The following is a 54,237-nucleotide window of genomic DNA, read 5'->3' on the forward strand; positions in this document are numbered from 1 at the left end:
CCAAACAGGAGGGCAACCCCAACGCGGAGAACTCCTGTCTCGGCGGCTGGAACCTCTTCATCAACGCTAACGCCGAGAACGCCGAGGCCGCACAGAAGTTCGCGAGCTTCATGGCCTCGAAGGAGGCTCAGGAGACGATGGCGCTCGAACACAGTCGGCTGCCGGTCCGCAAGGAACTGTACAGCGACGAGTACTACGAGCAGGCCCCGCAGTTGGAGACGTTCGCGACGATCGTCGATCAGACGAGCGCTCGGCCCGCGACGGCGAACTACTCGACGTTCTCCGAGATCGTCTACACGAACTGCAACGCGGCGCTCGTTCAGGAGAAGTCGCCTCAGCAGGCCCTCGACGACGCTCAACAGGAGATCGATAGCGAAGTCAACGACGCCTGAGTCAGACGCCGGCGGCCGCGACGATTTTCCGTCGGTTGCACCGCTCGTCCGTGCCGTTTTCTCTGCTCTCGATAGCTACAAGCGTGCGCTCTCGACCGGCGACCGCGACTCGGCTAGTGCGAAACCCGTCGGCGAAGCCGGTATTTCGACAGTCGTGTGAGAGAACCGCCGCCGGTGAAGCGTCGCTATCGAGAAGTCGCTATCGTCGCGTGAGCGCTACTGCTCGACGGTCTGCTCGTCGCGCTCTGCGACCCGTCGATAACTCGCCGAGAGCGACGCCCGCTCGTCGTCGGTCAGCTGCGGGAGCGGGGGAAGCGGTTCGCCGACGTCCAAACCGTCCAAATCGACGAGGTGTTTCAAGGCCGCGGCCGTCGGGAGGTCGCTGGTCGCGTTCACTATCGGCATGACGACCTCCCGCATGAGGCGGCGGGCGGTCGCGAGGTCGCCCCGTTCGTGAGCGTCGTAGAGCGCGACCACCGGCTCGGGGAAGACGTTCGCGGGACCGGCGATGAGACCGTCCGCACCCACGTCCAGCGAGGCCGTCGCCAGTTCCGTCGCGCCCTGAAAGACCGCGAAGTCGTCGGGCGTGGCCTCGATGGCCCGGTGGTGATACGTGAGGTTGCCGGAGGTGTCTTTCAGACCGACGATGGTCTCGTGGTCCGCGAGCGAGGCGACGAGGTCCACGCTCAGTTCGTTGCCGGTCAGCTGGGGGATGTTGTAGAGCAAGAGCGGAAGCGGGGAGTCGTCGGCGATGGAGCGAAAGAACCGCTCCAGTCCGGTCTGGGTCGTCCCGAGGTAGTACGGCGAGACGACGACGCCCGCGTCGGCACCGGCGGCCTCCGCGGCCTCGACGTTGTCCAGGATCTCGTCGACGCTCGTATCACAGCATCCCGCGAGGACCGTCGCGTCACCGTCGGCGGCTTCGACGACTGTCTCGACGATCCGCCGGTTCTGTGCCGTCGTGAAGCTGGGAAACTCGCCGATGGAACTGCCCGGAAAGAGCCCGTGCGCGCCGGCGTCGACCAACCTCCGCGTAAACTGGTCGAGAGCTTCGAAGTTCACTGCTCGCTGGTTCCCATGGGTAGGCGTAGCCATGGGAACGACTGTTCCCGAGAGGTGCATGGCTATGCGATGGGGGAGCACTCAGTTATAATTTGGGATGACTCCACACACCCGCAGTTCCGGGACTCGCCTCGAAACCGAGTGGCGGGGTCCCGCGTACGCGCGCACCTGCGTAACACTTATGACTCCGATAACCGAGAGTCACCCATATGAGTCAGCAAGCAGCGACACGACTCGACAAGCAGATGCTCATCGGCGGCGAGTGGGTCGACGCCGACGAGCGGACGGACATCGTTCACCCCTACGACGGCGAAGTAGTCGGTTCGATTCCCAAAGCCAGCGAACAGCAGGTCGTCGATGCCATCGACGCCGCCGACGAGGCGTTCGAGGCCTCCGACCTCTCGGCGTACCAGCGCTACGAACTCCTCTCGGAGGCGGCCCGCCAACTCGAAGACCGTGCAGACGAGGTCGCGCGTATCCTCACCAGCGAGCAGGGCAAACCGCTCTCGGAAGCTAAGGGCGAAGTCGACCGCGGGATTCAGACGCTGGACCTCTCCGCCGAGCAAGCAAAGCGGATGTTCGGCGAGTACGTCCCGATGGACGCCCAGAAGGGCTTCGCCAAGGACCACTGTTTCACGCAGCGCGAACCGCTCGGCGTCGTCGCGGCCATCACGCCGTTCAACTTCCCGCTGAACCTGATGGCACACAAGGTCGGACCCGCCATCGCCGCGGGCAACGCCGTCGTCGGCAAGCCGGCCTCGAACACGCCGCTCACGTCCATCGCGCTGTTCGAGTGCCTGGAGGCCGCCGCCGAGGAGATAGACGCCGACGTGCCCGACGGCCTGTTCAACGTCGTCACCGGAAGCGGCTCGACCGTCGGCGATACGATCCTCGGACACGACGCCGTCGAAGCGATCTCCTTTACCGGCTCGACCGGCGTCGGGAAGCACCTCGCGGACAACAGCGGCATGAAAGAGATGACCCTGGAACTGGGCGGGAACGACCCGACCATCGTCTGGGAGGACACGGACATCGAGCAGGCCGCAGAGCAGGTGGTCGGCGGCGCGTGTTCGAACGCCGGGCAGGTCTGTAACAGCGTCGAGCGCGTGCTGGTCCACGAGAACGTCGAGGACGAGTTAGTCGACGCGCTGGTCGACGCCGCCGAGGGCCTGACCGTGGGCGACCCCTTCGAGGACGACACGGACATGGCCTCGATGGTCGACGACGAGCAGTTCGAGACGGTCGTCGACATCTTCGAGGACACGGTCGACGCGGGCGCGACCGTCGAGAGCGGCGGGAACTACGGCGGCGAGTTGGGCGAGCGGGTCTTCGAACCCACGGTGCTCTCGGGCGTCACGCCGGAGATGCGCGCCGCGAGGGAAGAGACGTTCGGCCCCCTCGTCCCTGTCATCACCGTCTCGGACTTCGACGACGCCATCGAGGAGGCGAACAACACGGAGTACGGACTCGAAGCGGGGCTGTTCACGCAGGACATCGACCGGGCGAAGCGCGCGGCCGACGAGATAGAAGCGGGAGGCGTCAACATCAACACGGTCAGCGGCTTCCGGGCCGACCACATGCCCTACGGCGGGTTCAAGGACTCCGGCGTGGGCAAAGAGGGCATCAAGTACGCCGTCGAGCACTTCTCGAAGGCGAAACTCGTCGGCTTCCACGACGGCTTCACCGACGCCTGAGCGACAGGCTTATTTTCACAGTCTCGCAACGCCTCGGCTGAATGCCCCGCCCCGAACTCACCCGCCGCCGCGCCCTCCTGGCGACCGGAGCCCTCATCGCTGGCGGTCTTGGTGCCTCGCAGTACGCTCGCCGTGAGACGGTCCCGACAATTCACCTCCAAAACTTCCACGAAGAACCGAAGGACGTTGAGGTCCTCCTGTTGCGCGGCGACGAGGTCTCCCACTGGGAGGTCGTCTCCCTACCGGGGAACGAAGACGACGAGACGCCGCCGCCGACGCGTTTCCTAGACGACCTCCCCGAGGAGAGCGCGGCCTACACGCTGTACGCGTACGAGGAGGACCCGGATGACCGGCTCACTCATTCCCTCGACGGGGTCGAGTGTCTCGAAATCAGCGTCCTGTCTGGCGGCCCCCTCGACTTCTGGGCCAGGGAGCCCGAGCGGTGTCGCCGCGTCAGGGCGGCGACCGCGTCCAAGCGCTGAGCCGCTGCAATCCGCTCACGCCACGTCCACCCACCGGTCCGACTCGGCGGCTTCGTAGATCGCCTCCATCGCGTGCATGTCCACGAGGCCGTGGTCGCCGTCGGGGTAGAGAGGAGCGTCACTGCGCAGTCGGTCGGCGAAGTAGTCGAACTCCTCTAACATCTGGTCGACTTTCTCCAGTTCGACGGTGGCCCGGCCGTCGCCGCGGGAGACGCGGAGCTTTCGCGGCTCGTCCTGAAAGAAGGCCGGTTCCACGCGGACCTGTCCCTCGGTCCCGGTAACGGTGATACCGGAGGACTGGCGGGCGTTGTGGCTGGCGTAACACTGGGCGTACACCTCCTCGGGGAACTCGACGGAGAAGGCGACGGTCTCGTCCACGTCCTCGAAGGCGTCGTGCGTGCTGGAGACGTTTCCGGTGACGGCCACCGGGTCGGCGTCCAGCAGGAAGCGAGCGGTGTTCAAGGGGTAGAGGCCGATGTCGAACAGCGCGCCGCCGCCGGCGAGCCACTCGTCGAGCCGCCACTGGTCGGGGTCCGGGTCGATACGCTCCAGCAAGCGCTGGGACATGTCGCCGGTGACGGACATCGGCTCGCCGACGTAGCCCGACGCGACGAGGTCGCGGGCGCGCCGGACCGCGGGCTCGGTGTGCATCCGGTAGGCGACCATTAACTCGACGCCGCCCTCGGCGGCCGCGTCGCGGAGTTCGGCCGCGCGGTCGCTGTCCCGTTCCATCGGCTTCTCACAGAGGACGTCCTTCCCGAGTTCGGCGGCCGTCTCGACGTACTCCAGATGGAGGGCGTTCGGCGTGACGATATAGACGGCGTCGTAGGCGTCGCTTTCGGCCCCGTCGTGGAACTCCTCGTAAGTGATGCCGTGCTCTGCGCCCGCCGTCTCCGCGGCGAGGTCGTTCGCCTTCTCGCGGTCGCTGCTGACGAGCACGGACGGCGTACACCGCTCGCTCGCTTCGAGCGCCGGGAGGGCTCGCCCCTTCGTGAACCAGCCCAGTCCGACGACGGCGAAGCGCACCGGTTCGACAGAATCCGGTTCGACCGTCTCCCAATCGCGTGCGCAGCTCTCCTCGACGATCGCACTCAGGTCCATACGCGTGGTCACTGCCCCCGCCGACATAAATGGCACTCCTTACCGAAACTGCTATCCGGGAATCGGTGCTCGTGGCTAGTGTGTCAGAGGACGAGCCAGACGTGTGTCCGTATCCGGGACACGACAGCGTCCGCTGTCCCGAGTGTCGGACCGATATTCCCGGCGTCGTGCCGGCCGGAACGCCGGAAGACCCGGCGGCCCGCTGCCCGGCGTGTGAAGAACTCATATCGACGGTCATCGTCGGCGAGTGACCGGGTACGGAACGGCGCTCGCGGGCGGCCAGCCGCGGTTCTCGGTAGCCGTTCGCCGTTTCTATTCGCACGAAGGAATTTACCCCGATGTGGCTGGCTTACCGCGTCGGAGGCAATCTTTATTGCCTCTCCGAGTGCCAGTATTTCACACGGAGGAATTCAGTATGCCAGACACGTACGTCGCTTCGATCGATCAGGGAACGACAGGCACGCGGTTCATGGTGTTCGACCACAGCGGACAGGTCGTCGCCAACGCCTACGAGAAACACGAACAGATCTACCCGGAACCGGGCTGGGTCGAACACGACCCGATCGAGATCTGGGAGAACACGCAGGACGTCGTCCGACAGGGCCTCGAGGACGGCGGCATCGATGCGAGCCAACTCGAAGCGCTGGGCATCACGAACCAGCGCGAGACGACCGTCGTCTGGGATAAAGAGACCGGGAAACCCGTCCACAACGCCCTGGTCTGGCAGGACCGCCGGACCACCGACCGCGTCGAGGAGCTACAAGACGCCGATAAGGTCGAGTGGATCCGCGAGAAGACGGGGTTGGAGGCGGACGCGTACTTCTCGGCGACGAAGACCGAGTGGATCCTCGACAACGCCGAACCGCTGAAGATGCAGAGCGCTCGCGGCGAGAGCCTCCGCGACCGCGCCGAGGCCGGCGAACTGATGATGGGGACGATCGACGCCTGGCTCATCTACAACCTCACGGGCAACCACATCACCGACGTCACCAACGCCTCCCGGACGATGCTGTACGACATCCGGGAGATGGAGTGGGACGAGGAACTCCTCGAAGAGTTCGGCGTTGACGAGTCGATGCTGCCCGAGGTACGGCCCTCGTCGGACGAAGAGTACTACGGCCACACCGACCCCGACGGCTTCCTCGGCGAGGAGATCCCCGTCGCCGGCGCGCTCGGTGACCAGCAGGCCGCGCTGTTCGGCCAGACCTGCTTCGACGCGGGCGACGCCAAGAACACCTACGGCACCGGTTCCTTCTTCCTGATGAACACCGGTAACGAGGCCGTCGCGTCCGAACACGGACTGCTGACCACTATCGGCTTTCAGATGTCCGGCGAACCCGTGCAGTATGCCCTCGAAGGCTCCATCTTCATCACCGGTGCCGCTATCGAGTGGCTCGAAGACGTCGACCTGATCAACAACGCCGCGCAGACGGCGGAACTCGCTCGTTCGGTCGATTCTACTGACGGCGTCTACATGGTGCCCGCGTTCACGGGACTGGGCGCGCCCCACTGGGACGGGCGCGCACGCGGGACCATCGTCGGGATGACCCGCGGCACCCGTAAGGAACACATCGTCCGGGCGACGCTGGAATCGATCGCCTATCAGACCCGCGACGTCGCCGAAGCGATGCAGGCCGACTCCGGCGTCGAGATGGGCCAACTCCGCGTCGACGGTGGCGCGGTCAAGAACAACTTCCTCTGTCAGCTCCAATCGGACATCATCCAGACGGACATCGCCCGGCCGGAAGTCGACGAGACGACCGCGCTCGGGTCGGCCTACGCCGCCGGGTTAGCCGTCGGGTACTGGGAGACGGTCGACGGCCTCCGAGACAACTGGCAGATCGATCGCGAGTTCAGCCCGGAGATGGACGCCGAGAAGGCGGACAAGCTGTACAGTCGATGGGACGACGCCGTCGAGCGCTCGCTCGACTGGGCCACCGAATAAGGGATGAACCTCGAAGAGCGGATTCGTCGCCGCCAGCGCCGAGAGGACGGACCGGCACTCGTTCGGGAGTACGAGACGCTCTCGCCGGCAGCGCACGTCGAGAATCCCGTCGGTCGGGGACCGACGATAGAGCGCGTGCTGAACCACTTCGACCCGATCTTCGAGGGGCGAACGCCGTCGAACCTCTACCTTCACGGCCCGGCCGGATCGGGCAAATCGGCCGTCGTGACCGCTCTCTGGCGGAAAATCGACCAACTGCCGACGGAGACGCAACCGGTCGTCCACACGTCGACGCGCGTCCAGCGCCGGTCGTCGCCGACCTTCGTCTATCTCGACGGCCGGCGCATCGACAGCGAGTTCGCCTTCTATCACGCGCTCCTCACGGCCGTCGAATCGGACTCCGTTCCGTCCAGCGGCGTCCGGACGTCGACGCTCAGGGACCGCCTGCGGGACCGATGGCAGACCGCCGATTCCAGCGTCGTCGTCGCCGTCGATCATCTCGACGACGGGGACGGTCCCTCGACGGCCGTCCTCGACCACTTCGAGTCGCTTCCCGAATACGTCTGCTGGCTCGGTGTGGGTCGAGCGACGCCCGAAGCGACCGCCGTCGGCGACCGGGTCGGCGACGCGATTCGCCTCGACGCCTATCATCTCCAGCAGCTGGTGGACGTTCTGTCCGCGCGGGCGTCGGCCGCGATGTCCGAGCGGGCACTGGGTCATCAGCAAGCCCGGGCGATCGCCGAGTGGGCCGACGGCGACGCACACCACGCGCTCGCCGCGCTGTTCGTCGCCGCGGACCGCGCCGACAGTCGGGAGCGGACGCGGCTCACCGACGAAGACGTCCGCGTCGCCACCGAGCGGTTGTCGACGGACGCCGCCCCGCTCGCTCGGGTGCTCGAACTACCCGACAATCGGCAGGTCGTCCTCCGCGAACTCGTCGATGCGGACGCCACCGCTCGGTCGTCGGTCGCCGCGGCCGCCGAGGCCGCCGCCGCGTCGCTCCCGGGCTCGCTCTCTGAGCGCTCGATCGAACGGTTCATCTACGAGATGGCCGAAACCGGGGTCCTCGAACGCGCGGAGGCGGTAGCCGGGACCGGTCACGGCCGCCGGCCGAGCAGAGTCGAGGCCCGGTTCCACGTACCGGTCTTTCGGCGTCTGTACGATCTGCGCTGAACGGGGCGGTCGGTGTCGTTCTCCCGGTTCAGGTAGTGTTTTTCGGCTACGCTCACCAGCGCGTGCCACCCGATAGCAGAACTATGCACCCCGGCGACTCCATGTCGCTATAGTTGTTCACTATGTCGTATAGTGGGCCGGAATAGGGGGTCGATATAGCGAGAAAATATAGTTGGTTAGTGTAGCTATCTATAATAGCTGTATTACATGGCTCGGTAGTATGGCTGATACGTCCCGTTAGCCTCGTTTGGTAGCCGATTTCGGCCCCTCTACTGGGATCGTCCGCCCCGCTATTCCGATTAGCTGTCCGAATCGGCTATCCAAACCGTTCGGGGTAGCGACGAGGCTATCGATCGAGCAGCTCGTTCGACTGTATACTGCCGGGACTACTCCTTAGTATTCTACCCGATATAGCTATACGGAATATCTATCGGGAATAGCTCTATAGAGACTCTATTCGATAATCCGAACGTCCGGATAGCCGTTCTCCTGGCCTACTATCTCTCCCGCCGATAGTCCTCGCGACTCTCTCGGAAGACTATTCGCATGCGTTGGCCGCCCGCTCGGTACATCGCAAACTCACCTCGGGAACGCAACCGATTCGTGACGGAGGGCCGCTCCTTTCCCTACTGGCGCGGCGCTGAACACAGCACGATCAACTCGACGAACAGGTGGTGATTAGCTCGACGACGAAGTCGGTTTGAATATATCGTATAACGCTATATTATATCGCCTAGCCTCCGCGCTCCGAATCGGGAGAGGGACTTGAAATACGACAAGCCCCGCCAGAAGTTCGTCTTCGGCATCGGCTACGACGACGACGACATCGAGCACGCGAGGGGGTCATCCTCGACGAGGCCAACCGGAACCCCGTATTCTCGACGACCCCGGCACGTCCATCCGCGTCACCGAACTCGCCGACTCCTACGTCGGACTCCAGACGCGGTTCTGGATCGACGATCCGAAGCGCTCGGACTTCGTGAAGACCCGTTCTGACTTCGTCCAGTCCGTCAAGGAGCGCTGCGACGCCGAAGGGATCGACATGCCGTACCCGCACACGCAACTGCTCGGCGGCATCGAAGTCGAGGAGACGCACGCCGAGAACGGGACCGCGCCGGCCGACGACTGACCCGGCGAGACCCCTCTATCGAAGTGTTCGATCGCCGCGCCGTCACTCGACGTCCGGCGCTTCCTCGTCGGTGCGGCCCGGCAGCGCCAGTTCGATCTCGAGTTCGGGGTCGCCGACTCCCTCGAAGTCGAGTTCGAGTTCCACCGGTTCGCCGAAGGCGAAGGGCAGTTCCCACTCGTCGGTCGTAACGGTGAGCTCGTCCCCGTCGCGCAGCTGCTCGCCGAGGGCTATCAGGAACTCGCCCGCCTCGCTCGCGTCGAGCCGGTACTCCTGTTCGAACTCGCGTCCCGACCGGATGAGCGTGCGTTCGTTCGCTTCGTCGCTCGTGGAGTCTAATTCGGACATCGGAGATCCTCGCCGCTATTTAGGCAAACCTAAATATAAACGATGCGGTGTCGCTCGGCCGACGAGCGCTGGTATCGGTACCCCCTCAGAACTCGACGACGGGGATGCCGCTGGTCCCGAAGTCCGTCATGGCGGCCAGTTTCTCGGGAACCGCGTCGAGCGAGACGGTCTCGGAGACCACCGCGGCCGGGTCGAGCTTGCCGTGTGCTATCATCCGGAAGATCTCGTCGTAGCGGGGACGGGGCATCCCGAAGGAGCCGACGAACTGGAGTTCCTTGGCGACCATCGCGTCCGTGGGCAGCGAGATCTCGCCGCCGTCTTCGCTCGACGTCAGCCCGATCTGGAGGTGTTGGCCGCGCTTTCGCAGGCTCTCGACGGAGTTCCGGCACGTCTCGGAAATACCGAGGGCGTCCACCGAGACGTCGGCCCCGCCGTCGGTGACCGCTCTCACCGCCGCCGGCACGTCGTCCACCGCCTCGGCGTCGACTGTCTCGACGGCTCCCAACTCGCTCGCGGTGTCCAGTTTCTCCGCGAAGAGGTCGACGGCGACGACGTTCGCGCCGAGGGCGTCGGCGATGTGTACGGCCGACAGGCCGACGCCGCCGCAGCCGTGGACCGCGACCCGGTCGCCGCCGGTGAGGTCCGCTCGGTGGGCGAGCGCGTGAAACGAGGTCATGAACCGACAGCCCAGCCCGGCCATCTCGACGGGCGAGATCCCCGGCGGGAGGGGGACGACGTTGTAGTCGGCCCACGGGACGTGGAACCGCTCGGCGAACGCCCCGGGCGATTCGGGGGTCAGGCCGAACGGGATCCGCTCGTCACAGAGGTTCGAGTGACCGTCTCGGCAGGCCGGACACGTCCCGTCGCCGAGGTTGAACGGCACGGTGACGTGGTCGCCTTCCCGGACCTCCTCTACTTCGTCGCCGACCTCGACGACGACGCCGGCGGGCTCGTGGCCGAAGACGTGTCCGTCCTCGAATCCCCGCCCCTCCCACGCCGGGTCGCCCTGCCAGGCGTGCCAGTCGCTCCGGCAGATACCACACGCCTGCGTCTCGACCACGACGCCCGTCGGGGCCGCGGTCGGTTCGTCGACTTCGCGCATCTCCAGCGGGTCGCCGTGGCCGGTGAACACTGCTGCACGCATTAGCGTGATAACTGATGACGGCGACCATAATACTGTGGGGCCGGGCCCGTCCGACGAACGACGGCGACGGAGACGCCGGTCATGGAGGGGGGCGGTCACAGCGGTTTTCCGACTCCGGCGCTTGGAGGCGATATGCTCAAACGCGCAGTGTTCGTGTTCGCACGGGCCGCCTTCGGTGCGAAGTTCGCACGCGACGGCTACAACAACCTCTCGGACTTAGACGACATGGTCGCCTACGCAGACAGCGTCGGCGTGCCGTTCGCCGGCACGCTCGTCCCCGTCGCCAGTTCGCTGCTCTTCGTCGGCGGGACCATGCTCGCGCTCGGTCTCGCGCCGCTGCTGGGGGCCGTCGCCATCGCGGCGTTCATGCTCGGCGTGACGCCCGGGATGCACGACTTCTGGAACGAGTCCGGCGACGAGCGGGACGCCGAGCTCGACAACTTCCTCCGCAACGTCGCCTTCCTGGGCGGTGCCGTCGCGTTCTGGGCGTCCACCCGCGACAGCGCTCGATAACCCGGGTAAACCGACCGAAGTCGCGGCGACGAATCGCCGCTCGATCCGTTTCCGACGGCGAAACATGCTTTTTCGAATGCGTGGCCGTGAGCGCGGACGCCGCGCTCACTGCGACGCCGGGCGGACGCGCACGGTCGCGCTCTCGTCCCGGACCAGCGGGTCCGCGACGTCCGCGTGGAGGTACGCCGTCCCCTCGCGGACGCTCCCGTCGACGGCGACGGTCGTCTCGACCTCGGCGGCGTCGTTGCGGACGACGACGGTATCGCCGTCTTCGAGGTCGCGCGGCGCGGCGTCGTCCTCGGCGAGGTGGACCCGCTCGTCGGACGGTCCGGCCGCACTTACTCCGCCCGCGCGGCTACCGACGAGGAGCGTGAGTTCGTCGGCGGGCGCGTCGGCGGTGTCCACCTCCACGTCGGCGAAGGCGGCACGGCCGCTCTCCGTCTCGAACGCCTCCTCGTAGAGGACCGCGGTCCCGCGCGAGCCGTCGCCCGCGGTCGGCCACTGGACGCCGCCGTCGGCGACGGCGCTCCGCGTCATCCCCTCGTGGACCGGGCTGAGCCGCGTCCACTCGTCGAACGCCGCCGTCGAGTCCTCGTACTCGAAGGCGTCGCCGACGAGGCGGGTCCCGAGTTCGCGGAGAATCTCGAAGTCCGGGCGCGCGTCGCCCGGCGGTGCGACCGCCGGCGTGAGCGACTGGACGCGCCGGTCGAGATTCGTCACGGTGCCGGCCTTCTCGACGCCCGCGGCGGCGGGAAGCACCACGTCGGCGTGCTCGGTCGTCTCGCTCTCGAAGAGGTCGACGACCACGAGCGCCGAGAGGTCCGTCAATCGGTCTCGGAGCCACGATGCGTCGCGCTTCTCGACGGCCGGGTTCTCGCCGACGACCAGCGCCCCGTGGACGGAGTCGCCGAACCGTTCGACGGCCGCTCGCTCCGTGAGGCCGGGCGTCGCGGGCGGTTCCATACCCCACTCGGCCGCCACCCGCGCCCTGTCTTCGGGGGAGTCGACCGGCCGGTGTCCCGGCAATCGATCCGGCCGGCATCCCGCGTCGGTGGCTCCCTGTTCGTTGTTCAGCCCTCGGAGGACGTTCATCCCCGTCCCGGGCCGGCCGAAGCTCCCGGTCAGTAAGAGGAGGTCGACGAGCGCGTCGGCGGTGTCGCTCCCGCCCTCGATACCGGTCCCGGCGAGGACGGCGACGCGGTCAGCCGCTGCTATTCGATCCGCGACCGCTCGGAGCGTCTCGGGATCGATGTCCGCCGTCGCCGCCGCGCGGTCGGCGTCGAAGTCCGCGAGCGATTCGGCGTACGATCCGTAGCCGCTCGTCCGTTCGGCGACGAACGACTCGTCGACCCCGCCGCGCTCGGTCACGAGCGCACAGAGCGCCGTGAGAACGAGCGCGTCCGTTCCGGGCCGGGGAGCGAGGTGGACCGACGCCGCTCTCGTCGTCTGATTCTCCCGGGGGTCGACGTGGACGAGCGCCGTCCCGTCGTGGACGGCCGGGCGGACGTACGAGTCGAACGCGACCGGCTGCTGGCGCGCGGGGTTGGCTCCCACGACCAGTATCACGTCGGCGTCGGGCAGCCCGGCCAGCGAGTTCGTCATCGCCGGGCGGCCGAGGCGGGTTTCGAGCGCCGTCATCCCGGCGGCGTGACAGAGCCGCGCGCGGTTGTCGACGTTGTTCGTGCCCATCGAGCGGGCGAGTTTCTGCAGGAGGTAGTTCTCCTCGTTGGTGCAGTGGGGCGCACCGAAGAAGCAGAGCGCGTCGGCGTCGTGCTCGTCGGCGACGGTAGACAGCGCGTTCGCCGCCCGGTCCAGTGCCCCGGGCCACGAGGCCGCTCGCAGTTCGCCGTCGCGGCGGACGAGCGGGGTCGTCAGCCGCCCGTCGCTCCCGAGCGCGTCGAACGCGCCGATACCGCGCTGGCAGAGCCGGCCGTCGCGGTTCACTGGACCCGAGACGCCTCGCGCGCGGTCCCCGTCACCGTCGCTCGGTGCGAGCGTGCAGCCGACCGCACAGAGCGGACAGACCGTCGCGTCGTCGGCCGGTCGTTCGCCGTCGTTACCGCCCATCGTCGACCCTCCGTCGTCTCCGCGCTCGACGCCTCGCTCGGCGACGCCGATCCGGCTTCCCTCGAACGCGTCCGAACACGGTCACTCGCCTGTCGTATGCTCGCTACGGACCAAAGACTTTCGACGAGACGTCCGGCGCGACTGTCCGACGCTCGGCCACCAGCTATTTACGCAAAAATAATGAACGTTACGGTGCAGACGCTCCGTCTGCATCTCTGACCGTCGTTCCAGAGTGAAGGCTGGAGACGACCGTTCGCCGGGGCCGTACTGCCCCGGTGATTCTCGCGCCGGACGATTCAGAGATGCACGCCGGCGGTGACGGGTCGGCGGCGACCGGAGAACAACACCTTTGGCGCTGCACCCGACAATCACACGTAATGGGCGGCACGGGCGAGGACCGGGTGTACTACGTCATAAGCGACCTCCACATCGGCGGTGACGAGCAACTGGAGGAGATCGAGTTCCTCGACGAACTCCTCGAGTTCCTCGGCCGGTTGGCCGAGATCGACGAGAACGCCGAACTGGTGATCAACGGCGACGCCTTCGGTCTCTGGGAGTTCACGCGCGTCGAGGGGATGGCGAAGTTCGACGTCCTCGAATCGACGTATCCGCGGCTGTTCGAACAGTTGCGCGAGACCGGCGAGAACGTCGATATCACGCTCCTGCCGGGCAACCACGACCACGAACTCGCGGCCTACGACGAGTACGTCGAGCGCTTCGCCGAGTACAACGTCGACCTGTTGCAGTCCCAGTCGTTCACCCGACCGGTCGGCGACCGGGTGATCCACTTCGAACACGGCCACCAGCACGACCCGAACAACCGCATCGACGACTGGGGCGACCCCAACGTCGCGCCGCTCGGCTACTACTACAACACGCTCGTCACCAGTCGGGCGGGCCAGCTCTCCGACCGCGGCCGGTACAACTGGCTCAAGGACGTGCAGGCGGTCACGCCCACCGAACGAGTCCCGGTCTGGCTGCTCTCGAAGTACTTCTACCGGGAGATGAACCCGCTCCTGCGGTACGCGCTGCTACCGTTCCTGCTCCTGTTCAACGTGAGCGCCGTCCTCGCAGTGCTCGCGGGCCTCAACCTCCTCGGCGTCTGGTCGACGCCCGTCGAGTGGACCACCTCGTTCCTCGGGCAGTTCGGCACGGCCGGGACCGCCATCTGGTTCCTGCTCGCCGTCAACGTCACCGTGACCGGGCTGCTGTTGCTCGTGGGCGTCCCGCTGTACCTCCTCCGGCGGGACATCAACAAGACGATCGACCGGTTCGGCATCCTCGAGACCGGCCTGACCGTCGACGCGGAGACGTCTTACGACGCCGCCGCCCGCGAGGTCCTCGGTCGCCGCGAGGAGACGGCTATTTTCTGCTACGGCCACACCCACCGACCGCGGGTGCGGGCGCTCGACGGGGGGTTGATGGTCAACAGCGGCACGTGGCTCAAGCGTCTTCACCGCCGCGACGGCGTCATCGGCCTCCTCCCGCCGGTCTTCTACCCATCGTATCAGCTCTGTGCGGTCCGCATCGCCGCGGACGCCGACGAGGTGGCCGTCGAGTACGAGCCGATACAGAAGTCGAGCCCGAGCCCGGAGGAGCTCACGCTCACCGAGCGGTTCCTCACGCTGGGGCGGAAGCCGGACCCCGACCTGCCCGACCGGGCGACGGTCGAGGGCGAGAACGAGAAGGAAGCGACCGTTTCGACGCCCGAGATGAACGACTGAGGCGGCGAGCACGTTCTGAACGAATACCCCGTCTCGGTTAGAGGGGGACTCGTCAGAACTCTACGCGATTCTTCTGGCGTACGTGATTCACCGACCCGAACGTCGTCGACACGGTCGCTCCCGATGGGAAGACGTGGGTGAATACATTGTTGTACACTGTAAACGAGCGGCGACATTTCCGTTCCTGACAGCACCGGCGCGGGCGGTAACTCGGCGTAGACGGCGACCGGTCGCAGTTGTCGTCATGCTGTGCACACTCGGCGAGCGATATCGGAGAGGAAAACACGGCGAAGCGGTCGCTTAAGCGCTGCTTAAACGATCGGTAAACCGCGAAACCACTCGAATCTGGCCTTCTCGCTACTGATATCGCGCCGCTTCTCGAATCGACTCAGCGGCGACTCGAACTACCAGTTTTCGTCCCGCTTGCTTCTCCTCGCGCTGCGTGACTCGTCGGTAACGACTCAGCTGAACAGGCGCTTCAGTCGCGCGCCGAGGCTCTTCGAGCGGTCGCCGCCGCGGCGCTCTCGCTCCTCGCCGCTCCCGCCGTCGCCGGAGTCGTCGGCCGTCTCCGTCGTGTCGGCCGTCGTCTCGGCGTCGCCGTCGGCGGCCTCGATGGCCTGATTCAGCAGGCTCTCGACGTCGTTGACCGCGTCCTTGACGGTGCCCTTGACGAGGGGCATCCCCTCGAAGCGGTCCGTATCGACGGCGGTGTCGGCGGCGACGATGGCGGCGTCTGCGGCCTGGATGTCCTCGGCGGAGAGTTCGTTCTCCGCGCCCATCGCGCCCTGGACCTCGACGCTGATGTCGTGGCCCATCTCCGTAGCCGTCTGCTCCAGGTTCTCCGCGGCCATCTGGCTGTGTGCGATACCGGTCGGACAGGACGTGACTGCGACGAATTTCATTGTTGTGAGTTGGTGACTGCGCTGCGCGTTGCGGCGTTGCGAGCGTCTTCGGCGCGCTCGCTCGCGGTGCTGTACGTCGTCTCGCTGACGGCGGTCTTCACGTCGGGGACGGTGACGGCGCTCATGCTGAGTTCGTCCAACCCGAGGCCGACGAGGAGTTCCGTCAGGTCGGGATCGCCGGCCATCTCGCCGCACATCCCGACCCACGCGTCCCGCGAGTGGGCCGCTTCGACGGTTCGGTGGATGGCCCGCACCACGCCCGGATACGTCGGATCGTGGAGGTCGCCGACGCGCTCGTTCTCGCGGTCGGCGGCCATCACGTACTGCGTGAGGTCGTTGGTCCCGATGGAGAGGAAGTCCACGCGGGCGGCCAGTTCGTCGGCGACGAAGACGGCGCTGGGCGTCTCGACCATCACGCCGACTTCGGGTCGCTCGTACTCGACGCCGGCGTCGTCTAAGTCGGCCGCCGCGTCGTCCAGCGCGTCGAGCGCGCCCTCCATCTCCTCGATGGACGCGACGAGCGGGAACATGACCGCGAGGTCGCCCTCGCCGTCGGCCGCGGCGCGCAAGAGCGCGCGGAGTTGCGTGACGAACAGGTCCGAGTCCGGGCCGAGCGAGCGGCGGATACCGCGCTCGCCGAGGAACGGGTTCTCCTCCTCGGGTAGGTCGAGGTAGGGAATGCGCTTGTCACCGCCGATGTCGAGCGTGCGGACGACGACGCGCCCCTCGGGGAACGTATCGAGCGCCTCGCGCACGGCCTCGTACTGCTCGTCCTCCGACGGCGGTGCCTCCCGGTCGAGGAAGAGGAACTCGGTCCGATACAGGCCGATGCCGTCCGCGCCGCGGTCGGCGGCCGGCCCCAGCTCCGCCGGTCGCCCGACGTTCGCCGCGACCTCGACGTGACGGTTGTCCGTCGTCTCGACCTGTTCCTCGACGACTTCGACACCGGAATCGGTCGCAGCGGCCGACCGTTCGCTCTCGTCGGGGTCGACCAGCAGCGTCCCGGTGTCGCCGTCGACGACGACGTCGGTTCCCGCCTCGATAGCGTCGAGGCCCTCGCCGACGCCGACGACGGCCGGCAGCGCCAGCGACCGGGCGAAGATGGCCGCGTGGGACGTTCGGCCGCCGGTAGCGGTCGCGAACCCGGCGACGGTGTCGGGGTCTAACTGCGCCGTGTCGCTCGGCGTCAGTCGCTCCGCGAGGACGACGCTGCCCTCGGGCAGGTCCGCGAGGTCGACGCGGTCGCCGTCGGTCAGCAGGCGGAGCAGGCGGTCCCGGACGTCCCGGAGGTCGTCCGCTCGCTCGGCCATCCGGCCGTCCATCCCCTCGAACTGCTCGATGTGCGCGCCGAAGGCCGAATCGACGGCGTTCGGAGCCGGCGTCCCCGCCGCTATCTCCGTCTCGACGGCGTCCTCGATGGTGGGGTCCTCGAGGAACTGGATGTGGGCGTCGAAGACGGCGGCCTCCTCCTCGCCGACTCGCTCGGCGGTCGCTTCGCGCTCGGTCTCCAGTTCCGCGCGGGCCGTCGAAACGGCGTCGGCGAAGCGGTCTCGCTCGGCCGCCTCGTCGACGGTTACGTCGGCCGCGTCGGGGAGTTCGATCTCTTGTCCGTACCAGACGACCGAACCGACGCCGGAACGGGGCGTCGCGCCGGTCCCCTGCAGTTCGCGTTCCGCCATGGTCAGGTTGCCGCTTCCTCCTCGGGCGTGGTCAGTATCCGTTCGAGCTCGTCCAGCGCGGCCTCGGCGTCCTCGCCGTCGGCGACGAGATGGACCTCGTCACCGTGGTCGATGCCGAGGCTCGTGACGGCGATCATGCTGTTGGCCTGGACGGGGTCCTCGCCCGGGCGGCCGATCGATATCTCGGCTTCGTGGTCGTTGACGGCCTCGACGAACTTCGACGCGGGGCGGGCGTGCAGTCCCGCTTCCGGAACGAGCGTGACGGTGCGTTCGAGGCTCATGCGATGGCCTCCCGGAGCGTCTCCTGCACCGCTCGCTCGTCGTCGGCCTCGTGGAGCCGCTCGCGGACCTCGTCGTGCATCAGGGCGCGCGAGAGCGAACTGAGGATGTTCAGATGCTCCTCGCCGCCCGACTCGGGGACGAGGATCATGAAGATCAGCGTCGCGGGCTCGTCGTCCATCGACCCGAAGTCGATTCCCTCCTCGGAGCGGACGAACGCGAGCGACGGGCGCGAGACGGCGTCGGTCTTCGCGTGCGGGATGCCGATGCCCATGCCGACCCCGGTGGTCGTCTCCGCCTCGCGGGCCAACAGCGCGTCGAGGGCCTCCTGTCGGTCCTCGACGCGGCCGGCGTCCACCAGCAGGTCGAGCAGGTGTTCGATGCAGGCGTCCTTCTCTGCGGGCGGTTCGGACAGCGAGATGTGACTCGCCGGGATCAACTCGTCGATATCGGTCTGGCTGATTGCGTCTGACATTGGTGTGATGGTGTGGGTCGACAGCGGTTCAGTTGTTGGTCGGCTGCGTGCTCTGCGAGTTCGTCTCGGCGTTGATGCGCTCCTCGAAGTCGGGTTTGATGAGGGTGGCGACGGCCGCCGTGACCAGCGTCCCGACCAGCAGCGAGGCGAGGAACAGCAGCGGCTTGTTCGACAGCAGGACGACGAAGACGCCGCCGTGGGGCGCGGGCATCGTCACGCCCAGCGCCATCGCCATCGCTCCGGCGATAGCGCTTCCGGAGACGACCGAGGGGATGACGCGGAGCGGGTCGGCCGCGCCGTAGGGAATCGCGCCCTCGGTGATGAAGGCGAGTCCGAGCGGGATCCCGCTCTTGGCGTTCTCGTACATCTCGGCCTCGTACTTGTGCGGGGCGATGAAGTTCGAGAGGGCCATCCCGATGGGCGGAACCATCCCGCCGATCATGACGGCGGCCATCGGTGCGTAGATGCCCTCGGTGATGAGACCGGTCGCGAAGACGTAGGCGACCTTGTTGATGGGGCCGCCCATGTCCGCGGCCATCATCCCGCCGAGGACGAGGCCGACGACGACGGCCTGCCCGCCCTGCATGGTCTCGAGGAACGTCGTGAGGCTCTGGTTCGCGATGGCGACCGGGACGCCCAGCACGAACAGCAGGAGCGGCGCGGCGACGGCCATCGTCGCCACCGGGATGATGAGCACCGGCATCATCGGCTGGATGACGCCCGGCACGTCGCGGTTCTTGAACCAGCGGGCGACGTAGCCGGCCACGAGGCCGGCGACGATCGCGCCGAGGTAGCCGGCTCCCGAGCTCCCGCCCGAGAGGCCGACGACGAGGGCCGCCTGCTCGACGACGCTCCCCTGCTGGAGCAGGTACGCCAGCAGGAAGCCCGGTGCCAGTCCGGGGCGGTCGGCTATCGCGTAGGCGATGTAGCCCCCGAGGATGGGCACCATGATGGTCAGGCCGGCGACGCCTATCTGGGCTAGGAACCAGCCGGCGGAGCCGGTGTTTTCGAAGACGGTCTGCGTATCCCCCACCGCGTACGCGATGGCGAGGAAGATACCCCCGATGGTGACGAAGGGTATCATGAACGATACGCCGGTCATCAGATCCTCCTTGACGGAGGTCAGATACGCGCGGAGTGTGTCCGCGGTGTCGTTACTTGACATTGTGAGCGACGTCCGTGACTCGTCCATTGTCTTAGATAAAGGTACACGTTTATGAGTGGATGAGTTCGGAACTGCTCGAAACTCTGGGCAGAGGTGATTGTTTTCGACTGAGATGAGGAGTGGTCCCGAAAAGACAAACAGACATATGGCTGTTATTCTGTTCTTCTTAGAGCGACGAATTATCTCCCGGCCGGCCCGATGCGCGTCCCAGCACTTATGCGAGTCACCGACGGACGACCTGCTATGGATTCGGCCGCGGCCACCGACGACCGGGTCATCTTCGCCGTCGAGGACATCGGCGGCATCGACTCGACGACGGTCGAGCTAGCCCCGGGCGTGACGGTGCTCGCCGGTCGCAACGCGACCAACCGGACGTCGTTCCTGCAGGCTATCGTGGCCGCCCACGGAAGCGACTGGACGAGCGTGAAAGGCGACGCGGACCGCGGCCGCGTCGAACTCGAACTCGGCGGGGAGACGTACGCGCGGACGGTCTCCAGGACCGACGACGGTATCGTCGGGTCCGGGTCGGGACTCCTCGCCGACCCGACGCTGGCGAACCTGTTCGCGTTCCTGCTCGAAGACAACGAGGCCCGCCGCGCCGTCGTCCGCGGCGACGACCTCCGGGACGTCATCATGCGCCCGGTCGACGTGGCGACGCTCCGTCGGGAGATACGCGACGCCGAACAGCGCAAGGAGGCCATCGACGACGACCTCGACCGCATCGAGTCGCTCAAGCGAGAGCTACCGGAACTCGAAGGGCGACGAAGCGAACTGCAGACCGAGATCGAGGACGTCCGGAGCGACCTCCGGTCCGTCGAAGAGCGGATAGACGAGCGGGACTTAGACGTCGACGTCACGCGACAGAGCCGGGACGAACTCGAAGCGACGCTGGACGAGTTGCAGGCGACCCGGTCCGAACGCCGGCGCGTCCGGGAGGACGTCCAATCCGAACAGGAGAGCATCGCGGCGCTGCGCGAAGAGCGCGGGCGGCTCGCGGCCGAGCGCGCCGGGCTCACCGACGCCCCCGAAGAACGCCTCGACGACCTCGAATCGGAGATCAGGCGTCGTCGCGAACGCAAGCGCGAGCTCTCGCAGTACACGACGCGCCTGCAGAACGTCATCGGATTCAACGAGGAGCTGCTCGCGGGCGAACACACGCAGATCACCGACGCCATCGAGCGGAAACCCGAGAGCGTCGGCGACATCACCGACCAGCTGTACCAGGGGTCGAAGACGACCTGCTGGACCTGCGGGTCGCAGGTGAAACGCGAGCGCATCGAATCGACGCTCTCGAGCATGCGTGAACACCGACAGGAGACCCTCGCCGACGTGGACGCAATCGAGGACGAACTCGACGACCTGACCGACAGGCGCGACGACATCGAGGAGACGCTGGAACGGCGGCGGGAACTGGCCGCGACCATCGACGACGTGGACGAAGAGATCGAGCGCCGCCAGTCCGCGGTGGCGGACCTCCGCGAACGCCGCGACAACCTCTCCTCGCGCATCTCCGAGCTCGAAGAGGAGGTGGCCGAACTGCGCTCCGACGAGTTCGACGAGGTGCTCGAACTCCACAGCGAGGCGAACGAACTGGAGTTCGAACTCGACGCCCTCGAATCGGAGTACGACGACGTGAACGAGGAGATAGAGGAGATGGAGGCCGAGATCCGACGCGACGACGCGCTGCTCGCTCGGCGCGAGGACATCGTCGAGGAACTCATCGACCTGCGGACCCGCATCGACACGCTGGAGGCCGAGGCGACCGAGCAGTTCAACGAGCGGATGGCGGACCTCTTGGAACTGCTCGATTACGACAACGTCGAACGCATCTGGCTCGAACGGGTAGACGCGCCGAGTGGGACCGTCGAGACCGTCGAAGCCGACGACGTAATCGAGGGCTCGTCCTTCGAGTTACACGTCGTCCGAAGTTCGGAGGGCGGGACGGTGTACGAAGATACGGTCGCCCACCTCAGCGAGAGCGAGCGCGAGGTGACGGGGCTGGTGTTCGCGCTCGCCGGCTATCTCGTCCACGACGTCCACGAGACGGTTCCGTTCATGCTGCTGGACTCGCTCGAAGCCATCGACGCCGAACGCATCGCGTCGCTCGTGGAGTACTTCGCGGAGTACCCGACGTATCTCGTGGTCGCGCTGCTACCGGAGGACGCGCAGGCGCTCTCCGAGGAGTACCCTCGGGTCACGGATATCTGAGGCACCGTTCGCTACTCGCAGTCACAGCCGCCCTCGGCCAGCAGCTCGCCGATCCCGAACTGGCCGCCGCAGTCCCGACAGAGGACCTCGACGCCGACGAACACCCGATAGTCGCCGATCGAGAGCGTTCCCGCGTTTCGCAGGCGGTCGACGGTATCGCGGACGACGGTTTCGACCCGGGCCTGGAGCCGGTCGATGCTGTCGCGCTCGCGCTCGACCTGCTCGCCCTCGTTCGACTGTTCGTACGTCACGCCCCGGACTTCCGTGAGGTAGTGACGGACCGCCTGATACGTGACGAAGTCCTCCGCTAACCCGTCCACGTCGATACCGTTGCGTTCGAGTCGATTCCGCGCCTCGACTCGCTGTCCCGCGCTCACGTCGTCGTCGGTCAGCAACCGGTAGAAGTTCTCCGGCTCGCCGTCGATGACGCTCATCTCGCTGTCCCTGAGCGCGCCCATCAGGAGCGCCTGATTGAATCGGTCGGCCAACTCGCGGAGGCTCCGGCGCTCGCGGCCCTCGCCGAGCCACGCGGCTTCGAGGTCGGCTCCGACACTGTCGAGGTCGTAGGTCTCGACGAGCCGTTCGACTTTCGACCGTCTGCGTCCGTCGCCGCCCATTGTGCGCTCGTCGGTTCCGCGGAGTAAATCAGTTGTGCCGGCCGGCGGGTCACGATTCCATTCCATCGGCCGGCGCGACCGACCGGGGCCGTTCACGTCTCGCCGTCGATCCCGTGAGTCGGTCGTGGCCGCCTGGCGTCATCCAATCCGAGCGCGAATCGAACTGAAACCTCTCTCGACGGTTCTCCTCCGCAGGCGTTCGCGTTTATTTTCGATGATAATAGTCAAAAGCATTTTGTGCGTTTAAACAGCATACGTAGTCGCGGACGCCTTGATATCTCATGCGTGTCCGCCCATCGTTCCGGGGCAGCCCACCCCGATCGCGCCGGGGGTTCTTGCCCGGCGCGTTTCGCGGCCCGTGAGAGATCGGTAGCGCTCACTCTCGCCTGACGACGACGCGCTCGTCTCGGCAGTAGCGCCGGACTCGCTCCTCGAAGGTGCCGTCGCCCGGCCACTCGACGGGCGCGTCGAGCGGGGCGGGGTCTCCTAGATAGCACTCGACGGTGTCTCCCGCCTCGTCCGTCTCGTCCGTCTCGATCGGGAGCGTACAGCGGACGTACAGGTTCGAATCGACGCCCTCGTACCGGTCGAGCGCATCTCGATCGGAGGTACGTAGCAGTCGGCCGCTGGTCGACCCGCCCGGGGCGAGCGTCGGATACTGACCATCGACGCGGTGCAGTCCCGCGACCGTGGCCGGGCCGCGATACTCGAACTCGCCGAGTACCGCGGCGGCGGTCTCCGCCTGCACGAGCGTCCCGTAGACGAACACGTCCATGTCCTCACTATCGGGTGGAACTTTGAATACGCCGCGGTCCCGTCCCCGCGTCTGCGCTCCCCCGCTCGCCGCACTGCTCGCGGGCAGAAGCGTGTTACGACACCGCCTCCAACCGCTCGTATGGTCGACGCGACTGCCGCGGCGCTGGATCTCCTGCGCCTCTACGGCCCGCTGGCGCTGTGTCTGTTCACCTTCCTGGAGACGTCGATGCTCTTCCCGTTTCTCCCGAGCGAAGTCGTCGTCCCCGCGGCCGCCGCGTTGCTGGTGACCGGCCCGACGTCGCTGCTCGTCTTCGTGCTGGCGGCCACCGTCGGCGGTACGGTCGGCGCGTTCCTCCCGTTCTACGTCTGTTACAGCCCCAGAATCGGCGCGCGCGACTGGCTACGCGGGCCGATCAGCGTCTCGGACGAGCGGATCGCCCGGGGGAAGACGTGGTTCCGAAGGTGGGGGGAGTCGTCGGTGCTCTGGGGGCGGTTTCTCCCCGTCCTCCGGTCCGTCATCTCCATCCCGGCCGGGTTCGCCGAGATGAATCCGGTGCGCTTCGGTGTCTTCACCGCCATCGGCACGACCGGTTTCTACGCCGCCACGGGGGTGCTCGTCTACTACGGTCGTCGGGAATCGGTCTTCGAAGCGGCGTTCGCTGCGGCCGTCGACCGGCCGGGGCTGACGGCGCTCGTAGCGCTCGTGCTTCTCGGGTTCGTCGTCGCCTTCGGTCGACGCTCCGCGCGCTCGGGATAATATCTGCGCGGGCGAGACGGAATAATTCGCGCATCTGCCCACAAAAACCGCGGCTTGCGAGGCGAATACTTGGTGGGCGTTCGGGGATCGGGACTTCGGCCTCTCGAACGGGGATTCGGCACCGTCCCGTGGCTGTTCGCCTTTATTACGCCGGATTTGGGGTCGGTCAGACCGCGCATAGGCAGGCAGTAGCTCGATAGAACTATCGGTCGATTATCCGACGTGTTCAACGAAGCAATCTCCGGCTTGGTACGCCGTCGGGAGGGATATCGATGAGTGCCCACCCGAACGGCGGGCGGGTAGAGTCCCGTCCGAACGTGGTCGTGTTCGTCATGGACACGACGCGAGCGCTCGATACGGTCCCGGCGGACGCCGACGTGTCGCCGACCAGAGCGGCACTCGCCGACGAGGGGACCGAATACGGACAGGCGTTCTCCGCGGCGCCCTGGACGCTCCCGTCCCACGGGTCGCTGTTCACGGGGACCTATCCGTCGAAACACCGCGCGAACGGGGACCGGACGAGGCTCGACCGAGAACTGCCGACCGTCGCGGAACTGTTCGGCGACGCGGGCTACGAGACGGTCGGCGTCTCGAACAACGTCTGGATCACCGAGGAGTTCGGCTTCTCCCGGGGCTTCGAGACGTTCCACGCCCGCGGGGGGTCGTGGCAGGACCGCGAGACGCTCGGCGACCTGCTCCGAAACCCGTCCGGGTCCGACGGTCCCGGATTCTCCTTCGCGGAGGCGCTCTCGAACTGCCTCTCCAGCGAGTCGGAGTCGGAGCGCGACGAGGGCGCGGAGAAGTCGATCGAGTGGGTCCGAGAGTGGCTCCGGACGCGTAATCAGACTCGGCCGTTCTTCCTATTCGTCAACTGCATTGAACCGCACCTCGAGTACCGACCGCCGGAGGAGTACGCCGAGCGGTTCCTCCCCGAGGGCTGGTCCTACGAGGAGGCGATGGCGATCCCGCAGGGTCCGCGGGAGTACGACGTCGGCGAGTTCGATCTCTCGACCGAGGAACTGGCCGTCCTGCGGCGGCTGTACCGCGCGGAGATCGCCTACATGGACGACCAGCTCGGCGCGGTCGTCGACGCGCTCGAAGCGACGGGCGAGCGGGACGAGACGGTGCTGGCGGTCACGAGCGACCACGGCGAGAACATCGGGGAGCACGGGTTCCTCGGCCACCAGTACTCGCTGTACGACACGGTGCTTCACGTCCCGCTCGTCCTCAGCGGTGGCCGGTTCGACGACGGCGCCGTCACGGGCGAGCGGCTGGTACAGACGCTCGACCTCGCGCCGACGCTGCTGGACGCGGCCGGTATCGAGGCTCCGGACGCGCGCGAGGCGTTCCAGGGGCGGTCGTTCCATCCGTCGGCCGACACCGACCCGCGGTCGAAGGTGTTCGCCGAGTACGCCGCACCCCGACCACCGATAGAGAAACTCGAAGAGCGATTCGACGAGATCCCCGAGCGCATCTACGACCTCCAGCGGTCGATAAAGGCGGTCCGGACGGAGACCCACAAGTACGTCCGCTGCTCGGACGGCAACGAGGAACTCTACGACGTCGCCGCCGACCCCAGTGAGACGACCGATATCTCGGGCGAGGCGACCGAACGCGCGAGCGACCTCGAAGCGGCGCTGGACTCGTGGCTCGCGTCCTTCGAACAGACGGAGCGGACGGAGACGGAGGAGGTCTCCGTCGAGCAGTCGACCGAGCAGCGACTCGCCGACCTCGGATATCTGTAAGCCGTCTGCTCCGGTCGCGCGGAACGACGATTCTCCCCGTCGGGACACGTCACGCCGGTGACCTGTACGGGGAGTTCAACAAGCTTGATGAAGCGCCCAGCGGAGTTCGTCTATTCGAGCGATGCCACGACACCACACCCCGGACAACGTCCTCCTCCTCCTGACAGATCAGGAGCGGTACGACGTCACGGCGCCGACCGGTCCCCCGGTCGATACCGCGGCGCTCGACCGACTCTGTGCGGACGGCGTCCGCTTCACCCACGCGTATACGCCTATCAGCATCTGCAGCAGCGCGCGAGCGTCGCTGCTGACGGGGCGCTATCCGCACAACCACGGGCTGCTCAACAACGTCCACGAACGGGACGCCATCCAGACGGACCTCTCGACGTCGATCCCGACGTTCGGGACGTTGCTCCGGGAGGCGGGCTACAATAACTCCTACGTGGGAAAGTGGCACGTCGGGAGGGACGCCACGCCCGCGGACTTCGGCTTCGACTACCTGGGCGCGAGCGACGCCCACGACGAGCATCTGGAGGCGGGCCTGCGCTCTCACCGCGAGGAACGCGGCGTCGACCCGGACGACGTCGAACTCGAAGACGCCATCTACAACCGACACGGCGACGGCGAGGAGGCCCTCATCTCTGCCCGGACGCCGCTCCCGGTCGAGGCGACCCGGCCGTACTACATCGCCGAGCGAACCATCGACCGACTGGAAGGGGCCGCCGGGGAGGACGCCCCCTTCTTCCACCGGTCGGACTTCCTCGGGCCGCACCACCCCTACGTCGTCCCGGAGCCGTACGCTTCGAAGTACAACCCCGAGGACATCGAGCGCTGGCCGTCCTATCAGGAGACGTTCGCGGGCAAGCCGCAGGTACAGGAGAACTACCTCGAATACCGCGGCGTCGACCACCTGACGTGGGACGAGTGGGCCGAGGCCGTCTCCATGTACTTCGGATTCGTCGACCTCATCGACGACCAGATCGGCCGGATTCTCGACGCGGTCGAGGAGCACGGACTCCGCGACGACCTCCTCGTCGTCCACGCCTCCGACCACGGTGACTTCACCGGCAACCACCGGCAGTTCAACAAGGGACCGCTCATGTACGAGGACACGTATCGGATTCCGCTCATGATGCGCGGACCGGGCGTCGAAGCGGGCCGGGAGTGCGACGCCCTCGTCTCGCTGATGGACCTCATGCCGACGTTCCTGGACGCGGCCGACGTGGAAGAACCCGACGGCGTCGACGCCCGGAGTCTGTGGCCGCTTCTCGACGATTCCGCGAACGGCCGACGGGAAGCCATCTTCGCCGAGTACCACGGCGACGAGATGGGACTGTACTCCCAGCGGATGGTGCGGACCCAGCGCTACAAGTACGTGTTCAACGCCCCCGACGTCGACGAGCTGTACGACCTCGAACGGGACCCGCACGAACTGCAGAACCTCGTCGACCACCCCGAGTACGAGGCCGAACGCGACCGGTTGCGAGGGCTACTGGACGAGTGGATGACCGAGACCGACGATCCGATCCAGAAGTGGACGAGCCGCCATCTCGAGAGCGACGCGGCGGACCGGCCCCCGTAGCCCGCGCGGCTGTCCGACGCTCCGAGACTACTCGTCCCGAACGACGAACTCGGCTTCCGTATCCCGCAGATCGTCCGCGTCCAACTGCTGCCGCGACGGGCCGGCCCACCGGTCGCTCGTCCATCGCTCGTCGGCGTACTCGGCCAGCCAGTCGAGCAGCCGCGGCACCGCCGCCTGTTCGCGCAGCTTGAAGTCCGCCGCCGTCCCCGTCTCGTCGACGCTCCCGACCTTCGCGCCGACGCCGTCGGGTTGCACCGCCCGGAAGCCGTCCTCGTCGGTCGTGTCGTCGCCGATATACAGCGGCCGGTACCCGTCTGCCGCGGCCTCGGCCAGCAGCTCCATCGCCGCGCCCTTGTCCCACTCGACGGCCGGGCGCAGCTCTCGCACGCACTTTCCGGGGACGACTCGGACGTCGGTCTCGGTCTCCGCCACGAACGTCTCGGTCGCCGAAGCGACCCGCGCCGCGTGGTCGCTCCCCCTGACGTGGACGGTCGCGGTCAGGCTCTTGTTCTCGACCGTACACTCCGGAAAGTCGGTCAGACGCTCCCGGAACCGCTCGCTCAGGTGCCGGATCTGCGCTCGCTGGCGTGCCGCCGCCGGGTGGACGAACGTGGTATCGCCCGCCCGGATCTCCAGGCCGTGGTTGCCGGCGTAGACGAGCCCCTCGACGTCGACCCGGTCGACGAGGTCGGAGAGCTCGCGGCCGCTGACCGCGGCGACGGTCACGCGGGGATGCCTCGCCAGCTCGACGAGCGACTCGCGCGCGCTGTCTGTGATCGCCGCGTCGTCGGGGTCGGAGACGATCGGGGCGAGCGTGCCGTCGAAGTCCACGCCCAGCAGGAGGCCGTCGCTGCCATCCAGCGATCGAGCGAGCCGCTCTCGGTTCGAGAGCGCCGACGGCGGCGCGGTCATCTCGGGCACGGGAGCTACCGCCCGTGCCGCGACGCGTCGACGACGGCGATCTCGTCGAGCATCGTCTCGGTCCACGATTCGAGGTCGTTGCGCTGAATCTCGCGGCGCAGTGATGTCATCCGACGTTCTCGCTCCTTGTCCGACATCGCGAGCGCCTCGTGGATAGCGCTTGCGAACTCGTCGGTGTTCTGGGGCGTCACCGAGAGCACGTCGTCGCCGATCCGGTCGTGGATTCCGGCCTGCTCGCTCAGGACGAGCGCGCCCGGGTCCTCGGCCTGCGCGGCGACGTACTCCTGGGCGACGAGGTTCATCCCGTCGCGGATCGGGCTGACGAGCGCGGCGTCGGCCGCCCGGTAGAGCGCGTACAGCGTCTCGTTGGAGACGTAACCGGTCTCGTAGACCACCGGTCGCCAGTCGTCGGTCCCGAACCGGTCGTTGATGCGCGCGACCGCCTCGGCCACCTCCGTCTGCACCGCCTCGTAGGCGGGGATCTCCGAGCGGCTCTCCGAGCCGATCTGCACGTACGTGAACGACTCGCGTAGGTCCGGCTGCTCCTCGAAGAGCCGTTCGAGCGCCTGCAGGCGCTCGGGGATGCCTTTCGTGTAGTCCAGCCTGTCGACGCCGAGCGCCAGCGTCCCCTCGGTGTCTATACCGTGGTCGTCCGCGAACTCCCGGAAGCGGTCGTGTGACGCCGATCCGGCGGCCTGCTCCTGGATGCGGTCCGCTTCTACGCCGAGCGGGAACGACCGGACGGTGAGCCGCCCGTCCGGTTGGTGGACGACGCCGGCGTCTAAGTCCACCGTGGCCATCGGAATCAGCTCGTCCACGCAGCGCAGGAAGTTCTCGCAGTACCGGTCGACGTGGAAGCCCAGCAGGTCGTTGCCGAGCAGGCCGCGCAGTATCTCCTCGCCGTGGGGACACGCGCGGAAGGTGTCGGGACCGGGCCACGGGATGTGCCAGAAGTGGGCGATCGCCGGGTCGTGCTCCGTCTGTTCCCGAATCATGCTCGGGGCGAGTCCGAAGTGGTAGTCCTGCAACCAGACGACCGACTCCTCGTCCACCCGCTCGGCGACGGTGTCCGCGAAGCGCCGGTTCACCTCGCGGTAGGCCTCCCAGTGCCGGCGCTCGCTCTCCATCTTGGTCAGCGCCGCGTGACAGATCGGCCAGAGGACTTGGTTACTGAACCCGAGGTAGTAGTTCTCCTGCTCCTCCTCGGAGAGCCAGACGCGTTCGAGCGTGTACCGGTTCTCGTCGGCGTCCGGCGGGACCTGCACGCGGTTCTCGTCGTCGACGACCTCGCGGTCGGCGTCGCCGTCGCCCCAGGCGATCCACGTCCCGCCGAGGCGCCGCATCGCGCCGTCTAGCCCGCTCGTCAGACCGCCGTTCGGCCGGTCGACGGTGATGTCGTCTCCCTCCCAGTCGTGGCGGTAGGGCTCCCTGTTCGAGACGACGAGGTACTTGCTATCCGTCGATTCGGACAGCGCCGTCCCCCGTAACTGTCGGTCGGTAGTTCTCGAATTCACCAGTTGTAGGACCTCTCGTTCTCGTCTGTACACTCACCTCCCAACGAGTTACTCCCTCTCCTTGTACCTGCGAGGGATATTTATAGGACTTGAGAAGTCGAGCCGAAACCCGGACACAGTTCGGTGGTCGCAGCCAGCGGCAGCGTTCAGCGCGCCGCATTCGAATCGCCGGGATCGCGCGGTTTCACACGCAAGCACAGACTAGGTAGTTCCAGTTACGGAATCGGGAATCCCCGGCATGCCCTCGAAAAACAGCGACGAGAACGACAGGCCTCGGGATTCGACGGGTTCGTTCGAGAACCGCTATCCCGGCCTCGAACGCCTCTCCGCCGACCCCGACAACGCACAGACCGCGTCGCGCGCGCACCTCGAAGACTACCTGACGCCGCGCGAGCAACACTACATCAGGAACCACCACCGCACGCCCGACATCGACGAGAGCGAGTGGACCGTCTCGCTGACCGGCCTCGTCGAGTCGACCGCCGACCTCTCGATGGACGAGCTGAAGCACGACTACCCGACCGACTCCGTGATGCACATGATGGAGTGTTCGGGCAACGGTCGCGCGTACTTCTCGCCCGACGCGGCGGGCGACCAGTGGACGGTCGGTGCCGTCGGCAACGCCATCTGGACGGGGACGCCGCTCCGGGCGGTCCTGGAGGACCACGGAGCCGCCACCGACGACGGGCGCTGGCTCACCGCCGTCGGCGGCGAAGCCAAAGAGGACGAGGACGTGTTCGCGCGCTCGATCCCGATGGCGAAAGCCCTGGAGGACTGTCTGCTGGCCTACGAGATGAACGGAAAGCCGATGAGCGCCGAACACGGCTTCCCGGTTCGGTTGCTCGTCCCCGGGTGGTTCGGCAACAACAGCGTGAAGTGGGTCGAACAGCTGCACGTGATGGACGAGATGGTCAACGGCGAGGCGTGGGAGTCGAGAGACGGGCGGGACTACACGGAGTACCAGCAGTCCTCCTATCGCCTCCTCCCGGCGCAGGACGACGAACCGGAGCGTCACGCCGACGTCGAGACCTTCGACACGCAGGACCAGATGCGAGCCGAGGGGGAGGTTCGGAACGCCTACTTCTTCGACCAACTCGTCAAGTCACTGCTCACCTCGCCGGAGGACGGAGCGGAACTCGCTCCCGCGTCGGACGGCCGCGTCGAACTCACCGGCGTCGCGTGGTCCGGCGACGATCCGGTCGCGGGCGTCGAGGTCTCGACCGACGGCGGCGAGACGTGGGACGAGGCGTCCTTCGTCGGCCCGGAGCTCGGGCAGTACACCGTCCGGAAGTTCCGGTACGTCTGGGAGACCGAGGCGGGCGAACACACGCTCCTCTCCAGAGCGACCGACGAGCGAGGGCGGACGCAGCCGGCGACGGTCTCCGACCCGGACGAGGGCCGTCGCGGCATCGAAGACGACGAGTACCCCTGGAACCAGAAGGGGTACGGCAACAACGCCTACGAACCGCTGGGGATCACCGTCACTGTCCGCGACTAACTGTTTGTCACTTCGCCTCTCCGAGGCGGACGAGGAGTTTATCGCCGAGGACGACGCCGGCCGCGATGGCGGTCCAGAGGCCGAGGACGGCGGCGAACAGCACCAGCCAGCCGGGGACCGGTGTCGCTACTGACCCGCCGTGGAGCGGCGTGAGGGAGAGCAACGAGGTGGGGCTCGTCGCGGGAATCCACATCATATACGTCCCTCCGCGACTGCTCAGGCGGCCCCCCTCGAACTGCCGTCTCGATTTCTCGTCCCGGTCCTGTAGATGTAGTACCCGGCGGCGATGAAGAGGAGGCTGACCGCCGCCCAGTGAGGGTTGTATCGGCCGGCTTGCGAGAGCGGCTGGTGCAGGCCCAACAGCATGTGGTCGACGACCACGTCGAAGAGATCGAAGACGCCCAGTCCGACGACGGCCGCGCCCGCCACCGGTCGCAGCGCGAGCGGCTCCGCGGTCCGCCGCTCGGACTGCCAGAGCAACCCGCCGCCGACGCACATGATCGAGAGCATCGTCAGCGAGAAGAGCCCGTCGGCGAGGATGTTCGTCCGGAGCCCGGAGAGCGTGTCCTGCGGGTAGACGGCCGAGACGAGGTGATGCCACTGGAGGACGTGGTGTAACACCAGTACGTCTATCAATCCGCTGAAGCCGAATCCGAACACGCCCGCCGCGAGGAGCGCCCGCCGCGTTACCCCGTCACCCAGCGTCGAGGAACCGCCGGCGGACCCGGTCGTTTCGTCGCTCATTACCGGAGGAACGGCCGCCACGGATAAATCCGCTGGACCGGGAAATACAAGCGGGCCGCGGTCACCGACGCGACTCCGGGATTCGACGCGCCGTCGTTAGAACGGCACGATCCCCGCCCAGAAGCCGCCGGCGTACGGGATGACGATGACGGCGATGAGGACGAACGGAAGCATCATCAGCAGCATCATGATCGCGTAGCCGAAGATGTCCCGGGCGCGCATGTCGGTGATCGCCAGCAGCGGGAGCGCCCAGAACGGCTGGACGAGGTCCGCGAGCGACGCGCCGAACGTGTAGGCGACCAGCGTCTGCCCGAGGGGAACGCCGAGGTCCTGGGCCGCGGGGACGACGATCGGCCCGATGACGGTCCACTCGCCGCCGCCCGACGGGACGAACGTGTTGACGACCGCCGAGATGATGACCACGGCGGCCGGGTACGTCTCCGGCCCCGCGAAGCTCACGATCGACTCCGCGATGGTCTCCGCGAGCCCGGAGTTCTGCGTCATCCCGATGATGCCCGCGTAGAAGGGGAACTGGAGGATGATGTCGCCGGTCGAGTCGATAGCCTCGGCGAACCGCTCCTCGTAGGCCTGCGGGCTCGTGAACAGGGCGAACCCGATGAACAGGAACGCGAAGTTCACCGTGTTGAGGTTCAGCGCGTTCAGCCCTCTCGTCGCGAACGTGTATATGGCGAAGACGACGCCGGTCACCGCGATGACGCCGCCGATCAGGCGGCTGTTGTTCATCTTGTCGGACGGCGTCGGGGAGTCAGGTGCGTCGTCGCCGACGCGGTCCTTCTCGGGACCTTCTTCTCCCGACCCGTCGGTCGCCGTCGTTTCGCCGGCCCGGACGTTCGCCTCGGTCAACTCGCTCTCGGGCAGGAACTCCGTGATGCCATCGGACTTAGAGTCGGGCGGCGAGAGGAAGTAGAGCACGACCAGCGAGTAGGCGATGCTGATCACCAGCAGCGACACCATGTACGGGTGGAATATCGTCTCGGTGACGGGCACGAGCTGGTCGATGATCCCCTGTTCGATGAAGATGTTCCCCGGGGTGTTCATCAGGAGGACGGACGCCCCCGAGAGGCCCATGTTCCACGTCAGCGCGAGCCCCATGTACCCGGCCACGCAGAGCAGCGGGTAGTGGATGTTCAGGCCGCGTTCGTTCGCCTGTCGCCCCATCTCGCGCGCCAGCAGCGCGCCGACGATGAGGCCGAGTCCCCAGTGGAACCACGCCGTCACCATCGCTATCAGCGCCACCAGCAGAATCCCCTGTCTGGCGGTCGACGGGATCGAGAGCAGTCGCTTTATCTGATTCTGGATGAAGGGATGGTACGCCAGCACGAACCCGGTCACCAGGATCAACACTGCTTGCATAGTAAACGACAGCAACACCCAGAAGCCGTCGAACCAGTACTGAACCATCTGTACCGGACCGGCCCCCTCGATCAGGACACCGATGACGAAGACTATGTACGTGAGGAGGATGGCGAAGATGAACGGACTCGGCATCCACCGTTCGACGCGCGCCGAGAGACGGGCGCCCGTGCGCTGTAACAGCGTGCCTTCGGTCTGCGATTGTTCGCTCGAACTCATGGATTTTCTAGCGGGCTATCGCGACTGCCGGACGAGCGTCGAAGCGCTCGCTGAATCGGATATACGATGAGTCGATGTGGCTCCCCCGTTCACTTGGGAGACTTGCTTGCATGCTTTGCTATTGCATGCATACCGTTCTATTTTCAGCTGTCTGGAGCGCTCGGTCCGCGAGTGATCCGTCGAGACGGAAACGGGACACGCCGGCCGCTCCTATCGGGCGAGATCGCGTCGAACCGCCCCGTAGAACCGCCGAGCCGCGTGAGACACAGCGGCCGGTTCGTCCCGCTCGAGCGGTTTGGTATCGGTACGGGTTGGCGCATATCCGCCCGCAGACGTATCGAACGGGATAGACCTCTCATATCACGTCTCATATGGGTCGTCCGCGCCGAGATAGGTGATGGCACGAGGCACAACGTATCTGGCGAAGCGCGCCTCACGACGAAACATGATCGAGGCCACCGGGGCGATGCTCGGACTGACGGCGGCGAGCGGCACTGTCACCGGGAGAGCGACTCGGAGTCGGGTTCGAGAGTCACGCGACGGCCCGCGCGTGACGGCACATCGCGGATTCAGGGACGTGTTCCCGCAGAACACGGTCGCCGCCGTCGAAGGCGCGTCGCGACTGGGTGCCGACCGGATCGAGATCGACGCCGTGGCGACGGGCGACGGCGAGATCGTCGTCTTCCACGACGAGCGCCTGGACGACCTCACGGACGAATCGGGGCCCGTCGCCGAGACGCCCGCGGAGACGGTCCTCGACGCCGAGGTCCTCGGCTCCGGCGAGACGGTCCCGACGCTCGCACGGGCGCTCGAAGCGGCCGAGTCGAACGTCACGATGAACGTCGAGTTCAAGGCGTCCGGCCCGCTCTCCTGGACGGAGTTCGCGGAGCGCGCCCTGCGCGTCGCGTCGCGCGAGTCGGAGCGGTTCTACGTCTCCTCGTTCGACCCGGACGCGCTCCGGGCGGTAACAGACGTCTCGCCGCACACCGACGTGGCTCCGATCTTCGGGCGGAACGCCGCCGAGAACCTGGAGATCGCCCGCGAACTCGACGCCGAGGCGGTCAACTGCTCGCTCGGAGTGCTCGACCGCGATCTCGTCGAGACGGCCCACGACGAGGGTCGAGAGGTGAACGTCTGGACGGTCGACACGTGGCGCGAGGCGCGCGCCCCGATCGAGTTGGGCGCGGACGGACTGATCGCGGACTACCCGAACATGACGGCCTTCGCCGCGGGCGGGTCGCGTGGGTCCGGGTCGAGTCAGTAGGTTCTCCCTAGGTTCGAGGGTGCGACTGCTCCCGGCGGGACTGTTACTCGGCGAATTCGAAGCTGCCCGAGTCGCTATCGCCGGTATCGCGATCGAACTCTACAGGCGGGCTACGTAGTATAGTTACTCAGATATGCTATGCAGTATAGCTATTCAAGTGGACTCAGCTATACGGCCAGATCACAATCGACCGATCCGCGACACCGGCTGGAGCGAAGCCCTCTCTCGCCCGTTGCAGCCCTCAGTTAGCGATGATCCGGGCGATCCAGACGATCGGTATCACCGGGATCGCCAGCCCCGTAACGAGTAGTATGATCGCGATCACTATCTTCTCGGCGCGGCTCGAGTCGTGCCAGATCGACTGCCACATGTCGTCGATCGCCCGTGCCGTCCGCTGGATGAGCCCGGCCATACCTGCAGTGACGGTATCGGGACGGAAAACCCCACCGTCCGCGGCGGTCGTCGGCCGCCCCGGGGTCACTCGCGGGTGATGCGGACGCGCCACTGGTCGTCGGCGACCCGCTCGGTCTCGTACTCGAAACCGCGGCTGAGCAAGACGTCGTAGAGCGGTTCCGGCTCGAAGCTGTTGACGAGTTCGAGCGTTTCGTCGCTCTCGAGGTCAGACAGGGCCGCTGCGATGCGAGTGAACGGTTCGTCGTCGACGTCGCGGACGTCGAGCGTCGTGTCCGAAGACATGGCGGGTAGTCGACACCGCAATCGTGTAGCCGTTCGCTCGAACACGTTCGGGAACCGGCGGTCGGTCCCTATCCGGCCGCGCTCCGCCTTGAATACCCGCAGTTCGGGGGGTGAGAAGTGACGGGGCGGCGCGACGAACTACGGTGCGATGGACGTAGCCAGCGACGTCACGGAGCTAGTCGGCGAAACGCCCCTACTGCGGCTCGACGCGTTCGCGCCGAACCTGCTCGGCAAGGTCGAAGCGGCCAACCCGGGAGGGTCGGTGAAGGACCGGGTCGCGGTTGCGATGCTCGAACGGGCCCGCGAGGCGGGACTCCTCGAACCGGGCGGGACGGTCGTCGAACCGACCAGCGGCAACACCGGGATCGGGCTCGCCGTCGCGGCGGCGGCCGAGGGATACGACCTCGTGTTGACGATGCCGGAGTCGATGAGCGAGGAGCGGCGCGACCTCCTCCGCGCGCTGGGTGCCGACCTCGTCCTCACGCCGGCCGACGGCGGGATGGCCGAGGCCATCGAGGCGGCGGAGACCATCGCCGACGAACGCGAGGACAGCTTCGTCCCGCAGCAGTTCGCCAACCTCGCGAACCCTCGCGTCCACCGGGAGACCACCGGCCCGGAGATCTGGCGGGCGACCGACGGCGAGGTCGACGCCGTCGTCGCGGGCGTCGGGACCGGCGGGACCATCACGGGCGTCTCGGCGGCGCTGAAAGCGGACCGCGACGCCGACGTCCGGTCGATCGCCGTCGAACCAGCCGACTCGGCCGTGCTCTCGGGCGGCGAGCCGGGGGGTCACTCGATACAGGGCATCGGTGCCGGGTTCGTCCCGGAAGTGCTCCGGACCGAGCTGTTAGACGAGGTCCACACCGTCGAGTCAGACGAGGCGACCGCGGCCGCCCGCCGACTCGCCGGCGAACAGGGACTGCTCGTCGGGATCTCGTCGGGGGCCGCTATCGCAGTCGCGGAGCGGATCGCCGCCGACGCGCCGGACGAAACTGTCGTCGTCGTCCTTCCCGACGCCGGCGAACGATATCTCTCGACCGAGCTGTTCGCGTAGGTCCGACCGCGTCGCAGGGGACTCGAACATGTTCGCCGCCGGCCACTTCGTCGGCGGTGGCGTAGCTCGGCGTATGGGACTCGTAGTCGAGTTCGCAGTCGGATCCCCCGGTCGCTGTCCGGTCGCGAAAGCCTCGGAACGGGCCGGCGAGCGAATCACGGACGTCGCCCGCACGTCGCTCCGCGGCGATGGCGCTATCACCGAGGAGTTCAGGCTCCCCGCGCACGCGTCGGTCGAGGAGGCCATTCCTAGCCTCGACGTGGTCGCGACCACCGAGTCGGAGACGATATACCGCTTCGAGCGCGACGCGGCGAGCGACTGCGTCTGTGAGGTCGTCGAACGCGTGGCCGGTCCCGCGACCGACGTCCGAGCAGAGGACGGGACGCTCGTCGTGACCGTCGTCGTCGAGGAACTGGCGACGGTTCGAACGGTCGTCGAGCGTCTCCGGGCGGCGTTCGACGGCGTCAGCGTCCGCCGGCTGACGGCCGCGGGGGACGCAGACGACGAGGTGGCGTCGCTCTCCGGAGAGGAGCTCACCGAACGCCAGCGCGAGGTGGTTCGGACGGCCTACGAGATGGGGTACTTCGAGTACCCGAAAGGGGCCAACGCCGGCGACGTCGCCGACGCGCTGGGCATCTGTCGCTCGACGTTCGCGGAGCACGTGGCGGCGGCCACCGGCAAACTGTTCGAGGCTCGATTCGACGTCGACGACATCGGCGACGCCGTCACGCCGGCGGCCGCTCGTCGGTGACCCGTCCCTCGACGAACGACTTGACTATCGCCTCCTCGGCCCGGTGGAGCGTATCGCTACACGAGGACTTGGCGATGCCGACCGTCTCGGCCAGTTCGGTCAGCGAGCAGCCGCGGGGCGTGTCGTAGTAGCCCTCCTCGACGGCGGTCGCGACGATCTCTCGCTGGCGGTCGGTCAGCACCTGCTCGCTCGCCGCGCGCTGGTGGACGTAGTCGACGGTGAACCGGATGCCGAACTCCTCCAGTTGCTCGCCCAGCGCCGAGAGCCGGTCGTTCGGCGCGGTCACCTCCCAGTCGGCCACGCCGTCCCGGATGTCGAACGGCATCTGGAGCGGGGTCCCCGACCCGCGAGCGGGGAACAGGAGCAGCGGATTCGTCGTCTCGAACTGGACGAGCGCCTCCCCGTCCAGGTGTTGCAGCGTCTCGAAGTCGGTCAGTTCCTCCTCGTCGGCCATCTCGGCCACCACCGCGGCGGCGTCCGGCCCGGTCACCTCCGCCAGACCGACGCCGGTCAGTCCGTCCGGAATCGCCGCGAGCACTCGCACCCGCGTCTCGGGGTGGTTCCGGGTGATGTCGCCGATCCAGATGTCCGATGGAATCGTCAGTCGGAGTTTCGCTTCCGGCATCGTACGCGAACATCTTCGCCCCGGCTCCCCATCAGTGTTGCCGAACATGTTCGACCGCTCGCTCGGTTTCGGAACATTCGACTGCGGGGGCGGCGAAGTTCCGGTCGTGCGAACTGTCACAGTGACGCGCGAGCTCGACGCCGACCCCGACTGCGTCCGCGCGGCGATGCTGGACGTCGGCGAGTTCATGCGCGCGGGCGGGTTCGACGACGTGACCGTCGACGGCGACGTCGTCACGATCGCCAACAGCGTCGGGCTCGTGACGATCGAACTGGTCCTCGAAGTCGTCGACGACCCGGACGCGGTGCTGACCTACGAACAGCGCGACGGCGTCTTCGAGGAGATGGTCACTCGCTACGACATCGCTGCGACCGACGGCGGGGTCACGGTCAGCGCCGCGACCGAGTTCGCGTTACAGGCCCGCCTCGTCGGTCCACTGCTCGACGCCACCGTCATCGACCGCCAGCGGCGCGTCGAACTGAACGCCCAGTTCGACTACCTCGCGGCGCGCTGTGAGTGACGAACGCGTTCGGGTGAGCGTTCACCCCGATGGAGCGCCGTTGTCCGACTATGAGTGACGTCTCCCGCGGCGACGCCGACCCGGTGACCGACCGCGTCCACGAGAACTCGTGGTCGGCGAACCTAGAGGAACCCCGCCACGCGGCGGACCGCTCTCTCGTCCTCGCCCACGCCGTCGACGCCGTCGAACACACGGCACCGGGTCACCACGTCAACCTCGTCACGCACGGCGCACACGGTCACCCCGAGGCGTACCTCTATCCTCACCTCGAAGCGACGTACGGGGACGCCGTCGACTACGAGTACGTCGAGCGGTGCGGTTGCGGCGGCCACGTCACGAGGGTCCACGTCGAGTAACGAGCGACGGTGCGCCCGAATCGTCACCGCCGCCCCTGCCGGCGCACACGCCGACGCGTGCCGCGAACATGTTCGGAGACACCGGAAGGACGGTCCGGTTCGTACCGGGAGCTATGGCCGCCATCCCCGGAAGCGTCGACACCGACTTACAGCCGCCGATGACCGTCCCGCTCCGTCACTTCTGGGTCGGACTGACCGCGCTGCTCGCCGGGTCGGTCGTCGGGGTCGGACTGGTCGCCGGCGTCGTGCCCGGACTGGGTCGGCTCGCCCTCGTTCACCTGTTCCTGATCGGTTGGGTCTGTATCACGATCATGGGCGCGATGACGCAGTTCGTCCCCGTCTGGTCGGGCGTTCCGCTCCACTCGCGCCGGCTGGCCGCGGTCCAGCTCGCCCTCGTCACCGCCGGACTCATCGGGTTCGTCGCCTCGCTGCTCCTCGGTGCACTCGCTCTTCTACCGGTGTTCGGTACCGCGATGTTGGCCGGGTTCTGGGTGTTCGCCTACAACGTCGGTCGGACGCTGGCTCGCGCGGGCCGGCTCGATGTCACCGAGCGCCACTTCGCCCTGTCGCTCGGGTTCTTCGTCGTCCTCACGGCGTTCGGACTCGCGCTCGCCGTCGACTTCACCCGGCCGTTCCTCGCTCAGTACTCGGTAAGCCGGTCGAACGTCGTGCTGGCACACGCGACGCTGGCCGTCTTCGGCGCGGTACTCACGACGGTCTACGGGGCGCTGTACCAGCTCGCGACGATGTTCACGCAGACGGAACTCCACGGTATCGACGACCATCTCAAGCGAACCGAGGAAGTCGGTCACCCGGTCGGCGTCGCACTCCTGGCCGTCGGCCGGCTCGTCGGCTCGGAACCGGCCGCCGCGCTCGGCGGCCTGCTCGTCTGTCTCGCCGCGCTCTCGTTCGGGGCGATACTCGCCCGCAAGCTGTTCGAGATGCGCGTCGAGCGGACGCCGATGCACACGCGCTACGCCGTCGTCGCGCTCTCGCTCTCGTCGTGGGCGCTCCTGACCGTCCCGGCGTGGGCGACCGACCCGCTCGCGCGGGCGCATCTGCTGGGCGGTCCGGGGACGACGCACCTCCTCGTCCTCGGAACCGTCGGGTTCGTCGTCCTCGGGACGCTCTACCACGTCGTTCCGTTCGTCGTCTGGGTCCACCGATACAGCGACCTGCTCGGGTTCGAGGACGTACCGATGATAGACGACCTCTACCACGGCAGGCTCGCCGCCGCGGACGCGGCGTTGCTGATCAGCGGCACGGCGCTCCTCGCCGCGGCGGACCTCGTCCCCGCGGCGGTGGCGCTCCGCGGCGTCGGTGGCGTCCTCGTCGGTCTGGGCGTTTTCGCCTTCGCCGTGAACATGCGGTCCGTGCTCCGAAACCACAGCCGGCACTCGGTCGGCGGTCTGCTCCTCGGCAGGTATGCCCCGACTCGGGCGGGGTTGTCGCCGGATCGGGGATCGAGCGCCGACGGACGCCGCGAGTGACTTCAGAAGGGGGTGTCGCCGGACGGCCCGCCGACGGTCCCGTCGCCGGTCGAGAGGTCGCCCGTCTCTCGGAACCGCGCTTCCCGGTGGCGTAACCGCTCGTTGATAGCGACCGCCTGCTGGTGCATCGGTGCCACTCTCACGCGCACGAGGTCGTACTCGTGGCGTTCGAGCGTCCCGTTCCACGCGCGGAACGCGCCGAGCGTGAGCGTGTCGCTCTGCGGGCAGAACTCCGTCGTCGGCGTGAACTCCGCGCGGAGGACCGGCGGGTCGTCGGCCTCGCGCGCGTAGCGGAAACCGCTGTCGGGGTGCCGGCGATCGAGATCGAGCCGAGCCAGGTTGTAGCCGAACGTGACGTCGTAGACGCCGCGCTCCTCGAAACACTCCCGCGAGAGGCGGTGGAACGCGGCGTGTTCCCGACCGGTCAGCACGTCGTGGTCTGCGAGGAACGGACCGGGTTCGGGGAGGGACTCGGCGACGAACTCGTCGTAGCTGTCGAACGTCTCGTCACCGTCGGTGTCGAACGGCCGCGGGAGGTTCATGGGCGACGGTTCGCCGGCGACGCGTCTATCTCTGCTCCCGAACGTGTTCGGGGCAAGCGGGAGGGAGGACGGCGACCACCGCTCGGTATGGTCGCGACAGATTTCGACAGCGAACGCGAGTTCGACGACGACCGGTTCCGCGCGCACGTCCTCGCTGAGTCGGCGGCACAGAAGGTGGTCATGGGGTACTTCCGGCCGGGTCAGTTCATTCCCGTCCACGCGCCCGACAGCGACGTGGCCGTCACGGTCCACGAGGGGGAGGGAATCGTGCGCGAGGGCGAGACCGACCATCGCGTCGGACCCGGTTCCGTGGTGGTCGTCCCGGCGGGCGAGGCCCGGGGGGTCCGCGCCGAGTCCGAGCTGACGGCGACGCTCGTGACCGCACCGCCGCCGGGCGACGCCGCGCACGACCCGGTCAGACGCGGCCTCGCTCGGGGCGAGTTCGAACCGGAAACGTGAGGAACCCCGACAGACCCGAACATGTCCGCGGCAACCGTCTCCGGTGACGGGGCGGTAGCTCCGGTCGTATGCCGGAAACCACGCTCGACCTGCGCGACGTCCCGCCGCCCGAACGCCACCCGATGATCCACGCGGCGTTCGAGGCGCTCGACAGCGGTACCGCCCTGGAGATCGTCAACGACCACGAACCGAAGCCGCTGTTCTACGAGTTCCGGGCCGAAGTCGAGGCGTTCGACGCCGAGAACTACACCTGTGAGCGCCGCGACGCCGGAGAGTTCGTCGCGACGCTCCCCAAGGAGTGAGTCGGATGGGCGTCGAACGAGCGAACGTCGACGCGGCCGAGAGCGAGGGACGGACCGCGCTGTTCGAGGGCGAACCCCGCACGGTCCACCTGTCGCTCTCGGCCGAGCAGCGCGTCCCGCCCCACGACCATCCGGAACGCCGGATACTCTTTCACGTCCTCGACGGCGAGATCGCGCTCGACCTCGACGAGGAGACGTACGATCTCTCGGCGGGCGACGCGCTCCGCTTCGACGGCGACCGTCAGATATCGCCCGAAGCGGTCACGGACGCGCGAGCGCTCGTCGTCCTCGCGAAGGGGTAGTCGCCGGCCGGCGACCGCCCTCGACGCCTTCGGAACGCGGCGATCTTCGCGAGCGCTCGCTACCGCCGGAGCGCGAGCGCGACGGGCGACAGCCGTTCGAGGAGGCGGTCGGCCAGTTCTTCGACGGCGGCCCGCTGTTCCGCGGAGATCGCACCGTTCGCCCGCAGCTGCGAGCACGCGCGCTCGACGGCCTCGTCGCGGACGGTCTCCGCTCGGTCGCGTCGCCGGGACGGCTCGTCCTCCGCCGCTGGCGACCGACGCGTCACGGTTCTCGCCAGATGACGGTGACGACCGCGCCGTCCCGTTCGACCGTGTCGTAGGCGTACCCGCGGTCGTCGAGCTTCGGATAGAGGTGCCGCGGTGCCCGGTCGTTGTACTGGACGAGGACGACGTCGTCGTCGAGGGTCGGCAGCAGTTCGAGCGTCCGCCGGAGCGGCGCGGGCGGGCCGGCGGCGGCGACGTCCAGCGTCTCGACGGGGCCGTCGGTCGGCGCGTCAGTCTCTCGTAGAACCGAGTCGGGGGGCTGCATACGCGGGGGTTCTCGCCTCCCGATAGCGAGGGTTTCCCCGAACACGTTCGGGAACGGTCGCCGCTACCGATCGTCGTCTCGTTTGACCACGGGAGCGAACGCCAACGGCGACAGGAGGCCGGCGACGAGCGACAGCGCGAGCGCCGCCGTCCCCCAGTCAGCCGCGCTGAGGTCGCCGGCCGAGCTCCCCGATCCGCCGCTCGACTGTCCGCCGCTCCCGCCGATCTCGGCGTCGCCGACGACGACGACGCCTTTCATCCCCATCGACTTGTGCGGGAGACAGAAGTACTTCGCCACGCCGGTCTCCTCGAACGTCTGCTCGAACGTGAAGCCGGTCTCGTTCGTCATCTCGCTCTCGAAGTTACCGGCGTCGTCGACGACGTTGTGACTCCCGTTGACCCACTTCCAGGTCACGGTCGTGCCGGGGTCGACGCGGACGGCCGCCGGCCCGAAGCCGAAGTTGCCGCCGTTGGCCTCCACGCCGACTTCGATAGTGACCGAGTCGCTCCCGGTCTCGTCGACCACGCCGTCGTAGTTCTCCACGCCGTCCAGCCATCCGTCGAAGGCGGTCTGTGCGCGTGCGGGGCGCGCGTTTCCGAGCGCAGCGCCGCCGACGGCGACGCCTGCACCCGCTCGAAGGACGCTCCGTCGCGAGTAGGTTTCGGCTGTCATCAACAGAGTGTACGGTGACGGTATATAAACTACGCTCGCGGATTCTCACGCGCTGGGAAGGGTGGGGGCGCTGTGCGGGACGCGGGCCGCGACGGGGCGGTCGGCGTGTGCCGTCGGGAGACACGTAGCTACGCCGTGCCGTCCGCGCCCGCTCCGGGAAGCGGCCCGTCGTAGCCCTCGGGGACGTGCGCACAGAGCGGGTCGCTCGCCAGCGGGTCGCCGGTCGCCGCGTACGCCCGAGAGCGACTCCCGCCGCAGACCCGTCGGTACTCGCAGGCTCCGCACTTCCCCGTCAGCCGGCTCCGGTCCCGGAGCGCGGTGAACAGCTCCGAGCGCCGGTACACGTCTACCACGTCGTCCTCGCGGACGTTCCCGGCGGTCTCCGGCAGGAATCCCGACGGGAAGATCTCTCCGGTGTGGCTCACGAACGCGAACCCGTCGCCCGCGACGATACCCGCTCGGCGCTTCGCGGCGGCGTCCGCCCGCTCGTCCCCGCTCCCGTCGACCGATTGCCGCCGCTGGATACCGACCCGGCGATAGTGAGGGGCTTCGGTGGTTTTGATCCCGAACGGCGCCTCCGAGCGGAGGTCGTGTAGCCACCCCATCACCCGCTCGGCTCGCGCGGGCTCGATGGGGTCGAGGACTTGCCCCCGTCCCACGGGAACGAGGAAGAAGACGCTCCAGAGCACCGCCCCGAGGTCCGCGACTCGCTCGGCGATGGCCGGCAGTTCGTCGACGGTCTGCGCGCAGACGGTCGTGTTTATCTGGAGCGGCAGCCCGGCGGCGGTGGCGTCGCGGGCGGCCCGAACCGTCTCCTCGAAGCTCCCCGCCTCCCCGCGGAAGGCGTCGTGGTTCGCCGGCGTCGCGCCGTCGAGACTGACCGCCATCCGGCGGAGGCCCGCGTCGGCGAGGTCGGCGACGGCGTCGCCGGTCAGTTCGCTCGTCCCGCTCGGGGTCAGCGTCATCGAGAGTCCCCGGTCGGTGCCGTAGTCGACCAGTTCGACGAGGTCGGGGCGCTTCATCGGGTCGCCGCCCGAGAGGACGACGAGTTGCTCGTCGCCGAACGCTCGCACGTCGTCGAGCAGCTCCTTTCCCTCGGCGGTGGTGAGTTCGTCTGGATGTCGAGCCGCCCGGGCGTCGGCGCGGCAGTGCTCGCAGGAGAGCTCGCAGGCCTGCGTGACCTCCCAGATCAGTACCAGCGGGCGCTCGGCCGTGTCTGCGGGTGCTCGCATACGGAGCGATACCGGCTCGCCCCGAAAAACGGGACGGCAGCGTTCCCAGTCGCTGGGAACCGCCTGCGGGCTGTTTGTAGTCGAGCGCGAAACCGGCAGGTATGCCGAACGACTCCCCGGAACTGAACCACGAAGTGACGGCACCGCGGGCGGGCACCGCCCGCGAGTGGGAACTGTTCGTCAGCGAGGACGCCACCGAGTCGCCGAGACACGTCGGTAGCGTCACCGCGCCCACGCGGGAGGCGGCGCTCGAACGGGCCGAACTGCACGTCGGTCGGGACGCGGCAACGCTGTGGCTCTGTCCGGCCGACGAGGTGACGCGGCGAACGGCCGAAACCGCGGCGCTCTCGAACAGATGATATCGGTCAGCAAACTGCTCTGTGGGACGGACGCCGAGGGCGACGGGCTCCGGTACGACGCGGCCGGCGAGTCCGGGAAGCCACAGATAACCGAGCGGAAGCAGCGCCGCCCGGTCGTGGTCTGGAACGTCACGAAGCAGTGCAACCTCTACTGTACGCACTGTTACGCCTCGGCGGACACCGAGACGGCACCGGGGGAACTGTCGACGGGAGAGGGGAAGGCACTGCTGGACGACCTGGCGGACTACGGCGCGCCGGTGGTCCTGTTCTCGGGCGGCGAGCCGCTGGTCCGGGACGACCTGACGGAACTCGTCGCTCACGCGGCCGAGCGGGGACTGCGGCCCGTCCTCTCGACGAACGGGACGTTGCTCACCCGGGAACGCGCCGCGGCGCTCCGGGACGCCGGGCTTCGGTACGCCGGCGTCTCCGTCGACGGGCTCCCCGAGCGCAACGACGCCTTCCGCGGGAAGGAGGGGGCGTTCGACGCGGCCGTCCGCGGCATCGAACGCTGCCTCGACGCGGGTCTCAAGACCGGGCTTCGGTACACCATCACCGACCACAACGCCGCCGATCTGGAGGGCGTCGTCGACCTGCTGACCGACGTCGGTCTCGACCGCTTCTGCTTCTACCACCTCGACTACGGCGGCCGCGGGACCGAGATTCTGGACGCCGACCTGACCCCGGCGGAACGCCGCGAGGCCGTCCGCCGCGTCTGTGACCTGACCCGCGAGTACCACGACCGGGGCGAGGCGATCGAGACGCTGCTGGTCGGTAACTACGCCGACGCGGGCTATCTGGTCGAGTACGCCCGCGACCGACTCGGCGAGACCTGGGCCGACCGAATCCGCGAGTACCTCCGGGTCAACGGCGGCGACCCGGCGGGCGAGCGCGTGGCCAACGTCGACTATCAGGGCAACGTCCACCCGACGCAGTTCTGGCAGGGGTACTCGCTGGGCAACGTCCGCGACCGGCCGTTCGGCGCGATCTGGGACGACGAGTCGAACCCCCTCCTGGACGCGCTCCGGAACAGGGACGAACGGCTGACCGGGCGATGCGCCGACTGTCGGTACCGCGACGTCTGTCGGGGCGGGTCGCGCCTCCGGGCGCTCACCGTCCGCGACGACCTGTTCGCGCCCGACCCGCAGTGTTACCTCACCGACGCGGAGGTCGGCGTCCGCTCGGGGGAGTGAGCGGGGTTTCCGCCACCGGCGCTCGGAGGTATGTATAAAAGCGGGCGAACCTGTTCGCCCCCGTTCCCGCTCGCTCGAAATCCGCTCGACGGTATATGGTTACGGGGGAGCGAGCACCGGATGTCGATGAACCGCAACACGCAATCGCGACGGCAGTTCCTCCGAGCGACGGTGGTAACGACCGGCGGCATCGCGCTCGCCGGCTGTTCGAACAGCGGTGGGTCGTCCGCGGACGGGGCCGGTGAGTCCGGCGGCGACGGCGGCAGCGAACCGACGACCGAAGCGAGCGGCGGCGCGACGCAGACGAGCACGGTCGAGATGACCGACGAACTCACGTTCGAACCGAAGGCCATCGAGGTCACGGCCGGCACCGAGGTCACCTGGGAGAACGTCGGCAGTATCGGCCACACCGTGACCGCCTACGAGGGCAAGATACCCGACGGCGCGGCGTACTTCGCCTCCGGCGACTTCGACAGCCAACAGGCGGCCAAAGACGGCTACGGTAACGGGCAGAAGGGCAACGTCCCGAAGGGCGAGAGCTACTCGCACACGTTCGAGACGAAGGGCACCTACGAGTACTACTGCGTCCCCCACGAGATGAACGGGATGGTCGGCACGGTGGAGGTGGTGTAGATGAGCCCCGACGCGAGCGAGCGGCGCAGTCCCGAGGAAGTCGTCGACGAGTACGAGCGGCGACTGGAGAGCGTCCTGGCCGAGGTCGACGAACCGGTCCCCGACGACGAGGGGCCGACGCTCGAACTGGCCGGGCTGGAGCTCGACCGGCGCGACTTCATGAAGACCGGCATCGCGGCCGGCGCGATGGGCGCGGTCGCCGGCTGCTCGAGCCTCTCTCCCGGCGGCGGGAGCGGCGGCGGCCAGTCCGGCTCGTCCGAGTCCGGCGTCGACCACAAGGTCGCGCCCGGCGAGCACGACGAGTACTACGGCTTCTGGTCGGGCGGCCACTCCGGTGAACTTCGCGTCGTCGGCATCCCGTCGATGCGCGAGCTGACCCGAATCCCAGTGTTCAACACCGACTGCGCGTCCGGCTACGGCTACGACGACGAGACACGCGCGATGCTGGAAGAGGGCGGCGGCTACACGTGGGGTGACAACCACCACCCGAACCTCTCGGAGACCGACGGCGACTACGACGGCGAGTACCTGTTCGTCAACGACAAGGCCAACGGCCGCATCGCCCGGGTGAACCTGAAGTACTTCGAGACGGACGCTATCTTGGACGTCCCGAACATGCAGGCCATCCACGGCTGTTCCGTCCTCTCGCCCGATACGAAGTACGTCCTCGGCAACGGCGAGTTCCGAGCGCCGGTACCCAACGACGGGACCGCCGCGAACGACCCCGACGCCTACGAGTCGCTGTTCGTCGCCGTCGACCCGGAGACGATGGAGACGAAGTGGCAGGTGTCCGTCGACGGCAACCTCGACATCGTCGACACGGGCAAGGAGGGCCGCTGGGCCATCGCGTCCTGTTACAACAGCGAGGAGGCGACGGACATCCAGGGGATGACCCGCGACGACCGGGACTACCTCAAGGCGTTCGACATTCCCGCCATCGAGAAGGCCGTGAAAAACGGGCGGTACGACCGAGAAGTAAACGGCGTCCCCATCGTCGACGGGACCCAGTCGAGTCGCCTGAACAAAGGCGACCGCCCGGTCGTCCAGTACATCCCGACGCCGAAGAGCCCCCACTGCGTCGAGGTCGGTCCCGACGGGAAGTACGCCTTCGTCGCGGGCAAGCTGTCGCCGACGGTGACGATGCTCGACCTCGAGAAGCTCGGCTCGGTCTCCGACCCGGCGGACGCCGTCGTCGGCCGGCCGAAAGTCGGTCTCGGACCGCTGCACACGACCTTCGACGGCAACGGCCACGCCTACACGTCCCTCTTCATCGACTCGCAGGTCGCGAAGTGGGACATCGCGGCGGCCGTCGAGGCCGACGAGGGGTCCGAGGACCCGGTCATCGAGAAGCTGGACGTCCACTACAACCCCGGCCACATCCAGGCGCTGGAGGCGATGACGACCGACCCCGACGGCGAGTGGCTCGTCGTCCTGAACAAGCTCTCGAAGGACCGGTTCCTCCCGGTCGGCCCCATCATGCCCGACAACGACCAGCTGATCCACATCGGGCAGGGCGAGAAGGAGATGGAACTGGTCGCCGACCACCCGGCCTACCCCGAACCGCACGACTGCGTCTTCGCGCACAAGGACAAGATCTCGCCGAAGAAGGTCTACGACAGGGCCGACTACGCCGACGAGAAGCCCTACATCGAGGAGAAGGACTCCGGCGTCGAACGCACCGGCGAGTCCTCGGTCCACGTCAAGGCATCGACCAAGCGCTCCGAGTACGGTCTGCCGGAGTTCACGGTCAAAGAAGGGGACGAGGTGCGCCTGACGATGACCAACATCGAGGGCGTGCAGGACATCATCCACGGCGTCGCCATCCCGGAACACGACGTGAACCTCGCCGTCGCGCCGCAGGACACCCGCGAGGTCACCTTCACCGCCGACGACCCCGGCGTCTACTGGATCTACTGCACGTACTTCTGCTCGGCGCTGCACCTGGAGATGCGCAGCCGCATGATCGTCGAGCCGAGCGAGTGAGCGCCGCGAGGACCCCGAAGACCCGACGCACCGCGCCGACGACCGATTCCGCTTCGTCCACACCGAACTGCCCATGAACCTGCCATCACGCTCCGACTTCCGCGAGGTCCGCCGCGGCTTGCCGGCGCTCGCCGCGCTGCTGTTCGCGGGGGCGCTGCTGTTCCCGATGTGGCACATCCACATCGAGGCGGTCCAGTATCCCCAGACGGTACTGCACCTCGAGCTGTACGCGTACCCGCACATCGCCGGCGACTACACCGAGGTCGCGCGGCTCAACCACTACATCGGGTTCTACTACCCGGACCCGGTGTACTGGCAGCCGAACTACGCGCCGCACCCGCGGGCCATCGACGTCCCCGAGTGGTCCGCCGGGCCGTTCGCGTTCGTCGGCGCGTCGCTGCTCGCCGTCTTCGTCGCCGTCGCACCGACGGCGGAGAAACTGAAGCGAGGGCTGACGTGGCAGCTCATCGGCTCCGTGACGGTGTTCGGCGTCATGCTCGCCGACATCCAGTACCGCCTCTACCAGTCGGGGCACGCGCTCGACCCCGACGCGCCGGTCATGGGCGTCGACGGCTTCACGCCGCCGCTGTGGGGCAAGTACGAGGTGGCGAACATCACGAGCACCTCCCACTTCGGCACGGGCGGGTTCATGGCGGGCGCGGCCATCGCGCTGCTCGTGGTCGCGTACTACTACCGCGACACGACAGTGACGATCGGCGACCTCCCCGGCCGGGTGGCCGGTCGCGGGCGCGCCGTCCGAGAGCGCGTCCTCGGCGGCGACGAATCGCCGGAGACGCCACCGGCACGGGGCGAGCGATGAGTCCGGCGCTCGGACGCGGGCGGGCGTTCGCGCTGCTGTCGGTCGGCCTTCTGTTGGGTACTCTCGTCGCGGCGGGGGCGGCGACCGGGAGCGCGCCGACTGCCGGTGACGAGCGCCGCGTCGGCGTCGAACTGCCCGACGTCGAGGAGGACCCCGAACTGCCGACGGACGACCGCGTGGCCCGCGTCGGCGGGGAGAAATACGACAGCGTCGCCGCCGCGCTGGACGCGGCGCGGCCGGGCGACACCGTTCGCCTCGACGGACGGTTCGAGGAGCGCGTCGTCGTCGAGACGCCGAACGTGACGCTCGTCGGCGACGGCCCCGACGCCGCGGTCCTCGACGGTAACGGGTCGGGCGACGTCCTCACCGTCGCGGCCGACGGCGTCACCGTGCGGGACCTCTGGATTCGCAACTCCGGGTACCGCACAGAGACCAACGACGCCGCCGTCCTCGTCGAGGGGGACGGCGTCACGCTGCGCGACAGCCGGATCACCGAAGCGACGTTCGGGGTCTGGCTCGACGGCGTCAGCGACGCGCGCGTGGCGGACAACACCATCCGCGGACGGGAGCGCATCACGCCGCTGACCGACCGCGGCAACGGGATTCAGATCTGGAAGACCGAGGGCTCGGTGATCGAGGGCAACCGGATAACCGACGTCCGCGACGGGCTCTACTACTCGTGGGCCGGCGAGGTCGTCGCGCGGGAGAACGTCGTCTGGGACGTCCGCTACGGCGTCCACTACATGTACTCGGACGACAACCGGCTGGCGAACAACACCGCCGCGAACAACGACGTCGGCTACGCGCTGATGGTCTCGAAGCGCCTGACCGTCGTCGACAACGTCGCCGTCGACAACACCGGCTCCAGCGGTCACGGCATCCTGCTCAAGAGCATCGACGAGACGACGGTGCGAGGGAACGACCTCGTGGGCAACGAGAACGGGCTGTTCCTCTACAACTCGCTGCACAACGACGTGCGGCGGAACTTGGTGCTGGAGAACGACGTGGGCGTCCACCTCACCGCGGGGAGCGTCGAGGGGCGCGTCTCGAACAACACGTTCCTCCGCAACGGCGAAGCCGTGTGGGCCGTCGTCGGCGAGCGGGTGATGTGGAACGAGAGCGTCGGTAACTACTGGGGCGACGCGACGGTGACCGACGTCGACGACGACGGCGTCGGCGACGGCCGCTACGAGCCCGCCGGTGCCGTCCAGCGCCTCCTCGCCGACCACCCGAGCGCACGGGTGTTCACGTCGAGCCCGGCGTTCGACGCCGTCCGTCGCGCCGAGCGGACCGTGCCCCTCCTCGACGCGCCCGGCGTCGTCGACGAGCGACCGCTGACCGAGCCACCCCACGACGACTGGAGACGATACTATGTACGCAATTGAGGTCGAGAACGCACGGAAGGAGTACGGCGCGGTGACGGCCCTCGACGGGCTCAGCCTGCGGGTCGAACGGGGAGAGACCGTCGGGCTGCTCGGGACGAACGGGGCCGGGAAGACGACCCTGTTCGAACTGTTGGTCGGCCTCCGGAGTCCCGACGCGGGATCCGTCGCGGTGCTCGACCGAGACCCGACCGACGGGGTCGCCACTCGGCGACGGGTGGGGTACCTCCCCGAGCACGCCGGGTTCCCCGACGAACTGACCGGCCGAGAGGTGCTGCGGTTCCACGCCCGGATGCGCGGTGTCGACGCCGAACGCCGGGACCACCGCGTCGCGCGCGTCCTGGAGACCGTCGGACTGACCGACGCCGCCGACCGCCGGGTCGAGGGCTACTCGAACGGGATGGCGCGCCGCCTCGGCCTGGGGACCGTCCTCGTCGCCGACCCGGCCGTCCTCTTGCTCGACGAGCCGACCGCGGGGCTGGACCCCTACGGCGTCGAGGCGTTCCACGACGTGCTCGGCGCGGTTGCGTCGGCCGCCGACGTCACCGTCGTCTTCTCCTCGCACGTCCTCGGCGAGGTGGAAGCGCTGTGCGACCGAGCGGCCGTCGTCCACGGCGGTCGAGTCGTCACCGACGGGGACGTCGACGCGCTCCGGCGGCAGACGGAGGAGAACGTCACCGTTCGCGCGACGATGGGGAGCGACGGGGACGCGGACTCGGCCGCCGAGCGCCTCCGGTCCCGCGACGGCGTCGAGCGCGCGACCGAGGACGGCGCGGAGCTGGTCGTCGAATGCACCCCGACGCGGGCCTTCGCCGTCCTCGAAGCGATACGCGAGAGCGGCGACGTCGAGCGGTTCACCGTCCGAGAACCGGGGCTGGAATCGGCGTTCCGGACCGCCGTGGCCGACCGGGGGGAGCGCGCGTGACCGAATCGACCCGACCGGACGACGCCGAGACGGACGGCGGTTACGTCCGCGAGTCGCCGGCGCTGAGCGGTGATACGGCGAACGGAGCGCGGGACGCGCTCGGGAAAACGTGGGCGCTCGCGACCCGCGAGTATCGGCTGGCGATGCGGCGGCGGTGGAGCCTGGGCGCGACGCTCGTCTTCGCCGCCTTCTCGGTCGGCGTCGTGGCCTTCGGGGCCTCGACCGCGGGCCCGGGCCGGTTCGACGCCGTGTTGGTGAGCCTGGTCGAACTCGGCGTCTACCTCGTCCCGCTGGTCGCGCTGGCGGTCGGCTACGACGCCATCGTCGGACCCGAGGCGAGCGGGTCGCTGGCGCTCGTCAGGTCACTCCCCGCCCCCGCGTGGACCGTCGTCGTCGGGAAGTACGCGGGTCGGGCCGGTGCCCTCGCCGGATCGCTGCTCGTCGGCTTCGCGCCCGGACTGGTCCTCGTGGCCGCCCTGACCGGCCCGGCCGTCGTCGGTCCGTACGCCGTCGTCGTCCTCGCGGCGCTGCTCGCGGCCTGCGGCTTCCTCGCGCTCGGCCTGCTGGCCTCGACGGTGGCCCGCGAACGGACGCACGCGCTGGGGCTCGCGCTGGCCGCCTGGCTCTGGTTCGTCCTGCTCCACGAGCTGCTCGCACTGGGTGCCATCGCGGCGCTCGACCTCTCGGAGACCGGCGTCGTCGTCGCCGTCCTGACGAACCCGGCGGCCTGCTTCCGCGTGCTGGCGCTGGCCCAGTTCGACGCTCTCGCGGGCGGGCTCGCCGCGATCGTTCGCGAGGCGGGGCTGTCGACCCCGATCGCGCTCGTAACTGCCCTCACGTGGGTCGCGGGTCCGGTCGCGCTCGCCGCGTGGCTACTGGAGCGGCGGTAACTCCGACCTCGGCTCCCGCTTTCGAGACTGGCCGCCTCGACGCCTCTCGCGGCGACTGATCTCGGGTGCGTGTAGCGTGCACGACGAACCAGCGGCGCTATCTCGACGCAGCTATATGAACGGCTGTTCAATCAGCCATCCATGACCTCGCAAACGGACCGCCTCGAACGCCTCATCACCGAGGAAAGCGGCGGCTGCTGTGAAGCGGATATAGAGGGGCGGCTCGATTCGCTGCGCTCGTGTCAGTCGGAGGCACCGGCCGACCCCGACGCCGATCTGACCGCACTCAAGACGCTGGGGGACGATACGCGGTACGACATCGTCCGATTGCTGAAGGCCGCAGATGGGGAGCTGTGCGTCTGTGAAATCAGTCCGACCGTCGACGTCAGTGACAGCGCTATCAGTCACGCCCTCTCCGATCTCTACGACGCCGGGCTCGTCGCGCGACGAAAAGACGGCACCTGGCGGTACTACGAGACGTCCGACCGGGCCGAGGCGCTGCTGACAGCCCTCGACGAGACGCGAGAGGTGGTCGCGTGACCACCACCGTCGCCTTCGTCTGCGTCCAGAACGCCGTCGCACCTACGGCGCGACGTGCTCTGCCCGCCCGGCGAGAGGTGGTCGCGTGACCACCACCGTCGCCTTCGTCTGCGTCCAGAACGCCGGGCGCTCACAGATGTCGACTGCGTTCGCCGAACGCGAGCGGGAGCGTCGAGAGCTCGACGACGCCGTCGAGATTCGAACTGGCGGCACTCGTCCCGCCGAGCGCGTTCACGACGTCGTCGTCGAGGTGATGCGCGAAGCGGGATTCGACCTCTCGGATCGGACGCCGCGGGAGGTCTCGACCGCCGAACTCGAGTCGTGCGACTACGTCGCCACGATGGGCTGTTCGACGCTCGAACTCGATACTGACGACTCCGACGTCGACGTCCGCGACTGGGCGCTCGACGATCCCGACGGGAAGGATCTCGAGCGGGTTCGAGAGATTCGCGACGAGATCGGGGACCGCGTGAGCGCGCTTTTCGACGAGATCGAGCGAGAGTTGGCCGCCGATGCCTGAACCGAGCGACCCCCCCGGCAGAGTCCGATTCGACGCGCAGAGCCGATAGACGGGTGTCCGGGAGCGGTACGCAAGCATCGCCACGGAGCAGAGCGAAGCGGGTCGTAGACGTCGTTCGGGCGACGATCGAGGCCCGGTCGCAGGTTGTGGCCGCCGACTCGTCCAGTGACGTCCTTTCTACACCTTGAAGTTCCGTGAGTGCCGCTTCAACGTGGGAATAATTGTCATTTGCTAACCAACATCGGGTCGTATATCCTGGGCTTTGTCGGTTAGCTTGCTTCGAGAGCAGCGATCCGACCCACCGATGAAGCCGGAAGCGCGAGGTTGCACTCCCCGCCAGTCCTCACTTTATATGCCGCCAGCGCACAATCACGTCCCTCGCCTGGCCGACGCTGCAGTAGTGACCTACGATCAGGAAGACGACATGATCGATCTCGGACCGAATGTGTCGCACATATCGTCGTTACTGGAGCAGACACTCGACGAGGAGTTCCCTCGAGAAATCGAGACCGCACTAACTGAGCACTGAACAGCTCTGTCGGAACAGTCTCACATAGGTATGCGCCGGTCAAAACGAGATGGCTCAGGGCATTGACGACGACCAGAACCGCGGGATGTACGGGCAGGGCCATTGCTGACGACTCCTGACTCTCCCATACGAATCGGACAAGCATCAACGCCCACTCACCAGTTCACGATTACGACGCAATTCACTCCTCACTGGGGTCAACGATGACGAGCCCTCTGTAGTCTTCCAGCATCGTCCCGATGACAGGCTCGGGATTCGTATGTAGTACCTGAGTCTCTGTCTGCGGTTTGTGAAGACACCGGGATCTCCCAGTATTCGTTCGAATCCGACTCGGTGGCATTCGCACCGCAGTGCTAACCGCTATTGAACTCCTCCCACGCCCGAAGACGGAAGTAGTCGCTATCGGTTTGTCTCAGAAGCGAACGCCGTCGACAACGGGGAAGCAAACAGCTGCTCGATCGAAGAG

General features: G+C 67.7%; 58 protein-coding genes (1 of these 58 cut by a window edge). 33 read left to right on the top strand and 25 right to left on the bottom strand.

Features of this window, described 5'->3' with window-relative positions; translation table 11 throughout:
• Nucleotides 1–392: the end of an ABC transporter substrate-binding protein gene (locus EGH23_RS16285; RefSeq protein WP_220581047.1), read on the top strand. 976 nt of this gene lie to the left of the window's left edge; only the last 392 of its 1,368 coding nucleotides appear in the window; its start codon lies off the left edge, out of view; it ends in the stop codon at nt 390–392.
• Between the two features lie 216 nt (nt 393–608).
• On the opposite strand, the gene EGH23_RS16290 is transcribed toward EGH23_RS16285, so the two are convergent.
• On the bottom strand, nt 609–1,514 hold the full coding sequence (locus EGH23_RS16290; RefSeq protein WP_268899462.1) for a dihydrodipicolinate synthase family protein: 906 nt from the start codon (nt 1,512–1,514) through the stop codon (nt 609–611).
• Between the two features lie 149 nt (nt 1,515–1,663).
• Between EGH23_RS16290 and EGH23_RS16295 the strand changes: the two genes are divergently transcribed.
• Together EGH23_RS16295 and EGH23_RS16300 are read left to right on the top strand one after the other, a co-directional pair.
• Nucleotides 1,664–3,148: an aldehyde dehydrogenase family protein gene (locus EGH23_RS16295; RefSeq protein WP_220581049.1), complete on the top strand. Its 1,485-nt coding sequence runs from the start codon at nt 1,664–1,666 to the stop codon at nt 3,146–3,148.
• Nucleotides 3,149–3,189: 41 nt separating this feature from the next.
• Nucleotides 3,190–3,630, top strand: a complete 441-nt coding sequence (locus EGH23_RS16300) for a hypothetical protein (RefSeq protein WP_220581050.1) — start codon at nt 3,190–3,192, stop codon at nt 3,628–3,630.
• Between the two features lie 15 nt (nt 3,631–3,645).
• On the opposite strand, the gene gfo6 is transcribed toward EGH23_RS16300, so the two are convergent.
• Complete coding sequence (gfo6, locus tag EGH23_RS16305; protein ID WP_220581051.1) at nt 3,646–4,731, bottom strand: D-xylose 1-dehydrogenase Gfo6; 1,086 nt, start codon at nt 4,729–4,731, stop codon at nt 3,646–3,648.
• 80 nt (nt 4,732–4,811) lie between these two features.
• On the opposite strand from gfo6, the gene EGH23_RS16310 reads away from it, so the two are divergent.
• The 4 genes from EGH23_RS16310 (at nt 4,812) to EGH23_RS27055 (ending at nt 8,978) form a co-directional block, all read left to right on the top strand.
• Nucleotides 4,812–4,982 carry a hypothetical protein gene (locus tag EGH23_RS16310; protein ID WP_220581052.1) on the top strand — a complete coding sequence of 57 codons (171 nt, stop codon included), beginning with the start codon at nt 4,812–4,814 and terminating at the stop codon, nt 4,980–4,982.
• Nucleotides 4,983–5,146: 164 nt separating this feature from the next.
• Nucleotides 5,147–6,676, top strand: coding sequence for a glycerol kinase GlpK (glpK, locus tag EGH23_RS16315; RefSeq protein WP_220581053.1), 1,530 nt, complete (start codon nt 5,147–5,149; stop codon nt 6,674–6,676).
• Nucleotides 6,677–6,679: 3 nt separating this feature from the next.
• A complete protein-coding gene (locus EGH23_RS16320) occupies nt 6,680–7,849 on the top strand; it encodes a Cdc6/Cdc18 family protein (protein ID WP_220581054.1) in 1,170 nt (389 codons plus the stop codon).
• An 898-nt stretch (nt 7,850–8,747) separates the two neighbouring features.
• A complete protein-coding gene (locus EGH23_RS27055) occupies nt 8,748–8,978 on the top strand; it encodes a mechanosensitive ion channel family protein (protein WP_328766237.1) in 231 nt (76 codons plus the stop codon).
• A 42-nt stretch (nt 8,979–9,020) separates the two neighbouring features.
• Here EGH23_RS27055 and EGH23_RS16330 read toward each other — a convergent pair whose 3' ends face one another.
• Together EGH23_RS16330 and EGH23_RS16335 are read right to left on the bottom strand one after the other, a co-directional pair.
• The gene (locus tag EGH23_RS16330; RefSeq protein ID WP_220581056.1) at nt 9,021–9,323 is read right to left on the bottom strand and encodes an amphi-Trp domain-containing protein; all 303 of its coding nucleotides are present in this window, start codon (nt 9,321–9,323) and stop codon (nt 9,021–9,023) included.
• Between the two features lie 85 nt (nt 9,324–9,408).
• Nucleotides 9,409–10,467 (bottom strand): zinc-dependent alcohol dehydrogenase family protein, encoded by a 1,059-nt coding sequence (locus tag EGH23_RS16335; protein ID WP_220581057.1) that lies wholly within the window; start codon nt 10,465–10,467, stop codon nt 9,409–9,411.
• Nucleotides 10,468–10,599: 132 nt separating this feature from the next.
• Between EGH23_RS16335 and EGH23_RS16340 the strand changes: the two genes are divergently transcribed.
• Nucleotides 10,600–10,980: a DoxX family protein gene (locus EGH23_RS16340; RefSeq protein ID WP_220581058.1), complete on the top strand. Its 381-nt coding sequence runs from the start codon at nt 10,600–10,602 to the stop codon at nt 10,978–10,980.
• 105 nt (nt 10,981–11,085) lie between these two features.
• On the opposite strand, the gene EGH23_RS16345 is transcribed toward EGH23_RS16340, so the two are convergent.
• Entirely contained in the window at nt 11,086–13,047 is a 1,962-nt protein-coding gene (locus tag EGH23_RS16345; protein WP_220581059.1) for a molybdopterin oxidoreductase family protein, read from the bottom strand.
• A gap of 377 nt (nt 13,048–13,424) precedes the next feature.
• On the opposite strand from EGH23_RS16345, the gene EGH23_RS16350 reads away from it, so the two are divergent.
• Nucleotides 13,425–14,771: a metallophosphoesterase gene (locus tag EGH23_RS16350; RefSeq protein WP_220581060.1), complete on the top strand. Its 1,347-nt coding sequence runs from the start codon at nt 13,425–13,427 to the stop codon at nt 14,769–14,771.
• Nucleotides 14,772–15,232: 461 nt separating this feature from the next.
• On the opposite strand, the gene EGH23_RS16355 is transcribed toward EGH23_RS16350, so the two are convergent.
• From EGH23_RS16355 to EGH23_RS16375, 5 genes are read right to left on the bottom strand one after another with little or no spacing between them, the layout of a single operon-like run.
• Nucleotides 15,233–15,673: a PTS fructose transporter subunit IIB gene (locus EGH23_RS16355; RefSeq protein ID WP_220581061.1), complete on the bottom strand. Its 441-nt coding sequence runs from the start codon at nt 15,671–15,673 to the stop codon at nt 15,233–15,235.
• Entirely contained in the window at nt 15,670–17,352 is a 1,683-nt protein-coding gene (gene ptsP, locus EGH23_RS16360; RefSeq protein WP_220581062.1) for a phosphoenolpyruvate--protein phosphotransferase, read from the bottom strand. Before ptsP ends, EGH23_RS16355 begins: the two co-directional genes overlap by 4 nt.
• A gap of 2 nt (nt 17,353–17,354) precedes the next feature.
• Nucleotides 17,355–17,633 carry an HPr family phosphocarrier protein gene (locus EGH23_RS16365; RefSeq protein WP_220581063.1) on the bottom strand — a complete coding sequence of 93 codons (279 nt, stop codon included), beginning with the start codon at nt 17,631–17,633 and terminating at the stop codon, nt 17,355–17,357.
• Nucleotides 17,630–18,106, bottom strand: a complete 477-nt coding sequence (locus tag EGH23_RS16370) for a PTS sugar transporter subunit IIA (RefSeq protein ID WP_220581064.1) — start codon at nt 18,104–18,106, stop codon at nt 17,630–17,632. Before EGH23_RS16370 ends, EGH23_RS16365 begins: the two co-directional genes overlap by 4 nt.
• Nucleotides 18,107–18,134: 28 nt before the next feature.
• Entirely contained in the window at nt 18,135–19,271 is a 1,137-nt protein-coding gene (locus EGH23_RS16375; protein ID WP_220581065.1) for a PTS fructose transporter subunit IIC, read from the bottom strand.
• A 243-nt stretch (nt 19,272–19,514) separates the two neighbouring features.
• Between EGH23_RS16375 and EGH23_RS16380 the strand changes: the two genes are divergently transcribed.
• Nucleotides 19,515–21,479 (top strand): archaea-specific SMC-related protein, encoded by a 1,965-nt coding sequence (locus EGH23_RS16380; RefSeq protein WP_220581066.1) that lies wholly within the window; start codon nt 19,515–19,517, stop codon nt 21,477–21,479.
• A gap of 11 nt (nt 21,480–21,490) precedes the next feature.
• On the opposite strand, the gene rdfA is transcribed toward EGH23_RS16380, so the two are convergent.
• Nucleotides 21,491–22,096 (bottom strand): rod-determining factor RdfA, encoded by a 606-nt coding sequence (rdfA, locus tag EGH23_RS16385; protein ID WP_220581067.1) that lies wholly within the window; start codon nt 22,094–22,096, stop codon nt 21,491–21,493.
• Nucleotides 22,097–22,472: 376 nt separating this feature from the next.
• On the bottom strand, nt 22,473–22,871 hold the full coding sequence (locus EGH23_RS16390) for a gamma-glutamylcyclotransferase family protein (RefSeq protein WP_220581068.1): 399 nt from the start codon (nt 22,869–22,871) through the stop codon (nt 22,473–22,475).
• Nucleotides 22,872–22,991: 120 nt separating this feature from the next.
• Here EGH23_RS16390 and EGH23_RS16395 point away from each other — a divergent pair, with 120 nt between their 5' ends.
• From EGH23_RS16395 to EGH23_RS16405, 3 genes are all read left to right on the top strand, one after another.
• Nucleotides 22,992–23,609, top strand: coding sequence for a DedA family protein (locus EGH23_RS16395; RefSeq protein WP_220581069.1), 618 nt, complete (start codon nt 22,992–22,994; stop codon nt 23,607–23,609).
• Nucleotides 23,610–23,881: 272 nt separating this feature from the next.
• Nucleotides 23,882–25,354 carry a sulfatase gene (locus tag EGH23_RS16400; RefSeq protein ID WP_220581070.1) on the top strand — a complete coding sequence of 491 codons (1,473 nt, stop codon included), beginning with the start codon at nt 23,882–23,884 and terminating at the stop codon, nt 25,352–25,354.
• A gap of 121 nt (nt 25,355–25,475) precedes the next feature.
• Nucleotides 25,476–26,936, top strand: a complete 1,461-nt coding sequence (locus EGH23_RS16405; protein WP_220581071.1) for a sulfatase family protein — start codon at nt 25,476–25,478, stop codon at nt 26,934–26,936.
• Nucleotides 26,937–26,963: 27 nt separating this feature from the next.
• On the opposite strand, the gene otsB is transcribed toward EGH23_RS16405, so the two are convergent.
• Nucleotides 26,964–27,848: a trehalose-phosphatase gene (gene otsB / locus EGH23_RS16410; protein WP_236044885.1), complete on the bottom strand. Its 885-nt coding sequence runs from the start codon at nt 27,846–27,848 to the stop codon at nt 26,964–26,966.
• 14 nt (nt 27,849–27,862) lie between these two features.
• A complete protein-coding gene (locus EGH23_RS16415; RefSeq protein WP_328766217.1) occupies nt 27,863–29,371 on the bottom strand; it encodes an alpha,alpha-trehalose-phosphate synthase (UDP-forming) in 1,509 nt (502 codons plus the stop codon).
• Nucleotides 29,372–29,609: 238 nt separating this feature from the next.
• Here EGH23_RS16415 and EGH23_RS16420 point away from each other — a divergent pair, with 238 nt between their 5' ends.
• Nucleotides 29,610–30,869 (top strand): sulfite oxidase, encoded by a 1,260-nt coding sequence (locus EGH23_RS16420; protein ID WP_220581073.1) that lies wholly within the window; start codon nt 29,610–29,612, stop codon nt 30,867–30,869.
• 7 nt (nt 30,870–30,876) lie between these two features.
• On the opposite strand, the gene EGH23_RS16425 is transcribed toward EGH23_RS16420, so the two are convergent.
• The 3 genes from EGH23_RS16425 to EGH23_RS16435 form a co-directional block, all read right to left on the bottom strand.
• The gene (locus EGH23_RS16425) at nt 30,877–31,065 is read right to left on the bottom strand and encodes a hypothetical protein (protein ID WP_236044880.1); all 189 of its coding nucleotides are present in this window, start codon (nt 31,063–31,065) and stop codon (nt 30,877–30,879) included.
• Between the two features lie 20 nt (nt 31,066–31,085).
• Nucleotides 31,086–31,613 (bottom strand): DUF2243 domain-containing protein, encoded by a 528-nt coding sequence (locus tag EGH23_RS16430; protein ID WP_220581074.1) that lies wholly within the window; start codon nt 31,611–31,613, stop codon nt 31,086–31,088.
• 96 nt (nt 31,614–31,709) lie between these two features.
• Nucleotides 31,710–33,206 (bottom strand): short-chain fatty acid transporter, encoded by a 1,497-nt coding sequence (locus tag EGH23_RS16435; RefSeq protein ID WP_220581075.1) that lies wholly within the window; start codon nt 33,204–33,206, stop codon nt 31,710–31,712.
• 397 nt (nt 33,207–33,603) lie between these two features.
• On the opposite strand from EGH23_RS16435, the gene EGH23_RS16440 reads away from it, so the two are divergent.
• Complete coding sequence (locus tag EGH23_RS16440; protein WP_220581076.1) at nt 33,604–34,470, top strand: glycerophosphodiester phosphodiesterase; 867 nt, start codon at nt 33,604–33,606, stop codon at nt 34,468–34,470.
• 241 nt (nt 34,471–34,711) lie between these two features.
• On the opposite strand, the gene EGH23_RS16445 is transcribed toward EGH23_RS16440, so the two are convergent.
• Together EGH23_RS16445 and EGH23_RS16450 are read right to left on the bottom strand one after the other, a co-directional pair.
• Nucleotides 34,712–34,882 carry a hypothetical protein gene (locus tag EGH23_RS16445; protein WP_220581077.1) on the bottom strand — a complete coding sequence of 57 codons (171 nt, stop codon included), beginning with the start codon at nt 34,880–34,882 and terminating at the stop codon, nt 34,712–34,714.
• 65 nt (nt 34,883–34,947) lie between these two features.
• Complete coding sequence (locus EGH23_RS16450; RefSeq protein ID WP_220581078.1) at nt 34,948–35,166, bottom strand: DUF2249 domain-containing protein; 219 nt, start codon at nt 35,164–35,166, stop codon at nt 34,948–34,950.
• Nucleotides 35,167–35,314: 148 nt separating this feature from the next.
• On the opposite strand from EGH23_RS16450, the gene cysK reads away from it, so the two are divergent.
• Nucleotides 35,315–36,220, top strand: a complete 906-nt coding sequence (gene cysK, locus EGH23_RS16455; RefSeq protein WP_220581079.1) for a cysteine synthase A — start codon at nt 35,315–35,317, stop codon at nt 36,218–36,220.
• 73 nt (nt 36,221–36,293) lie between these two features.
• Nucleotides 36,294–36,971 carry a helix-turn-helix domain-containing protein gene (locus EGH23_RS16460; protein ID WP_220581080.1) on the top strand — a complete coding sequence of 226 codons (678 nt, stop codon included), beginning with the start codon at nt 36,294–36,296 and terminating at the stop codon, nt 36,969–36,971.
• Here the strand turns inward: EGH23_RS16460 and EGH23_RS16465 are convergent.
• Nucleotides 36,946–37,596 carry a helix-turn-helix domain-containing protein gene (locus EGH23_RS16465; protein WP_220581081.1) on the bottom strand — a complete coding sequence of 217 codons (651 nt, stop codon included), beginning with the start codon at nt 37,594–37,596 and terminating at the stop codon, nt 36,946–36,948. The two genes, EGH23_RS16460 and EGH23_RS16465, sit on opposite strands and share 26 nt — an antisense overlap.
• Nucleotides 37,597–37,642: 46 nt before the next feature.
• Between EGH23_RS16465 and EGH23_RS16470 the strand changes: the two genes are divergently transcribed.
• The 3 genes from EGH23_RS16470 to EGH23_RS16480 all read left to right on the top strand — a co-directional run bounded on the left by EGH23_RS16470 (nt 37,643) and on the right by EGH23_RS16480 (nt 39,962).
• A complete protein-coding gene (locus EGH23_RS16470) occupies nt 37,643–38,116 on the top strand; it encodes an SRPBCC family protein (RefSeq protein ID WP_236044881.1) in 474 nt (157 codons plus the stop codon).
• Nucleotides 38,117–38,166: 50 nt separating this feature from the next.
• Entirely contained in the window at nt 38,167–38,472 is a 306-nt protein-coding gene (locus EGH23_RS16475) for a CGCGG family putative rSAM-modified RiPP protein (protein ID WP_220581082.1), read from the top strand.
• Nucleotides 38,473–38,585: 113 nt separating this feature from the next.
• On the top strand, nt 38,586–39,962 hold the full coding sequence (locus EGH23_RS16480) for a hypothetical protein (protein WP_220581083.1): 1,377 nt from the start codon (nt 38,586–38,588) through the stop codon (nt 39,960–39,962).
• 2 nt (nt 39,963–39,964) lie between these two features.
• On the opposite strand, the gene EGH23_RS16485 is transcribed toward EGH23_RS16480, so the two are convergent.
• Nucleotides 39,965–40,504 carry a DUF7998 family protein gene (locus EGH23_RS16485; protein WP_220581084.1) on the bottom strand — a complete coding sequence of 180 codons (540 nt, stop codon included), beginning with the start codon at nt 40,502–40,504 and terminating at the stop codon, nt 39,965–39,967.
• 87 nt (nt 40,505–40,591) lie between these two features.
• On the opposite strand from EGH23_RS16485, the gene EGH23_RS16490 reads away from it, so the two are divergent.
• The 3 genes from EGH23_RS16490 to EGH23_RS16500 all read left to right on the top strand — a co-directional run bounded on the left by EGH23_RS16490 (nt 40,592) and on the right by EGH23_RS16500 (nt 41,567).
• Nucleotides 40,592–40,963 (top strand): cupin domain-containing protein, encoded by a 372-nt coding sequence (locus EGH23_RS16490; protein ID WP_220581085.1) that lies wholly within the window; start codon nt 40,592–40,594, stop codon nt 40,961–40,963.
• Between the two features lie 68 nt (nt 40,964–41,031).
• Complete coding sequence (locus EGH23_RS16495; RefSeq protein WP_220581086.1) at nt 41,032–41,265, top strand: DUF2249 domain-containing protein; 234 nt, start codon at nt 41,032–41,034, stop codon at nt 41,263–41,265.
• A 5-nt stretch (nt 41,266–41,270) separates the two neighbouring features.
• On the top strand, nt 41,271–41,567 hold the full coding sequence (locus tag EGH23_RS16500; RefSeq protein ID WP_220581087.1) for a cupin domain-containing protein: 297 nt from the start codon (nt 41,271–41,273) through the stop codon (nt 41,565–41,567).
• Between the two features lie 59 nt (nt 41,568–41,626).
• On the opposite strand, the gene EGH23_RS16505 is transcribed toward EGH23_RS16500, so the two are convergent.
• The 4 genes from EGH23_RS16505 to EGH23_RS16520 all read right to left on the bottom strand — a co-directional run bounded on the left by EGH23_RS16505 (nt 41,627) and on the right by EGH23_RS16520 (nt 44,000).
• The gene (locus EGH23_RS16505) at nt 41,627–41,833 is read right to left on the bottom strand and encodes a hypothetical protein (RefSeq protein WP_220581088.1); all 207 of its coding nucleotides are present in this window, start codon (nt 41,831–41,833) and stop codon (nt 41,627–41,629) included.
• Nucleotides 41,830–42,096: a DUF2249 domain-containing protein gene (locus EGH23_RS16510; protein ID WP_220581089.1), complete on the bottom strand. Its 267-nt coding sequence runs from the start codon at nt 42,094–42,096 to the stop codon at nt 41,830–41,832. Before EGH23_RS16510 ends, EGH23_RS16505 begins: the two co-directional genes overlap by 4 nt.
• 63 nt (nt 42,097–42,159) lie before the next feature.
• Nucleotides 42,160–42,768, bottom strand: a complete 609-nt coding sequence (locus EGH23_RS16515; RefSeq protein WP_220581090.1) for a halocyanin domain-containing protein — start codon at nt 42,766–42,768, stop codon at nt 42,160–42,162.
• A gap of 128 nt (nt 42,769–42,896) precedes the next feature.
• Nucleotides 42,897–44,000: a TIGR04053 family radical SAM/SPASM domain-containing protein gene (locus tag EGH23_RS16520; RefSeq protein ID WP_220581091.1), complete on the bottom strand. Its 1,104-nt coding sequence runs from the start codon at nt 43,998–44,000 to the stop codon at nt 42,897–42,899.
• A gap of 101 nt (nt 44,001–44,101) precedes the next feature.
• Here EGH23_RS16520 and EGH23_RS16525 point away from each other — a divergent pair, with 101 nt between their 5' ends.
• The 10 genes from EGH23_RS16525 to EGH23_RS16570 all read left to right on the top strand — a co-directional run bounded on the left by EGH23_RS16525 (nt 44,102) and on the right by EGH23_RS16570 (nt 53,242).
• On the top strand, nt 44,102–44,359 hold the full coding sequence (locus tag EGH23_RS16525) for an Htur_1727 family rSAM-partnered candidate RiPP (RefSeq protein WP_220581092.1): 258 nt from the start codon (nt 44,102–44,104) through the stop codon (nt 44,357–44,359).
• Nucleotides 44,356–45,549, top strand: a complete 1,194-nt coding sequence (locus tag EGH23_RS16530) for a TIGR04347 family pseudo-SAM/SPASM protein (protein ID WP_220581093.1) — start codon at nt 44,356–44,358, stop codon at nt 45,547–45,549. Before EGH23_RS16525 ends, EGH23_RS16530 begins: the two co-directional genes overlap by 4 nt.
• Nucleotides 45,550–45,675: 126 nt before the next feature.
• Nucleotides 45,676–46,182: a plastocyanin/azurin family copper-binding protein gene (locus EGH23_RS16535; RefSeq protein ID WP_220581094.1), complete on the top strand. Its 507-nt coding sequence runs from the start codon at nt 45,676–45,678 to the stop codon at nt 46,180–46,182.
• Complete coding sequence (gene nosZ / locus EGH23_RS16540; RefSeq protein ID WP_220581095.1) at nt 46,183–48,165, top strand: TAT-dependent nitrous-oxide reductase; 1,983 nt, start codon at nt 46,183–46,185, stop codon at nt 48,163–48,165.
• Nucleotides 48,166–48,238: 73 nt separating this feature from the next.
• The gene (locus EGH23_RS16545; protein WP_220581096.1) at nt 48,239–48,985 is read left to right on the top strand and encodes a hypothetical protein; all 747 of its coding nucleotides are present in this window, start codon (nt 48,239–48,241) and stop codon (nt 48,983–48,985) included.
• Complete coding sequence (gene nosD / locus EGH23_RS16550; protein WP_220581097.1) at nt 48,982–50,370, top strand: nitrous oxide reductase family maturation protein NosD; 1,389 nt, start codon at nt 48,982–48,984, stop codon at nt 50,368–50,370. The genes EGH23_RS16545 and nosD overlap by 4 nt, the downstream gene beginning before the upstream one ends.
• Nucleotides 50,357–51,292, top strand: coding sequence for an ABC transporter ATP-binding protein (locus EGH23_RS16555; protein WP_220581098.1), 936 nt, complete (start codon nt 50,357–50,359; stop codon nt 51,290–51,292). The genes nosD and EGH23_RS16555 overlap by 14 nt, the downstream gene beginning before the upstream one ends.
• The gene (locus EGH23_RS16560) at nt 51,289–52,182 is read left to right on the top strand and encodes an ABC transporter permease (RefSeq protein ID WP_220581099.1); all 894 of its coding nucleotides are present in this window, start codon (nt 51,289–51,291) and stop codon (nt 52,180–52,182) included. Before EGH23_RS16555 ends, EGH23_RS16560 begins: the two co-directional genes overlap by 4 nt.
• Nucleotides 52,183–52,323: 141 nt before the next feature.
• Nucleotides 52,324–52,722 carry an ArsR/SmtB family transcription factor gene (locus tag EGH23_RS16565; RefSeq protein ID WP_220581100.1) on the top strand — a complete coding sequence of 133 codons (399 nt, stop codon included), beginning with the start codon at nt 52,324–52,326 and terminating at the stop codon, nt 52,720–52,722.
• Nucleotides 52,723–52,807: 85 nt separating this feature from the next.
• Nucleotides 52,808–53,242: an arsenate-mycothiol transferase ArsC gene (locus EGH23_RS16570; RefSeq protein ID WP_220581101.1), complete on the top strand. Its 435-nt coding sequence runs from the start codon at nt 52,808–52,810 to the stop codon at nt 53,240–53,242.
• Nucleotides 53,243–54,237: the final 995 nt, after the last annotated feature.

It is taken from the genome of Haloarcula nitratireducens (assembly GCF_019599505.1).

What these genes read in the sequence shown, in the direction of transcription:
- EGH23_RS16290 (WP_268899462.1), bottom strand. Translation starts at nt 1,514, where the DNA reads ATGCACCTCTCGGGAACAGTCGTTCCCATGGCTACGCCTACCCATGGG.
- EGH23_RS16295 (WP_220581049.1), top strand. Translation starts at nt 1,664, where the DNA reads ATGAGTCAGCAAGCAGCGACACGACTCGACAAGCAGATGCTCATCGGC.
- EGH23_RS16300 (WP_220581050.1), top strand. Translation starts at nt 3,190, where the DNA reads ATGCCCCGCCCCGAACTCACCCGCCGCCGCGCCCTCCTGGCGACCGGA.
- gfo6 (WP_220581051.1), bottom strand. Translation starts at nt 4,731, where the DNA reads ATGGACCTGAGTGCGATCGTCGAGGAGAGCTGCGCACGCGATTGGGAG.
- glpK (WP_220581053.1), top strand. Translation starts at nt 5,147, where the DNA reads ATGCCAGACACGTACGTCGCTTCGATCGATCAGGGAACGACAGGCACG.
- EGH23_RS16320 (WP_220581054.1), top strand. Translation starts at nt 6,680, where the DNA reads ATGAACCTCGAAGAGCGGATTCGTCGCCGCCAGCGCCGAGAGGACGGA.
- EGH23_RS16330 (WP_220581056.1), bottom strand. Translation starts at nt 9,323, where the DNA reads ATGTCCGAATTAGACTCCACGAGCGACGAAGCGAACGAACGCACGCTC.
- EGH23_RS16335 (WP_220581057.1), bottom strand. Translation starts at nt 10,467, where the DNA reads ATGCGTGCAGCAGTGTTCACCGGCCACGGCGACCCGCTGGAGATGCGC.
- EGH23_RS16340 (WP_220581058.1), top strand. Translation starts at nt 10,600, where the DNA reads ATGCTCAAACGCGCAGTGTTCGTGTTCGCACGGGCCGCCTTCGGTGCG.
- EGH23_RS16345 (WP_220581059.1), bottom strand. Translation starts at nt 13,047, where the DNA reads ATGGGCGGTAACGACGGCGAACGACCGGCCGACGACGCGACGGTCTGT.
- EGH23_RS16350 (WP_220581060.1), top strand. Translation starts at nt 13,425, where the DNA reads ATGGGCGGCACGGGCGAGGACCGGGTGTACTACGTCATAAGCGACCTC.
- EGH23_RS16355 (WP_220581061.1), bottom strand. Translation starts at nt 15,673, where the DNA reads ATGAAATTCGTCGCAGTCACGTCCTGTCCGACCGGTATCGCACACAGC.
- ptsP (WP_220581062.1), bottom strand. Translation starts at nt 17,352, where the DNA reads ATGGCGGAACGCGAACTGCAGGGGACCGGCGCGACGCCCCGTTCCGGC.
- EGH23_RS16365 (WP_220581063.1), bottom strand. Translation starts at nt 17,633, where the DNA reads ATGAGCCTCGAACGCACCGTCACGCTCGTTCCGGAAGCGGGACTGCAC.
- EGH23_RS16370 (WP_220581064.1), bottom strand. Translation starts at nt 18,106, where the DNA reads ATGTCAGACGCAATCAGCCAGACCGATATCGACGAGTTGATCCCGGCG.
- EGH23_RS16375 (WP_220581065.1), bottom strand. Translation starts at nt 19,271, where the DNA reads ATGTCAAGTAACGACACCGCGGACACACTCCGCGCGTATCTGACCTCC.
- EGH23_RS16380 (WP_220581066.1), top strand. Translation starts at nt 19,515, where the DNA reads ATGGATTCGGCCGCGGCCACCGACGACCGGGTCATCTTCGCCGTCGAG.
- rdfA (WP_220581067.1), bottom strand. Translation starts at nt 22,096, where the DNA reads ATGGGCGGCGACGGACGCAGACGGTCGAAAGTCGAACGGCTCGTCGAG.
- EGH23_RS16390 (WP_220581068.1), bottom strand. Translation starts at nt 22,871, where the DNA reads ATGGACGTGTTCGTCTACGGGACGCTCGTGCAGGCGGAGACCGCCGCC.
- EGH23_RS16395 (WP_220581069.1), top strand. Translation starts at nt 22,992, where the DNA reads ATGGTCGACGCGACTGCCGCGGCGCTGGATCTCCTGCGCCTCTACGGC.
- EGH23_RS16400 (WP_220581070.1), top strand. Translation starts at nt 23,882, where the DNA reads ATGAGTGCCCACCCGAACGGCGGGCGGGTAGAGTCCCGTCCGAACGTG.
- EGH23_RS16405 (WP_220581071.1), top strand. Translation starts at nt 25,476, where the DNA reads ATGCCACGACACCACACCCCGGACAACGTCCTCCTCCTCCTGACAGAT.
- otsB (WP_236044885.1), bottom strand. Translation starts at nt 27,848, where the DNA reads ATGACCGCGCCGCCGTCGGCGCTCTCGAACCGAGAGCGGCTCGCTCGA.
- EGH23_RS16420 (WP_220581073.1), top strand. Translation starts at nt 29,610, where the DNA reads ATGCCCTCGAAAAACAGCGACGAGAACGACAGGCCTCGGGATTCGACG.
- EGH23_RS16425 (WP_236044880.1), bottom strand. Translation starts at nt 31,065, where the DNA reads ATGATGTGGATTCCCGCGACGAGCCCCACCTCGTTGCTCTCCCTCACG.
- EGH23_RS16430 (WP_220581074.1), bottom strand. Translation starts at nt 31,613, where the DNA reads ATGAGCGACGAAACGACCGGGTCCGCCGGCGGTTCCTCGACGCTGGGT.
- EGH23_RS16435 (WP_220581075.1), bottom strand. Translation starts at nt 33,206, where the DNA reads ATGAGTTCGAGCGAACAATCGCAGACCGAAGGCACGCTGTTACAGCGC.
- EGH23_RS16440 (WP_220581076.1), top strand. Translation starts at nt 33,604, where the DNA reads ATGGCACGAGGCACAACGTATCTGGCGAAGCGCGCCTCACGACGAAAC.
- EGH23_RS16445 (WP_220581077.1), bottom strand. Translation starts at nt 34,882, where the DNA reads ATGGCCGGGCTCATCCAGCGGACGGCACGGGCGATCGACGACATGTGG.
- EGH23_RS16450 (WP_220581078.1), bottom strand. Translation starts at nt 35,166, where the DNA reads ATGTCTTCGGACACGACGCTCGACGTCCGCGACGTCGACGACGAACCG.
- cysK (WP_220581079.1), top strand. Translation starts at nt 35,315, where the DNA reads ATGGACGTAGCCAGCGACGTCACGGAGCTAGTCGGCGAAACGCCCCTA.
- EGH23_RS16460 (WP_220581080.1), top strand. Translation starts at nt 36,294, where the DNA reads ATGGGACTCGTAGTCGAGTTCGCAGTCGGATCCCCCGGTCGCTGTCCG.
- EGH23_RS16465 (WP_220581081.1), bottom strand. Translation starts at nt 37,596, where the DNA reads ATGCCGGAAGCGAAACTCCGACTGACGATTCCATCGGACATCTGGATC.
- EGH23_RS16470 (WP_236044881.1), top strand. Translation starts at nt 37,643, where the DNA reads ATGTTCGACCGCTCGCTCGGTTTCGGAACATTCGACTGCGGGGGCGGC.
- EGH23_RS16475 (WP_220581082.1), top strand. Translation starts at nt 38,167, where the DNA reads ATGAGTGACGTCTCCCGCGGCGACGCCGACCCGGTGACCGACCGCGTC.
- EGH23_RS16480 (WP_220581083.1), top strand. Translation starts at nt 38,586, where the DNA reads ATGGCCGCCATCCCCGGAAGCGTCGACACCGACTTACAGCCGCCGATG.
- EGH23_RS16485 (WP_220581084.1), bottom strand. Translation starts at nt 40,504, where the DNA reads ATGAACCTCCCGCGGCCGTTCGACACCGACGGTGACGAGACGTTCGAC.
- EGH23_RS16490 (WP_220581085.1), top strand. Translation starts at nt 40,592, where the DNA reads ATGGTCGCGACAGATTTCGACAGCGAACGCGAGTTCGACGACGACCGG.
- EGH23_RS16495 (WP_220581086.1), top strand. Translation starts at nt 41,032, where the DNA reads ATGCCGGAAACCACGCTCGACCTGCGCGACGTCCCGCCGCCCGAACGC.
- EGH23_RS16500 (WP_220581087.1), top strand. Translation starts at nt 41,271, where the DNA reads ATGGGCGTCGAACGAGCGAACGTCGACGCGGCCGAGAGCGAGGGACGG.
- EGH23_RS16510 (WP_220581089.1), bottom strand. Translation starts at nt 42,096, where the DNA reads ATGCAGCCCCCCGACTCGGTTCTACGAGAGACTGACGCGCCGACCGAC.
- EGH23_RS16515 (WP_220581090.1), bottom strand. Translation starts at nt 42,768, where the DNA reads ATGACAGCCGAAACCTACTCGCGACGGAGCGTCCTTCGAGCGGGTGCA.
- EGH23_RS16520 (WP_220581091.1), bottom strand. Translation starts at nt 44,000, where the DNA reads ATGCGAGCACCCGCAGACACGGCCGAGCGCCCGCTGGTACTGATCTGG.
- EGH23_RS16525 (WP_220581092.1), top strand. Translation starts at nt 44,102, where the DNA reads ATGCCGAACGACTCCCCGGAACTGAACCACGAAGTGACGGCACCGCGG.
- EGH23_RS16530 (WP_220581093.1), top strand. Translation starts at nt 44,356, where the DNA reads ATGATATCGGTCAGCAAACTGCTCTGTGGGACGGACGCCGAGGGCGAC.
- EGH23_RS16535 (WP_220581094.1), top strand. Translation starts at nt 45,676, where the DNA reads ATGAACCGCAACACGCAATCGCGACGGCAGTTCCTCCGAGCGACGGTG.
- nosZ (WP_220581095.1), top strand. Translation starts at nt 46,183, where the DNA reads ATGAGCCCCGACGCGAGCGAGCGGCGCAGTCCCGAGGAAGTCGTCGAC.
- EGH23_RS16545 (WP_220581096.1), top strand. Translation starts at nt 48,239, where the DNA reads ATGAACCTGCCATCACGCTCCGACTTCCGCGAGGTCCGCCGCGGCTTG.
- nosD (WP_220581097.1), top strand. Translation starts at nt 48,982, where the DNA reads ATGAGTCCGGCGCTCGGACGCGGGCGGGCGTTCGCGCTGCTGTCGGTC.
- EGH23_RS16555 (WP_220581098.1), top strand. Translation starts at nt 50,357, where the DNA reads ATGTACGCAATTGAGGTCGAGAACGCACGGAAGGAGTACGGCGCGGTG.
- EGH23_RS16565 (WP_220581100.1), top strand. Translation starts at nt 52,324, where the DNA reads ATGACCTCGCAAACGGACCGCCTCGAACGCCTCATCACCGAGGAAAGC.